We start from the raw sequence: 56,601 nt of genomic DNA, 5'->3' as shown, positions 1-56,601 counted from the left end.
CCGCGAGGGCGATCGTGCTGGCCACCGGCGCCCGCGAACGCCCCCGCACGGCACGCCTGGTGCCGGGCACGCGGCCCGCCGGCGTCTACACGACGGGCGAACTCCAGCAAGCCGTCCACCTCCACCGGCAGCCGGTCGGCACCCGGGCCGTGGTGGTCGGCGCGCAGGACGTCTCGTATGCCGCCGCCGACACCGTACGAGCCGCCGGGGCCGATGTCGTCGCCATGGTCACGGAGCTGCCCCGGGCCCAGACGGCGTCCGTCCGCGCACTGGACGCCCGGCTGCGCCGCGGCATCCCGCTGCTCACCGACACCACGGTCACCGAACTGCTCGGCCACGGACGGCTGTCGGGCGTCCGGGTACACCACCGCGACGGCCGTACGGCCACCCTGCCCTGCGACACGGTCGTCTTCACCGGCGACTTCGTGCCCGACCACGAACTGGCCCGGCGCGGCGGACTGCCCCTGGATCCCGGCACGCGCGGGCCGGCCGTCGACGGCGTGCTGCGCACCGCCCGCCCGGGGGTGTTCGCCGTCGGGAGTGTGCTGCACGCCGTGGAGAGCGCGGCCACGGCGGCCCGCGAGGGCGCACACGCTGCCGAGGCCGTCCTTGCCGCGCTCGTGGGCGCAGAGTGGCCCGACGGCGTTCCCCTGACCGTGGACCCGCCCCTGCGCTGGATCGCCCCCAACCGTGTCACCCCGGCCGACCGCCACCCCTACGTCCTGCGCACGGCCGCCCTGCTCACCCGCCCGGTCCTGCACGTCACCCAGGACGGCCGCCTGCTGCACCGCCGACCGCTGCGCTCGGCCGTCCCCAACCGCACGCTCACGCTCACCGCACGCTGGACGCCCCGCGTCGATCCCAAGGGCGGCCCGGTCCGGGTGAGCGTCGCCTGAGCTCAGTCGTCCGTGAAGGCGCCGTGCCGCCCCGCGCCCGAGGCGAACCGCGCCGCGCCCTCCAGGCTCTGCGCCAACACGCCCATGCCGTACCGGAGTTCACCGCGCATCGCGGTCTGCTCGTCCAGGCCGTCCTGCTCCAGGACGGACGCACGGTCGGAGCGCAGACAGGGCTGGGGGAAGCGGGCGATCGTGGCGGCCAGTTCCTCGGCGGCGACGCGGGCGGTGCCGGTGGGGACGAGGCGGTTGGCGAGTCCCATCTCGTACGCCTCGCCGGCCGGGACCGGCCGTCCCGTGAGGATCATGTCCAGAGCGCGGCTCGTGCCGATCAGCCGGGGCAGCCGTACCGTACCGCCGTCGATGAGCGGGACGCCCCAGCGGCGGCAGAACACCCCGAAGACGGCGTCCTCCTCGGCGACCCGCAGATCGCACCACAGGGCCAGCTCCAGGCCCCCGGCGACGGCATGTCCGGCCACCGCGGCGATCACCGGCTTCGACAGCCGCATCCGTGTCGGCCCCATCGGGCCGTCGCCGTCCTCCGTGACCTGGTTGCCGCGCTCGGTGCCGAGCGCCTTGAGGTCGGCTCCCGCGCAGAACGTGCCGCCCTCGCCCCACAGCACCGCCACCCGCGCCGTGTCGTCCGACTCGAACTCCCGGAAGGCGGCGGCGAGTTCGGCCGCCGTCGGACCGTCCACCGCGTTGCGGACCTCGGGACGGGAGAGGACGACGGTGGTGACGGGCCCTTGGCGCTCGATGCGTACCGGCATGCTGGAACGTTACCGGTCCTGGCGTACGTAGCTGCGGGCAGTCGTGCCGCTGGGGCGATGGGGGTCCCCCGCTCATGGGGCCCCCGCTCATGGGGGTCCCCCGCTCGAGCGAAGCCGAGAGTGGGGGAGAAGCCGAGAGTAGGGTGGGCGCAGCGGCACCTGGCGAGCGCCGGCGAGCGACCCCGCCCGCCGCACGCCTCAGATCACCTTCAACCGCACCAGCGCCCCCAACGTCAACGCCCCCGGCAGCAGCGGCAGCCACACCGTGATGACCCGGTACGCCAGCACCACGGCCGTGGCCACCGCCACCGGCCCGCCCGCCGCCACCAGCGCCACGATCAGCGCCGCCTCCACCGAGCCCAGCCCGCCCGGCGTGGGCACCACCGCGACGGCGACGGTCGCCGCCAGATACGCGACCACCATGTGCCACAGCGGTATCTCCAGCCCCAGCGCCAGCCCCACCGCCACCAGCCCGGCCGCCTGCAATGCGGGAAACGCCAGCGAACCACCCCACAGGGCCAGCGCCCGCGACGGACGCATGTGCACCGAGCGCGCCTCGCCCAGCGCCGTGCGCAGAAAGGAGATGACGGCCGTGCGCAGCCGCCGTACGAGCAGGAGGACGGCCACCGCCACCAGTACCGCCGCGCCGAGCCCGAGCAGCAGCGGGCCGGTCGCGCCGTCCGGCAGGAAGGTGCCGAGCCGCAGCGCGCCGGGGAAGAGCAGGAGCAGCGTGGCCAGCAGACCGACCCGGGCGATGCTCTCCGCGAGCAGATAGAGCGCCAATGCCGCCGAGGAGCGGGCCAGCGGCAGCCCGCACACCGTCATGAACCGCAGATTGACCGCGCTCGCGCCCAGTCCGGTCGGCAGCATGTGGTTGGCCGCCATCGCCGCCACCTGGGTGGCCAGCAGCCGGAAGCCCGGCAGCCGCTCGACGACGGCGCCCTGCCGGGTCACCGCCATGGCGACCCAGGTCAGGCAGGTGGCGCCGCCCGCGGCCAGCAGCCACGGCCACTGGGCCGTCGCCAGGTGATGGAAGCCCTCGGCGAGCACGTCATGGTGCCGCACCGCGAGGTACGCCACGAGGAGGAGCGGGAGCAGGCCCAGGATCAGGCGGAAGGGGATGCGTCCGAGGAGCCGTCCCGTGGGGCGTTGTACTGCTGTCACACTCGGAGAGGTTTTCCGTACCGCATCAACTGCGGGTTGCGGAAGCGGGGACGGCGGCTTACGTACGGGAAGCGGGCGGACTTCGATCTCTCCCGATCCCTCTCGATCCATCTCTTCGATCCATCTCTCCGAGGTTGACCTCAAGATTGATTGAGGTTCTACGGTCGGTCGTATGAGCATGGAGACCACGGCGTGGACGCAGCTGCACAGCGTCATGACCGCCCAGCAGGAACGCCGCCCCTTCGCCCGCGCCACGCTGCGCCGCATCGGCACGTTCGCCCGCCCGCACCGCCCCCGTATCGCCCTGTTCGTGCTGCTCGGGGTGGTGACCGCGCTGCTCGCCGTCGCCACCCCCGTGCTGGCCGGCCGCGTCGTGGACGCGATCGTGTCGGACGGCGACGAGGGAACCGTCGTACGACTCGCGCTGCTGATCGCGCTCATCGCCGTCGTGGAAGCGGCGCTCGGCATCCTCGGGCGCAGGCTCTCGGCGACGCTGGGGGAGGGGCTCATCCTCGATCTGCGGACGGCGGTGTTCGATCATGTGCAGCGCATGCCGGTCGCCTTCTTCACCCGCACGCGTACGGGCGCGCTCGTCAGCCGTCTCAACAACGACGTCATCGGCGCGCAGCGGGCGTTCAGCAACACGCTGTCCGGAGTGGTGAGCAACCTCGTCACGCTGGTGCTCACCCTCGCCGTGATGCTCACCCTGTCCTGGCAGGTCACGCTGCTCGCGCTGGTGCTGCTGCCGGTGTTCGTGGTGCCCGCCCGGCGGATGGGCAGCCGCATGGCCCGCATGCAGCGGGAGGCGGCGACGCTGAACGCGGCGATGGGCACCCGTATGACCGAGCGTTTCTCGGCCCCCGGCGCCACCCTCGTCAAGCTCTTCGGCCGTCCCGAGCAGGAGTCGGCGGAGTTCGCAGCCCGGGCCCATCGGGTCGCGGACATCGGAGTCCGCACGGCGACCCTCCAGTCGGCGTTCATCACCGCGCTCACCTTGGTCTCGGCCCTGGCGCTGGCCCTGGTCTACGGCCTCGGCGGCTGGTTCGCCCTGCGCGGCACCCTGGAAGCGGGCGCCGTCGTCTCCCTCGCCCTGCTGCTGACCCGGCTGTACGCGCCGCTCACCGCGCTCGCCGGGGCACGCGTGGAGGTGATGAGCGCCCTTGTCAGCTTCGAGCGGGTCTTCGAGGTACTCGACCTGAAGCCGCTCATCGAGGACAGGCCGGACGCCGTCGAGGTGCCCGACGGCCCGGTGGCGGTGGAGTTCGACGATGTGCGCTTCGGCTACCCCTCCGCCGAGAAGGTCTCCCTCGCCTCTCTGGAGGAGGTGGCGTCCCTCGACACCCGAGGTGGCGCCGAGGTGCTGCGCGGCGTCTCCTTCCGCGCCGAGCCCGGGCGGACCGTCGCCCTCGTCGGCTCCTCCGGCGCCGGCAAGTCCACCGTCGCACAGCTCCTGCCGCGCCTCTACGACGTCGACGAGGGCGCCGTGCGCATCGGCGGCGTCGACGTCCGCGACCTGACCGCCGACTCCCTGCGCGCCACCGTCGGCATGGTCACCCAGGACGGCCACCTGTTCCACGACACGGTCCGCGCCAACCTGCTGCTGGCCCGGCCCGCCGCGACCGACGACGACCTGTGGGACGCCCTGCGCCGGGCCCGCCTGGACGAGCTCGTACGATCCCTGCCCGACGGCCTCGACACGGTCGTCGGTGAACGCGGCTACCGCCTCTCCGGCGGCGAACGCCAGCGCATGACCATCGCCCGGCTGCTCCTGGCCCGCCAGCGGGTGGTCGTCCTCGACGAGGCCACCGCCCACCTGGACAACACCTCGGAGGCGGCGGTCCAGGAGGCCCTCACCGAAGCCCTTCAGGGCCGCACCGCCATCGTCATCGCCCACCGCCTGTCCACGGTGCGCACCGCCGACCTGATCCTGGTCCTGGAAGCGGGGCACATCGTGGAACGGGGCACGCACGAGGGGCTGTTGGCAGCCGGGGGACGGTACGCGGAGCTGTACCGGACACAGTTCGAGGAGCGGGCGGCGGAGGTGCCGGCGGACGCTGCGGCGGCGTAGAGAGTCCTCAGAACAGCAGGACCGGCTTGATCGTCTTGCCGGCGATCATGTCCTGCCTGGCCTGGTCGATGTCCTCGAAGGCGTACTGCGTGATCAGTCGGTGCACGGGCAGCCGGCCGTCGCGCACCAACCGGACCAGGGCGGGCAGGACGGTCTGTGTCTCGTTGTCGCCGAGGGTCAGACCGACGACGTGCCTGCCGGGCAGCATGCCGTTCACGTCGAGGGCCATGTCGGTCCCGAACGGGGGTGCGCCGACGAGGACGAGCGTTCCGCGCGGGGCGAGCACCTCGGTGCCCGTGCGGGCCACCCGCACGTTGCCCGTGGTCTCCACGATCCCGTCGGCTCCCTGCCCGCCGGTGATGTCGGTGACGGCCTCGACGGTGTCGGACTCGCCGGCGTGGACGGTGTGGGTGGCGCCCAGGTCACGGGCCAGCTGCAGTCGCTCGGCCACCCGGTCGATGGCGATGATCGTCGTCGCCGGGGTGAGGGCTGCCGCCATCACGGCCGACAGGCCCACGGCGCCGGCACCGAACACCACGACGGTGTCGCCCACGCGCGGTGCGAGGACGTTCCAGACCGCTCCCACGCCGGTCTGGACCCCGCAGCCCAACGGTGCCACCGACGCCGGCGCCACCTCCGCGTCGACCTTGACCAGACTGCGCTCGCTCACCAGGGCATGCCGGGCGAAGGAGGACTGGCCGAAGAAGTGGCCGCCGATCGGCTCGCCGTCGCGGCTGAGGGTGCTGCTGCCGTCGGGGCGCCGGCCGCCGATGAGATTGCGTTGCAGCCAGGTGGCGCAGTAGGCGGGGTGGCCGTCGAGGCAGTTGCGGCAGTCGCCGCACGAGGTGAAGGACAGCAGGACGTGATCACCCGGTGCGACGCGGGTGATGCCCGGCCCCACTGCTTCCACGACACCGGCGCCCTCGTGGCCGAGGACGCCCGGCAGCGGGAAGGGCAGGGCGCCGCTCGCCACACCGAGGTCGGTGTGGCACAGGCCGGCGGCCGCCATCCTGACCAGGACCTCGCCGGGGCGCGGTTCGTCGAGACGGATGTCGCTGAGGGTGAAGGGCGCGCCGCCGGTCTCGACGACGGCTGCCCGAGTGGTGATGCCCATGGGGTGACTCCTTGGGGGTGCAGCTCAGTCGAGCGAGACGACGACGGACTTGGTCCTGGTGTAGGAGGCGAGGGCTTCGGGGCCGTACTCGCGCCCGTATCCGGAGTCCTTGACGCCGCCGAAGGGCACGGCCGGGTCGAGCATCGCCCAGTCGTTGATCCAGACGATGCCCGCCTGGAGACGGTCCGCGACCCGGTGGGCCCGGGCCAGATTGGTGGTTTGGACGCCGGCGGCCAGTCCGTAGACGGTGCTGTTGGCCAGGGCCACCGCCTCGTCCTCGGTGTCGAAGGGCTGGACGGTCAGGACCGGGCCGAAGATCTCCTCCTGGACGACACGGGAGTCGGGGGCCAGGCCGGCGATGACGGTGGGCCGGTAGTAGTAGCCGCCGTTCAGGTCCAGGGTTTCGCCACCGCAGACGATGCGGCCGCCCTCCTTGCGGGCGAGGGCGACGTACTCCTCGACCTTCTCGACATGCCGGACGGCGGCCATGGGGCCGACGACGGTGGCCGGGTCACGCGGATCGCCCACCGGGATGCCGGGCACGGCCTGGGCCAGGGCGCCGAGGATCGTGTCGTACAGCGGCCGGGCGACCAGCAGCCGCGGCCCGCCCATGCAGAACTGGCCGGTGTTGAAGACGAATCCCTTGATGATCGCGCCGATCGCCTGCTCCACGTCGGCGTCCTCGAACACGATGTGGGCGGCGTTTCCGCCGAGTTCCATGGTGACCGGCTTGAGGGCACGACCGGCGACGGCGGCGGCATGGCGGCCGACGCCCGTCGACCCGGTGAAGGCGATCTTGTCGACGCCCGGGTGGCCGAGCAGGGCCTCGCCCGCCACATGGCCGGAACCGGTGACCACGTTGAGGACCCCGTCCGGAACACCCGCCTGCTGGAGCAGCTGTGCCATGAACAGGGCGCTGAGCGGGGTGTCCTCCGCGGGCTTGTGCACCACCGTGTTCCCTGCCGCCAGGGCGGGCGCGATCTTCGTACTGGACAGGATCAGCGGGAAGTTGAACGGGGTGATCGCCGCAACCACGCCCAGCGGCTCCCGGCGGGTGTAGGCGAAGGCGTTGAGCGGCGTGTCGCGGGTGGCGCCGTCGAGGGTCTGCGCCAGCCCGGCGCAGTACTCGTACTGCTCGACGGCGGTCATCACGTCGACGGGCCGGCACAGGGCGACCGGCTTGCCGACGTCGAGGCTCTCCAGCCGCACGAGTTCGTCCGCGTTCTCCCGGATCAGGCCGGCGACCCGGTGCAGGATCCGGGCGCGCTCCCGCCCGCTGGTCGCGGCCCAGGGGCCGGTCTCGAACGCCTCGCGGGCTGCGGCGACGGCCGCGTCGACGTCGGCAGCATCCGCTTCGGCCACGGTGCCGACTGCCCGGCCGGTGGACGGGTCGACGACCTCCCTGCGGGCGCCGTCCGAGGCCTCGCGCCACCGGCCGCCTATGAACAGCAGGCCGTCCTCGATCTCCTGGGGGCTCATGGCTTGCCGAGTCCTCTCTGTGCGGGTCGGCGGATACGCGGGGCCATCACGTCGCCACCGTGGTCCATCAGGAATCCTGATAAAGCTGATGAAGTGCAGTCTCGTGACGATCAGGATTCCTGTCAATGGCCTAGGCTGGCTCCATGTCCCCTTCCCTGCTCTACCTGGTCAAGCGGCTCGAGCTGGCCATTCGCTCGCACCTCGACGAGCTGCTGAAACCGGCCGGTATCACGGCGCTTCAGTACACGGCCCTCACGGTCCTCGAGCGGCACGACGGGCTGACCTCCGCCCAGCTCGCCCGCGCCTCGTTCGTGACCGCCCAGTCCATGGCTGACCTGGTGCGCACCCTGCAGGCCCGGGGACTCATCCGCCGCGAGCGCAACCCGCACAACCGCCGTGAACTGCTCATCCTGCTCACGGATGAGGGCCGCGCCCTGCTGGACGACCACGCCGAGGCGGTCGCCCTGCTCGAGGAGCGGATGCTCCGCGAGTTCTCGGCCCAGGAGGTGGACGGGTTCCGCACTGCCGTCTCCCGGGCCTGGCATGCCCTGGTGTGACCGTCAGAGGTCCAGCACCAGCCGCGCTCCCCGGCAGCGGGACACACAGATCATCATCGTCTCGCCGGCCGTACGCTCCTCGTCCGTGAGCACCGAGTCGCGGTGGTCCGGCGTGCCGTCGAGAACGTCCGTCTCACAGGTCCCGCAGGTTCCCTCGGTGCAGGAGTAGAGCACCTCGATGCCTGAGGCCCGCACGGTGTCGAGCACGGAGACGCCCCGGGGGACGGTGAGGGTGCGACCGGTGCGCTCCAGCACCACCTCGAACTCGCCGTCCGGGCCGGTCTCCTGCTCCCTGGCCCGGAACCGCTCCACGCGCAACACGCCCCCGGAGCAGCCCGCCTCCACCGCGTCCAGCAGCGGCTCGGGCCCGCAGCAGTAGACGAGCGTGCCGTCGGGCAGGCCGTCGAGAACCGGGGCCAGGTCCAGTAGCCCGGTCTCGTCCTGCGGAGCGATCGTGACCCTGTCCCCGTAGCGGCCCAACTCCTCGGTGAACGCCATCGAGTTGCGCGTACGCCCCCCGTACAGCAGGGTCCACTCCGCGCCCGCCGCCTCCGCCGCGGCCAGCATCGGCAGGATCGGCGTGATGCCGATGCCACCCGCGACGAAGCGGTAGCGGGGAGCCGGTTCGAGGGCGAAGTGGTTGCGCGGCCCGCGGACCCGAACCTTTTCGCCCCGACTCAACTCCGCGTGCACGTACGCCGATCCGCCACGCCCGTCGATCTCGCGGAGCACGGCGATCCGCCACGCGTGCCGCTCCGCCGGGTCCCCGCACAGGGAGTACTGCCGTTCCAGGTCCGGCCCGAGCACCACGTCGATGTGGGCGCCCGGCTCCCAGACAGGCAGCTCCTCGCCCAGCGGATGCCGGAGGGTGAGGGCGAGCACGCCGTCGGCCACGGGCTCCCGGCGGTCGACGACGAGTTCGGCTTCGTACGCGCTCATGAACTGTTTCCTCGCGGCTCGTGTCCCCGGGGGTGGGCGAGCATCCACTCCCACATCTCGACCGGGTCCTGGGCGGTGTGCTCGGCACCGCAGTGACAGGTGCCGTGCAGGAGGTCGGTGCCCGGCAGCCAGTCGACGCGGTAGATCTCGCCGGTCGGTGTGCTCACCGGACCCTCTCCAAGGGCTTGTCCCCCTCCTCGACCAGACGGGCGAGGATGCGGCGCGCGGCGAGACCGCCGGTGTCGATGTTGATGCTGAGTTCCTGGTAGCCGGCCGGCTCGGAGCCCAGGGCACCTTGCAGCAGGTTCAGCGCGTCGACATCCTGCATGACCACGGTGTGGTTGAAGTCCCGCAGGAACGTGGTGACTTCCTCGTCGTCGGTCGCGAAGTCCCGGGACACCGCCCAGAAGTCGTACACCTTGCCGGGGCCCGACGGCGTGATGGCGTAGGTGATCTCGGTGTGGAAGCCGCTCGGGTCGCTGCCGTCCGCCTCGGGCACCACCCCGACCGGGGCGATGCGGCTGTGCAGCAGATACAGACAGGGCGCGTGGTACTCGATGTCCTGCCACCGAGTGATCCGCCCCTGTATCCCGGTCGAACGGGCATAGAACGGCGGGCACTCCGCGTCGTCCATGTGCCGGCTCACCCGCACGATGCCCGCCCCCTCGTCGACCTCGGTGGTGATGGGGGTCTCGGCGACCTCGGGGGTGCCGATGTAGCCGCCGTGCAGATAGGTCTCGTGGGACAGGTCCATGAGGTTGTCGACCAGCAGGCCGTAGTCGCAGTCGATGGGCTCCATCCCCGTCACCGTCGTCATCGCCGGGTCCGCCAGGTGCGGCGCCCGCGGGATCCGCTGCGGATCGGCCAGCGCCGGGTCGCCGATCCACACCCAGATCAGCGCGTCCTGCTCGACCACCGGGTACGCGGCGACGCGGGCTGTGCGCGGGATGCGCTTCTGGCCCGGCACGTACACGCACGTGCCCGTCGTGTCGTACGTGAAGCCGTGGTAGCCGCACACGATCCGGTCGCCGTCGAGCCGGCTCTCGGACAGCGGGTACCGGCGGTGCACGCACCGGTCGGCGAGCGCGACGGGGCTGCCGTCCTCCTCGGTGCGGTAGAGGACGAGCGGCTCGCCGAGGATGGTCCGGCCGAGGAGTTCGCGGCTCACCTCGTGCGCGTAGGCGGCGACGTACCACTGGTTTTTGGCGAAGGCGGTCATGTGGGGCATGGGGTTCCCGTCCTTGTCGGCGGGGCGTCGTCGCCCCGCGTGCCGTGGTTGGGAACAGGTTCCTGACAGGCGCGGCGACGACGCAAGGCGGCTTCTGCCAGGCGGAAGCGTCTCTACGAAAGAGCTGGTCAGGGCCTTGTCAGGCGTCCTGCTTGTCGCAGGCAAGGGCTGCGGAGTAGCGCCGCTGGGTGGATCACTCCTGAGATGGCCGCTGATGGGTTTGGCGAGCACGTCTGATCGCGGTGCTGCCGTGATTGCCCGGAAGTGGAACTCTTGTTGGTGAACGCGCCAATTTCTTGTCGGTTCTTGAGCGGTACACCGGCAGAACTTGCATTGCTGCAGTTCAAGACTGGTCAGTGCTGTGGCGGGGGCGTACCGGGTCGAATCTGGGTCCAATTGGCCCGTCTTGGTGTACCTGGCTGTGTTGTCGCAGGTCAGGGTGGTGGCAGGCGGGATCACTCCGTGGGGAGAGGTGGACGGCTGCACGGCACAGCTGCTGGTGTCCTCGCCCGTCAGCAGGGCGAGGGCGATGTTGTCGTTGAAACCCTCCGCACATCCGGTTCCGGGAGGTCCCATTTGGCGCAGACCTTGCGGACGCCGTCCAGCCGCGGATGGGCCAGGACGTCGCGTCCCGGCAGGTCGGGGTAGGCGTAGCCGAGCCGACGGTGGGGTGCCGCGAGGTGTCGTGCCTGCAGTGCACCGATCGGCTGCTCGGACACCAGAGGAGGCCGGGGCTCACCCCGTACCGACCCGTGCATCGCCATCACCACCTCGATGCCCGCCACTCGCATCGCCTCCGCCTCCGGTTCGGTGAACTCCTGCAAGGCCAACGCCGCCGCCGGTGTCATGGCTTTCCAGATCACCCGCAGGGGCGGGCGGGATTAGCCGACGAGTGCACCACGAAGGTCAGCCCGTGCTCGGCGAAGGCGTTGGTCAGCTGCTGGATGAGCCGTCCGAGGACATGCTCGATCGGCCAGTCGGGCAGCAGACCGAGGACGAACTCCGAGCGTCCCGTGCGCAGGGCCCGCGCCGCGGCCGAGGGCGCGTAGCCGAGCCGGGCGGCCGCATCCCACACCCGCTGGAACGTGGCCTCGGGGATCTTCTGATGGGACACGCCATTGGGGACGTAACTCACCGTCGCGCGCGAAACCCCGGCCTCCCGGGCCACATCCGCGCTGGTCACCCGCCTGCCCTCGGACACCCCGGTCACCCGCCGCCCGCGCGGACGACCTGTCCGGTCTGCCCCCGGCGTTCATCGACGTGGACTCGGCGGAGACCTTCCGCGACGAGGACGTCGCCTACGCGAGCCGCATCTGGCAGGCGGGCGGTACCGCCGAGCTGCATGTGTGGCCGGGCGGCTTCCAAGCTTCCGACAACCTTGTGCCGCTGGCAGCCCTCGCAGCGCCGGCGGGGCGGCGCCTGCTGGGAGCCAACGGTCCTTTCCGGGGCACCGGCCACTCGCCGACTGTTCCCGCGGGGACGGGCGTCCGGTCACGCGGGAGGCCGCGAGACGGACGAGTTCTGGCCGGCGGCTGTGGCGACCGGCTCCTGTGCGAGGCCTGCGCCGCCCTCGGGGCACGCGCACGGCGCGGAAGAGCTCTCTTCGCGCGGCCCTGCCTTGGGTGACCGTGTTCACCTCCTCGGTTCCGCGGTGGTCCGGCGCGGCACCAGCTTCGGCGAGAGTCTGACCTGGACCGACGGCTTGTTGCGGTCGGCGATCCGCTCCAGGAGCAGGCGCGCGGCGTTCTCGCCGATCTCGCGGCCGGCCTGGTCGACGCTGGTCAGTGAGACCGGGCCGAGCGCGGCGAAGGTCGTGTTGTCGTAGCCGGCCACCGAGATGTCGTCGGGTACGCAGACACCGGCTTCGGCGAAGGCTTCCAATACTCCCATGGCGACGATGTCCGCCCCGGCGAAGACCGCCGTGGGCCGGCGGGGGCGCGCGAGCAGTTCCTTGGCGCCCTGGAGCCCGCCCTGCGGCGTGTAACTGGTGGAGACGACGTCGATCTCCCCGGCGAGGCCGAGGGAGCGCATGGCACGCCGATACCCTTCCGCCCGCTGGGCGTTGGGCATCTCCTCGAGACGCGCCGGATCGGTCTCACGGTGCTCGATGTGGGCGATGCGACGGTGCCCCAGCTCGGCGAGGTGGCCGACGACCAGGGCCGCACCTGCTATGTCGTCGTCGTTCACGGTGTCGTACGCAGCCGAGTGCCCATGGCGGCCGACGATCACGGTCGGCACGACGGAGGCCAGATGCTCCAGGTGGGAGCCCGGTGAGACGGGCGCGACCAGGATGAGGCCGTCCATGCCGCGGTCGATCAGCGCCTCGGTGATCCGCGCCTCCTCCTTCTCCCCGTTGCAGCCGGGTCCCAGCAGCACCTGGTAGTCGGTGTCCGCGAGCCGGCCGGTGATGCCGTCGAGGATCTCGGGGAAGAAGGGGTTGCGGATGTCCGGCAGCATCACGCCGATGGTGTACGTCTGGCCACGCAGCCCCCGGGCGGCAGCGAGGGGACGGTAGCCCAGTTCGTCGATCGCGCGGCGTACCTTCGCCCGCATTTCCGGGCTGGCTCCGTAGGCGTTGCGCAGCACCTTGGACACCGCCGTGGTGGACACCTGGGCGTGACGCGCGACGTCGACGATCGTGACGCGGCGAGGCGATGCTGACGGCTCCTCCATCGGTCCTCCTCCGACGCCCGTGGAAAACGTTGCCGCAGAGTGTACGGGCGAACGCTACGACTTACGTATGCGCCGAAGGCCAGGTCTTGCCGCTGGAGCGGCGTAACACTCCCGCATGGTGCACGACATCTTGACGTCGCCCGGGACGCTCCCTAGGGTCTGGCACCACCATTGGGAAACGTTACCCACCACCCGCCCGAGCACTACTCGCCCAAGCCTGGGCCTCCGCGAAGCAGAAGCCGACAGCGCGTCGGCAGGCGCGGGATTGAATCGTTTCAGAGGATTCGTTTCAAGGAAGTAGGTCCGCCCGTGAAGGTCGTCCCCGCCCGCCCAGGGCGCACCGGACCCCCGTGGTGGTTCATGGCACCGGCACTGCTGCTGTTCACCTTCGTCGTCCTCATTCCTAGCGGGCGCGGCGTGTACTACGCCTTCACCGACTGGGACGGCCTGAACCCGGACTTCTCGTTCGTCGGCCTGGGCAACTTCGCCGACATGCTCCGTGACGCGGACGCGAAGCAGGCCGTCTGGCACACGCTGCTGATCGCCGTGTCGATCACCGTCATCCAGAACGGCGTGGGGCTGGTCCTGGCCCTCGGGGTCAACACGGCCATCAAGTCCCGCAATCTGCTCAGGGTGTTGCTGTTCGCCCCGGCCGTGGTCACCCCGATCGTGACCGCCTACCTGTGGCGCAACCTGCTCGGTCCGGACGGCGCCGTCAACAGTCTGCTGGGCGCTGTGGGGTTGGGTGACTGGCGGCAGGACTGGCTGGGCAATCCCGACCTTGCCCTGTGGGCCGTGGTGGGGGTGATCGTGTGGCAGTACGCGGGCTACTCCATGGTCATCTTCCTGGCCGGGTTGCAGTCGGTGCCCCAGGAGATCCACGAGGCCGCGGCGATCGACGGTGCCGGTCCCGTGCGTCGCTTCTGGTCGGTGACCCGGCCGCTGCTGGCCCCGGCGTTCACGATCAACCTGATGCTGTCGATCATCGGCGGGATCAAACTCTTCGACCAGGTCTACGCGTTGACCGGCGGCGGGCCGGGGCACGCCACCGACACCATCTCGACCCTGATCTACAAGGACGCCTTCACGCTCGGGGAGTTCGGCTACAGCATCGCCCTCGCTGTGGTCCTGACGATCATCGTGGCGGTCGCCTCCACCGGCCAGTACTTCTTCCTGTCCCGGAACGAGAGGGCCGCATCATGACCCGCTACCGCCCCCGCACCCTCGCGCTGGAACTCGCGATGATCGCCGTCGCCCTGTTCGTCGGCTTCCCGGTGTACGTCCTGGTCAACCTCGCCGTACGCCCCACCTCGGACACCTCCTCACCCCTCCACCCGACCACGTCTCCGACCCTGGACAACTTCACCCAGGCCTGGCAGCAGGGCTCGCTCGGCGGGGCGCTGGCCAACAGCGTGCTGGTGACGGTGTGCAGCGTCGTCATCGTGCTGGCCATCTCGTCCCTCGCGGCGTACCCGCTGGCCCGCATCACGGCCCGCTGGTCCCGGACGACGTACCTGCTCGTCCTCCTCGGCCTGGTGCTGCCCTTCCAGCTCGCCTCACTGCCGTTGTACCAGACCATGCGCGACCTCGGCCTGCTCGGCACCCCCTGGGCACTCGTCCTCTTCTACGCCGGCCTGCAGGTGCCGTTCACCGTCTTCCTCTACGTCGGTTTCCTGCGCGCCCTGCCCCGCGACTTCGAGGACGCGGCCCTGATCGACGGATGCACCCCGCTGCAGGGCTTCCGCTACGTCGTCCTGCCGATGCTCAAACCGATCACCGTCACGGCCCTGGTGCTCAACACGGTCGCCGTGTGGAACGACTTCTTCACCCCGCTGCTGTACCTCAGCGGCAGCGCCCAGCAGACCATGCCCGTCGCGATCGCCGGCTTCGTCGGTCAGTACGTCACCGACTGGAACCTCATCTTCGCCGCACTCGTGATCAGCATCCTGCCCGTCCTGATCGTCTACTTCCTGCTGCAGCGCAGCATCATCAGCGGTTTCGCGGGCGGGCTGAAGGGATGACACCCGACGCCCGCCCTCAGTGTCACCGCTACCCCCACTGTCACCGCTACCCCCACGCTCACCGTTACTCCCACTCCCATCGCTACTCCACCCCCACCGTCCCCGAGCCCGCCGTCTCCTCAAGGGAGTCATCATGAACACACGCACACCCAAGGCGCTGGCCGCGGCGGTCACGGCCGCCGCCCTCCTGGCCGCATGCAGCGGTGGAACGAAGGCCGCCTCCGACGGTGGGGGCTCGAAGACCCTGACCCTCGCCTCCGTCGACCAGGGCTCCGTCGAGGACGTCGTCAAGGCGTTCGAGAAGGCCAACCCGGGCGTCAAGGTCCGCTACACCACCAGCGGCGCCGACCAGTACCAGCAGCAGATCCGCACCCAGCTGTCCTCCGGAACGGCACCCGATGTGATGTCGGTCTGGCCGGGCAACGGCAACCCCGCCGCCAACTACGTCCTCGCCAAGCCCGGCTACCTGCGCGATCTGTCGGACCAGCCCTGGGCCGCCAAGATGCCCGACGCGATCAAGAGCGTGGCCCAGTACGAGGGCAAGACCTACAACGCCGTCTTCGGGCAGAACGGCATCGGCGCCGTCTACAACGAGCAGGCCATGGCCAAGGCCGGCCTCACCCCGCCGGACACCTGGACGAAGCTGCTGGACTTCTGCCGGGCCGCCAAGGCCAAGGGAACTCCCGCCTTCGCGCTGGGCAACCAGGACAACTGGGTGACCCAGCTGGTGCAGTACGCCCTGGTCGCCACGAGCGTCTACGGCCCCGACCGCGACTTCGACCAGAAGATGCAGGCCGGACAGGCCACCTTCGCCAAGTCGCCGTGGACCACCGCTCTCGACAAGTACCTAACGATGGAGAAGACGGGCTGCTTCCAGAAGAACCCCCTGGGCACGAACTACGAGGCCAGCCAGCAACTCGCCGCCACCGGCAAGACGCTCGGCATCATCCAGGGCAACTGGGTCATCGCCCTCCTCAAGCAGAAGAACCCCAAGGGCACCTTCACACTCAAGGCGCTGCCCGCCACCGACGACCCCGCCGACACCCTCATACCCGCCGCCGCGGGAGCCGGTTACGGCGTCAACGCCAAGGCCAAGAACGAGGAACTGGCACTGAAGTTCGTGAACTTCGTGATGTCGCCCCAGGGCATGAACGTGTTCAACAAGAAGCAGGGCAGCCTGCCCACCCTCCCGGACACGGGCTATCAGGTCGACCCGTCGCTCACCGAACTCGCGAAGTTCATCGAAACGAACCGCACCGTGCCGTTCATGGACCAGCTCTGGCCCAACCCCAAGGTCCAGCAGACCATGCTCAGCGGCCTCCAGGAGATCTTCAGCGGCCAGTCCACGCCCAAGAAGCTCCTCGCCGAGATGGACGCCGACTACAAGGCCGGATCCTGACCAGTCGATTCACAAGGAGTTCTCATGTCCCTGGATCAGGGCATCGCATTGAGTCGTAGACAGGTTGTCGGAGGCGTGGTCGCCTCGGGGGTGGGGTTGATGCTGCCGATCACCGCGGCTCGGTCCGCCGAAGCCGACGACGACACCCACGGGCCGAAGGTCATCGGCCTGTCGGTCGACGGACGTACGGGCACCCTGCTCGGTGTCGACGACGCCGCTCCCAGGCTCGGCTGGCGGACGGTGGGCGTGGGTGCCGGCTGGGCGCAGGCCGCGTACCAGGTGCGCGCCGCGCGCGGCGAGCGGGAGTTGCGCGAGGGCCGGTACCTGTGGGACTCCGGCAAGGTCCGCTCGGACGACCAGAACGACATCGCCTGGGGCGGGCCGCCGCTGGGCTCCCGCCAGCAGGTCGTCTGGCAGGTCCGGGTCTGGGGCACCGACGGCGAGGCCACACCGTGGAGCCGCCCCGCGACCTGGGAGATGGGCCTGCTCAAGCGCTCCGGCTGGGGTGAGGCCCAGTGGATCGAGTACCCCGGCCGCACCCTCGACCAGCCTCTGCCGGTCTTCGCACGCGCCTTCGAGGTCGACGGGCGGCACGGCGCGAAGGTCACCCGTGCACGGCTGTACGTGTCCGGCGTCGGCCTGCATCACGTCCAGCTCAACGGCAGCCCCGTCACGGACGAGGTGCTCGCACCCGGCAACTCCAACTACCAGCTCTCCACGGAGTACCGCGCCTACGACGTGACCCGTCTCGTCCACCCCGGCGCCAACACTCTGGGCGTCGAACTCGGCCACGGCACCGCGCTGGTCACGCGCTCCGTCACCAACTCCGCGACCGGCCGCACCGCCCCGTACAGCTGGTGGCAGAGCCAGTTCAAGGGAAGCGGCACCCTGGCCGCGGCGGCACCGGCGGGCGCCACCGACGTCAAGGTGAGCAGTGTGACCGGCTACCACGTCGGCGGCACCCTCAACATCGACACCGGCGACGGCGGAGAGCGGCTGGAGTCCCGCACCATCACCGCCGTCGGCACCGCAGGCGCCGACGGCACCGGCATCACCTTCGAGCCGCCCCTCAAGACGGCACACGCCACCGGCGCGAGCGTCACCGGCTCCGGCAACTCGCTTGCCAGTACCGACCCCAGCGCGGGGGCGGCCGTCACTCCCCGTCTGATCGCGCGCCTTGAGCTGACCAAGGCGGACGGCACGACCCAGACCGTCGTCAGCGACCGCTCATGGAAGACGGCGCTCGGCCCGACGACCCTCGCCAACTGGTACTCCGGCTCCGACTACGACGCCCGCCGCGAACAGCCCGCCTGGACCGCCCCCGGAGCCGACCTCGGTGAGACCGCCAAGCGCCGCGACGGCACCCCCGTCGGCTGGGTGCGGGCCGGCATCGCCCCGCCTCCCAACCTGACCACCGACCTCGTCTGGCGTGTGGCCGAACCGGTGAAGATCGTGGACAAGCTCCGGCCGGTCAGCGTGACACAGCCCCAACCCGGCGTGTGGGTCTTCGACTTCGGCCAGAACTTCGCCGGCTGGCCCCTGCTCAGGCTCGACGGCACCGTGCCCGCGGGCACGACGATCACCATGCGACCGGCCGAGTCCCTCACCGCCGACGGCACCGTCGACCAGGCTTCCCTCATGGGCGGCGGCGCCGCCCGCGGCACCGATCTCTTCGCCACCTACACGACGTACGGTGACCCGGACGGCGAGAGCTGGCACCCGCGGTTCCACTACTTCGGCATGCAATGGGTGCAGGTGACCGGCCTGCCGCCGGGCTACACCCCCACCGAGGACACCCTCACCGGCCTCCAACTGCACGCCGACGTCCCGGAGACGGGCCACATCCGGACCTCCGACGACCGGATCAACCGGATCCACCGCATGGCCCGTTACTCGATCATGAGCAACACGATGTCCACGTTCACGGACTGCCCCGGCCGCGAGAAGCTGGCGTACCCCGCGGACTACCTCCAACCCTTCGCGTCCCTGCACCGCACCTTCGGCTACGACGCCTACCTGCGCACGATGGAGCGCCACCTCGCGGAGGGCCAGTCCAGGTCCGGCGACAACATCGGCAACGTCGCGCTCAAGGCCCCCGTGTACGACTGGGGCTACACCGGCCGGTTCGGCGACGAGATCAACTGGGGCGACGGCATCATCCTGACGCCGTGGCTGCTGTACGAGACGTACGGCGACACGCAGACGATGGCCCGCTACTACCCGCAGATGCAGGCGTTCCTGAACTATATCCGGACCCGCAAGGCCGGTACTGGCGCGAACGCCTACATCGTCGACGCCGCCCTGGCCGACTGGATCGCCGCCGAGAACACCTCCGGCCGCATCACCGGCACCTGGGCGTACTACCAGATCGCCGACCGCATGGCGAAGATGGCCGAGTTGATCGGACGCGACGGCGACGCGAACGGATACCGCAACCTCGCCTCCACCATCAAACAGGCCTTCAACGACGCCTTCTACAACCGCTCGCTGGGCCGCTACACCAGCGAGGGCGACCAGGGCGCCGCCGGGGCGACGCAGGCCGCGCAGGCGCTCGCGCTCGTCGAGGAACTGGTACCCGAGGGCGAGCGTGAGCGCGTCCTCGACGCACTGGTCGAACTGGTCAAGGGGTATCAACCGTTCGGCGGTGGGCCGCACTTCAGCGGCGGGACCATCGGACTCGCACCGATCGTCCGGGCGCTGATGGACGGTGGCCGTGACGACGTGCTCTGGGACGTGCTCTGGGAAGACACCCGGCCGAGCTACGGGTTCTTCATGGCGCCGACCACGGCGAACCCCGGCGGCCTGACCACCATCCCCGAGAACTGGGACATCCGCGCTTCGAAGAACCACATGATCCTGCTGCAGATCGAGGAGTGGTTCCACAGCGGCCTGGCGGGTATCCGGCAGGCGCGAGGATCCACCGGCTACCGCAAGCTGGTCATCGACCCGCGGGTGGTCGGCGACCTCACCCATGTGGAAGGCAGCTACCAGACGCCCCAGGGCAAGGTCGCCTCGGAGTGGACCCGCAGGAACGGCACCTTCCGCCTCAAGATCGAGGTGCCGCCGAACACCACGGCCGAGGTGCACGTGCCGACCGGTGGCGGCCGGCCCCGCACGGTCTCCGACGGGGCGAAGTTCGAACGCATCGACGGCAATCGGGCGATATTCAGCGTCCGGTCCGGCAGCTACGTCTTCACTGCCCGCGACACACACCCCGTGGCGGCCGAGGGCGCGTAGCCGAACAGGAGGCACAGGACGACCGTATCGCTCATGCCCTCCTCGATCCGCTCACCGTCAAAGTGGCCAGACCCGCAGAGCGGCGGTGAGCGGTAGAGCGATGCGGTCCAGCGGACCCTGGCAGACCTCGCCCCGCTGAGAGGCCACGGCCGGGGCGGTCAGGATGCGGTCGGGACCGCCGCGTCGAGGCCGCGGGCGGCAACCAGCTGCGCGCTGGACGTACCGGCGCGGCATCTCCGCGGGCATGGTCAGCGTCAACAACACCACCTCCGGAGCCGAGGCGCACCTTCCGTTCGGCGGCAACGGCAAGTCGGGCAACGGCGGCCGCCAGTCGGGGCAGTGGGTGCTGGACCAGTTCACCCGCTGGCAGTCGATGAACTGGGATCACTCCGGCCGTTCGAGCCCGCCGCCATGCTGGGCAGCCCCATCGCCATCGCCCTCGGACACACCGTGCTCGCCTCGCCGATCGCGGTGCTGATCCTGATCGCGACCCTGCGCGGGATCGACGAACGGCTCGAGGACGCCGCCGCGAGCAAGCCCGCCCCCCGCTCGAAGTACGCGGCGAGCTGGGTATTCAGCGGCGGCACTTCCTTTGCGACGCCCCCGTCCCCTAAGGACTCGGCGGCCCGTCCCCCTCTGCGAACCGCCATCCGCGCGGCCACCGGCGAGGTGCCGTACCGCATCCCTCCGTCACGAACGTCAGAAACTCGTCGACGATCAGCGGACCCGCGTCACCTACGGTGCGGCGAACTCCTCGAAGTCCCGCTCCCGGTACCCCGAGCGGCGCTCGCTCCAGAGCTTCCACGGCGTCGGGGCCGTCGCCGAGGTTTTCCAAGCGGCCGCGGCGGCCTCGCCGTCCCGAACGACCGCAACCGGTGGCGACAACTGACAGCCGCCCCGCAATCCGCCTGAAACAAGATCACCGGACCCTGCGGAATTCGGGGAGCTCACCCGGCCTCACCGGGACGGGCCGCGGGTGTCGGTGCCGCTCTCCTTGGGCTCAGCGTGGGCGGAGGGTCGGTTCTGGTGTCCGGCAGGGGTGGCTGCCCAGCTGGCGAGGAGCTTGAGCCGGTCTTCGTCGGGGGTGCCCGGCTCGGCGGTGTAGAGCGTCAGGGAGTGGGCCTCGTGGGCGGAGATGGGGAGATCCATCGGCTGGTAGGTGAGTTCCAGTGGCCCGGCGACAGGGTGGTGGAAGCGTTTGACGCCGCCGTGGTGGATGCGCACGTTGTGGGCGGCCCAACGGGTGCGGAACTCGGCGCTGACGGTGGACAGCTCACCGATGAGCTCGCGCAGAGCCTTGTCGTACGGGTAGCGCCCGGCTTCGACGCGCAGCATGGCGGCGGTGGTGTTCGCGGCGCGATCCCAGTCGCCGACGAAGTCGGGGGCGCCACGGTCGAGGAACCAGTACCGGGCGAAGTTGGGGCGGCCGCGTTCGTCCGTGGTCTCGCTGTCGAACAGCGGCGCGAACAGGGCGCGGGCGAGTGCGTTGGAAGCCACCATGTCCATGCGGCCGTTGGTGACGAATGCCGCGGACAGCGCGATGGAGTCGAGCAGCCACTGGACGCGGGGCGGGATGTCCACGGCCTTGCGCCGACGGGGTGTGCGACTGGACCGCTGGGCGGCCATGGCCAGGTCGAACAGGTAGGTGCGCTCCTCCTCGTCCAGTTGCAGCGCACGGGCGACCGCGTCGAGGACGTCCTCGGACACACCGCTGATGTGGCCCTTCTCCAGCCGGGTGTACCACTCGGTGCTCACGCCGGCGAGAACGGCGACCTCCTCGCGCCGTAGCCCCGGGACCCGGCGGCGGCCGCTGGTGGGCAGCCCGGCCTGCTCCGGGGTGATCTTGGCGCGCCGGGTGGCAAGGAAGTCCCGGATCTCGGAGCGGTTGTCGGGTTGCTGATCCATGCCCTCCACGGTAGGCGGAAGCCGCCGGAAAGGGAGGTTGAGCTTGTACCCCCCATAAACACGACCTTCTTCTCGCGCGATGGAGCCGGTTTCGTGGGTCTCGCAGCTCGACCGGTCCCCTTTGGAGAAGAGAGTCAATGAGCACGCGAGGAGAAACTCTCCACGCACCCGCAGACCTGGGCGCCGGAGGGCGCGAGCGATCGCCCGCCCGGCTTCCGCTCGTCATCTACGTGCTGGCGCTCGGCACGTTCCTGATGGGTACGACCGAGTTCGTGGTGGCCGGTCTGCTGCCGGAGATCTCGGGCGACGTACAGGTGAGCGTGGCCCAGGCCGGCCTGTTGATCACCGTGTTCGCGGTCGGAATGATCGTCGGCGCACCGCTCATGGCGATGCTGACGCTGCGGCTGCCCGCGCGGCTGACGCTCGTGCTCGCCCTGGGCGTCTTCGCGGCCGGACACGTCGTCGTCGCGCTCGGTTCCAGCTTTGCGCTGCTGCTCGCCGCACGGTTCCTGACCGCGCTGGCGACCGGAGCGTTCTGGGCCGTGGCCAACGTGGTCGCCACCCGCGTCGCCGGTCCCGCCGCGAGCTCCCGCGCCCTGGGCGTGGTGGGCTCCGGTGCCATGCTCGCCAATGTCATCGGTGTGCCGCTCGGCGCTTTCGCCGGGCAGCTCACGGGCTGGCGGGGACCGTTCTGGGCGCTCGCGGTCCTGGGAGCCGCCGCCATGGGGCTGATCGCCCGCTACGTTCCGCACGACGGTGCGGGCGACCGCGCCGTGTCGATCCGGTCTGAACTGTCCGCGCTGCGCTCCGGCCGCCTGTGGCTGGCGCTGGCGGCCTGCGCGACCACCAACGGTGGTGTTCTGGGAACGTACAGTTACATCGCGCCGCTGCTCACCGACCATGCCGGCCTCGCCGCCGGGCTCGTGCCCCTGGTGCTCGTCGGCTTCGGCGCCGGTGCCCTGGTGGGCTTCCTCGTCGGAGGCCGCCTCGGCGACGTCCGCCCGTATGCGACGACCATCACGGCGGCGGCGTCCACCACGGTCATCCTGCTGGCGATCTGCCTGCTGTCGGGCTACGCCGCCCCCACGATCGTGCTGGTCGCCCTGCTGGGGCTGTTCGGGCTCGGTGCCAACCCGGTGCTGATCTCCCTGGCCGTGCGCTTCGCGGGCCGGGCACCCACACTGGGCTCAGCGCTCACCGTCTCGGCGTTCAATCTCGGCACCGCGGTCGGCTCCTGGATCGCCGGCCTCGCTCTCGACTCGGCCCCCGGGGCCACCGGCCCCGCCGTGGTCGGTACCGCCGTCGCGGCGTTGACCCTGATCCCGACGACCGTTATCGCGCTGACCCAGCGCCGCCGCCCGGCGCTTGGCCTCCCCTAGGCACCGCACCGCGGGTGATCCAGGTCGCGGCATTGCCTGAACACAGATCGGCCCAGTAGGCGCCGGCAGAGAAAGCAGCCAACAAGGAACAAGGAGATCCACCCATGCGTGGAGTAGTGATGCACAAGGCCGGTGACGTCCGGGTGGAGGAGCGCGAGGACCCGAAGATCCTCGAGCCCACCGACGCCATCGTGAAGCTGACCGCGACCTGCATCTGCGGTTCCGACCTGTGGCCCTACCGCGGCGGTGCTCCTGGTATGCCGGAGGTCAGACTCCGAAACGCGTCCGGAAGAACTCGTCCAGGTCAGGTCGGGTGGCAGCGGGGGTGGGCAGGCGTTCGGCGCCGGGAGCGCGCAAACCGTCGAGAAGCACGGAGAGTTGGCGGCCGGTCAGGTCGACGGTGAGGTCGCCGGCGGCTTCGTCCCCGGGAATCCTTGAGGGCAGGGAGGCCATCATCAGGACCAGGTCGTAGGTGTTCACGTCCGTTCGGAGAGCCCCCTCCCGCTGAGCCCGGTCCATCAGGTCCTCCAGATCCGCCAGCAGGGCGTCCCGCGCGGCTACCAAGGCCGGGCCGGACTCTGTGGTGCGTCTGCGGGAGACGGGGAACATCTGGCTGCTGCGGACCTCGGCCATGTGACGCATCACGCGGGTGAATGCGGACCAGGCATCCGGTTCCTCGTCCACGGCGCGCGCCAGAACCTCCGAGGTCTCCCGCATATGGCCGATCGCGACTTCCTCGACCAGGGCGTGCTTGTTGGGGAAGTGCCGGTAGATGGTGCCCATGCCGAGGCCGGAGCGGCGGGCGACCTCCTCGATGGACACCTCGAAGCCCCGCTCAGCGAAGACAGCGCGGGCCGCCCGCAGGATCTGCCGGACGTTCTCACGCGCGTCGGCCCGCTGGGGGCGGGCACCGGACGGGGCAATCTCACTCATGTCCTGGGATGTTACGCTCCTGCACCAGAACCGGAAAATGAATTTCCGGTTAGCCTCAACCGCCGGGCTGCCCGCGGACGCGGCTGCCCGCCTTCAGGGAGGCACGCATGAGCCCGACCGGCTCGACCCCCACATCCCCCACCCACTCCGACTTCCCGGCCGACTTCCGCGGCACCGTTCTGCGCCCGGGTGACGACGGCTATGACCAGGCCAGGGCGGTCTTCAACGGCCGTGCCGCCGACCACGGACCGGCACTGATCGCCCGCTGCGCCGACGAGGACGACGTCGCCACCGCCCTGCGCTACGCCTCCGCACGCGACCTGCCCGTCGCGGTACGCAGCGGCGGCCACGGCTCCGACGGCCACGCCATGCCGGGCGGCGCCCTCGTCATCGACCTGTCCGGCCTGCGCGAGATCACCGTCGACCCGGACACCCGCACCGTGCGGGCCCAGGCCGGCGTCCTGCTCGGCGAACTGGACGCCGCCGCCCAGGAATACGGGCTGGTGGTGCCCTCCGGAACCGTCACCACCACCGGAGTCGCCGGACTGACCCTCGGCGGCGGCATCGGCCACCTCATGCGCCGCTTCGGCGCCACCGTCGACAACCTGCTCGCCTGCGAAATGATCACCGTGGACGGCCGGAAAGTCCGGGCGGACGAGACGGAGAACCCGGACCTGTTCTGGGCACTGCGCGGGGGCGGCGGCAACTTCGGTGTCGTCACGGCCTTCGAGTACCGCGCACACCCCCTGGGCCCGGACGTCGTCTCCGGAATGATCGTCTTCCCCGGCGACCAGGCCGCAGCCGTCCTGGCCCAGCTGCCCGCCTTCATGGCCGACGCGCCCCGCGAACTCGGACTGGCGGCCGCGCTCACCTTCGCACCGCCACTTCCCGCAGTGCCCGAGGAGGCGTACGGAAAGCCGATCCTGATGCTCATCCCGGTCCACACGGGCGACTTCGCGGAGGCGGAGAAGACCGTCACGGCACTCGCGGGCCTGGGCGCCCCCGTCCTCAACACGGTACGGCGCACCACCTGGCTCGAGACGAACAGCATGCTGGATGCGACCGCCCCTTACGGCTGGCGCGCCAATGCGCGCGGCGGCTATCTCGCCGCACTCACGGCACCCGTGATCGACACGCTCCTGGAGCGTCTGGCCGCCTCGCCGAACCTTCCGGGCACCGTCACCGCGATCAACGTCTGGGCGCTGGGCGGCGCGATCTCCGAGGACGTCGACGAGGAGGCCACCGCCTTCTCCCGGGCTGGAGCCTCCTGGCTCTGGGAGACCGCGACCCTGTGGACGCAGGCGGAGCACGACGCGCCCTACGACGCCTGGGCCGACGCGACCACGACCGCCATGCAGCCGCACAGTCTCTCCAACGCCTACATCAACCTGACGGATGATCAGGGCGAGGCATGGCGTCGCGATGTGTGGGGGAGCGGGGCCAAGTACCGGCGGCTCGCCGAGATCAAGGCCGAATGGGATCCGCGGAACCTGCTCCGCCACAACAAGAACATCGCACCCGCTGGCGCATAAACGCCACTGTCCACTACCGCTCGGTCGCGGACCCGCTGGTCACGCTGACGCTGGCCGCCGCGGTCACCGAACGGGCCCGGCTCGGCACCAGCGTGCTGGTGGCACCGCTGCACCTACCGTTCCAGCTGGCGCGTTCGCTGGCCTCCCTGGACGCGGCCAGCGGCGGACGCCTGGTCGCGGGCCTGGGAACGGGCTGGTCGCTGGACGAGTACGCGGCCGCGTCCGTCGCCTCGTTCGAGAAGCGCGGCAGGGTTCTCGACGAGGTGCTGGACGTGTGCCGGGCCGTGTGGGGCCCGGATTCGGTGTCCTACGAGGGGGAGTGGACGACGATCGCTCCCTCCGAGGTCGGCCCGAAGCCGGCTCGGCCGATTCCCGTGCTGCTGGCGGCGTCCAACGAGCGTTCGATGCGCCGTCTGGTCGACCGGGCCGACGGCTGGATGCCGGGGGCGAGCACCGTGGAGCAGACCGCCGCCGCGTGGCGGCGGCTGCGGGACCTGGCCGCCGAGCGAGGCCGCACCGCGCCGATCCAGACGGTGCTGCGGGTCAACGCCTGGTACACGCCCACGGCCTATCAGGGCGCTGACCGCTTGCCCTTCCAGGGCGACGCCAAGCAGATCGTGGCCGATTTGGCGCCCTACGCCGAGCTGGGCTTCGAGGAATTCCTGCTCGATCTGCAGGCCACCACGCGCGATGGCCAGGAGCTGACGGACGCGGCCGCGGACGTCTACGCGACGGCGCGGGCCGCCGGGATCTGATGCCGCCTCAGGGACCGTGCGAGTGGTGAGTCGAGGCTGCGGATCCAGAGACGGCGCAGGATGAATACGGTCATCCCGCAGAAGGACGACCAGGCCACGCGCCCCACCAAGGGTGGCTGTCGGGCACGGTGGCCTGGTCTCCTGCGGCACCGTGCTGTGCGAGGAGCACAGCACCGTGGAGTGGTGCATTGATCAAGGGGCGACGGGGGCCTGGCCACCCGCTACGAGAGATCAAGCGAGCTACCTCGCCGCTGGCTGCGGCTGCGCAGCACGGTCCATGTATGCAGCGCTGGCGGTGCCTTGACATGAGGGACGCATGAATCGCCCTGCGTTTGAAGCTCGATTGCCCTACAGCGCCGTGGTTCGAGCCGTTTCCGGGGTCGAGGACGACGTCAGACGGTGTTCGGTGGACACCACGATCTGGCTGTCGCGGGGTCCGCCGACCGACTGCTCGACAAGCTGAGGATCAGCCCGTCAGAGCCAGCTCTTGACCTTCTCGACGAGGCGGGCGGGGTCAGGGTCGACCACCCGAACGTTCAACTGGGTGACACCGGCGGCGCGGAACGCCTCGATGCGCTCGCGTACGTAACCCTCGGGGCCGCACAGCGACACGAGTTCGGTCAGCTCGTCGGGAACAGCCGCCTCTGCCTCCCTCTTCTTCCCGGACAGGTAGAGCTCCTGGATCTTCTCGGCGGCTTCCTCGTAACCATAGGCGCGGGCCAGGTCGTTGTAGAAGTTCTTGCCTTTGGCGCCCATGCCGCCGAGGTAGAGGGCGATCATGGGGCGGGCCAGGTCGCGGGCGGCTGCCGCGTTCTCGCCGACGGCGAGGAGGTTGCCCGCCACGATCTGGAGGTTCCCGCGTTCCGCGGGCCGGCATGCCAGCCCTTCGGCGAGCGCGCTACCCCAGACCTGCCCGGCCTTCTCGGGGATGAACAGATGAGGCAGCCAGCCGTCGGCGATCTCCGCGGCCATACGGACGTTGGCCGGGCCGAGCGCCGCGATGTGGATCGGTATCTCGCTGCGCACCGGGTGGTTGAGGAACTTCAGCGGCTTGCCGAGCTTGCCGCCCTTCTCCGGCGGCAGTGGCATGTCGACGATGCCATGGTGGTCGATCACCTCGCGTCGCCAGATCCGGCGGCACAGTTCGACGGTCTCGCGGGTGCGGCCGAGCGGCTTGTCGTACGGCCGGCCATGCCAGCCCTCGACGACCTGCGGGCCGGACGCACCGAGTCCGAGCAGGGCACGGCCGTCGGACAACGCGTCGAGTCCGGCGGCGGTCTGGGCGATCAGCGCGGGCGTGCGGGAGTAGACGTTGATGATGTAGGAGCCGACTTTCACGCGCTCGGTGCGGGCAGCGAGATAGCCCATGGTGGTCGGGGAGTCGAAACCGTAGGCCTCGGCCACCCAGACGGCGTCGAGTCCCGCCTTCTCCAGCCGCACGATCTCCTCGACGGCCTTGCGGGGGTTGTTCGCGGCGTACTCAAGGGTGGTGGCGAGTTCCATGGGTTCCTCTCCGTGTCCGGTTCCGGTAGGCCGGCGTACGCACGGCGGCAGTTGAACCGGCGGCTGATCACCGCTCCTGCCGGTTTGGAGCGAGACTGACAGCCGGGTAGAAAAAAATCAATCAGGAACGCTTTTTTACTTCGGCATCCTGTGGCGGCGCGGGCGGGGCTGGCCGGTCCACCTCTTGATCGCCCTGTCACCAGCATTGACTTACGTACACACTCTGTTCGAAACTCGCCTTGGAGCGGCACAGGCAGCTTCGACACGTACGAGCAGAGGTGAGAGATCCATGGCAATGGAGCGATGGGACATCGGTGACGTCACCGTCACGAAGGTCGAGGAGGTCGCCCACTGGCAGCCCCTGGAATGGCTGGACGACGCTTTGCCGGGGTCCTCCCGGGCCGAGGTCGAGGCGATCGACTGGCTGCGGCCGACCTACGTCAAGGACGGCATGATCAACATGAGCGTCCACGCACTGCTGATCCAGACACTGGAGAAAAAGCTGGTGGTGGACACGGGCATCGGCAACGGCAAGAAGCGCGCCATGGAGATGTTCCACATGCTCGACACCGACTTCCTGGAGCGGTTCGAGAAGGTGTGGGCACCGGCCGAGGTCGACGGCGTCGTGTGCACGCATCTGCATGTCGACCATGTCGGTTGGAACACGCGCCTGGTCGACGGTGCATGGGTGCCGACCTTCCCCAACGCCGAGCACTTCTTCGTCAAGCAGGAGTACGACCACTGGAAGGCGTACGCCGAGACCCGCAGTGGCGACGAGGCCGGGGACGGGTACACCGACTGGGCGCATGACATGGTCGACGGCGTCGCCGTCTTCGAGGACTCCGTCAAGCCCGTCGTCGACGCGGGCCTGGTCACCTACGTCGATGCGGGCGACTACATCACTCCGGAGGTGTCGCTGATCGCCACCCATGGCCACACGCCCGGTCACGTCGCGGTGCTCATCGAGTCACGCGGCGAGAGTGCGGTGATCACCGGCGACCTGATGCACGCCCCCTGCCAGGTGGGCCGCCCGGACTGGTCGGCCAGCCTGGACACCGACGACAAGGCGTCGGCCGTGACGCGGCGGGCCTTCCTCGAACGCTTCGCCGACACCGGCACGCTCGTGATCGGCACGCACTTCGGCACGCCGAGCGCGGGCCAGGTCCGGCGCCTCGGCGACTCCTTCCGCATCGTTCCGGAGCAGTGAGATGTCCACTCCCACGTACTACACCGGCCTGCGGCTGATCTCCGGCGACGGAAGCGCGCCCGTGGACGACGCGGTGATCGCCGTACGCGACGGCATCGTCGAGTCCGTCGGTACGGCCCGGACCACCCCGGTTCCGGCCGGCGCACGCCAGGTCGATCTCACCGGCAAGACGGTCATGCCCACGATCGTCAACCCGCACGGCCACATCGGCTACCTCAAGGACGGCGACACCCACCCACGCAACTTCTCGCGGGCGAACGTCCTCGACCACCTGCGCCGGCTCACCTACTACGGCGTCAGTGTGTTCCAGTCCCTCGGTACCGACCGCGACGGCGTGGAACTCGCCGTCCGCGACGCGCAGCGGTCCGGCGAGCTGTCCGACCCCGCACTGGCGCTGCTGTTCAGCGCCGGCGCCGGCCTCGTCGCACCGACATCGGATGCGGAGAACGCCGGACCGTTCTTCGCCACGGACGTGCTGCACGAAGTCACCACCCCCGAGCAGGCCCGCCGGGCCGTACGGGAGGTCGCCGCCACGAAGCCTGACGTGATCAAGTTCTGGATCGACGACCGGTGGGGACAGAAGGCGAAGTTCGGCCCCGACATCGCCGCCGCCATCATCCACGAGGCACACGCGCACGGCCTGCGGGCCATCGCGCACATCTTCGAACTCGACGACGCGAAGGCCGTGCTGCGCGCGGGCGCGGACGGCATCGCCCACATGGTGCGCGAACCCGGCCCCGACCTCGAGCTCATTGAGCTGCTCCTCGAACACGACGCGTTCGTGTTCACCTCGATGAGTATCCAGACCGGCTTCTTCGGCGACATGGCCTGGCTGGACGACCCCGCGCTGGCCGAGAGCGTGCCGGCTGCCGACCGGGCCGCCGTTCGCTCCCAGATGGCGGCGTTCGCCGCGTCGGTGGACACCGACTGGGAGAAGGCGTACGCGGTCCTGGAGAGCGGCCTGCGCGAGCTGGTAGACAGCGGCGTCCGGGTGCTGCTCTCGGCGGACACCGGAGTCGGCGCGCAGTTCCCCGGCTTCGCCGAGCACCGGGAGCTGGAGGCGATGGTCCGGGCGGGCATGCCGCCGCTGGAGGCCATTCGCGCCGCGACCCTGCTGCCCGCCGAGATGCTCGGGCTGCCCGACCGGGGCAGCATCGCACCCGGCAAGCGGGCGGATCTGCTCGTCCTCGACGCCGATCCCCTCCAGGACATCGCCCACACCCGCCGGATCGCCCAAGTGATCATCGGCGGCACCCCCATCGACCGCAGGGCCCTGCGCGCTGCCTGGGAAGGATGACCATGACCACGCTCAGGGAAGCGCTCGGAAGGAACCAGCCGCTGATCATCCCGTCGATCTACGACGGCATGTCGGCCCTGCTGGTGCGAGAAGCCGGGTTCCAGGCCGCCTACATCGGCAGCTACGCCACCGGCGCCACGAAGTACGGGCTGCCCGACATCGGCTACATCGGTCTGGAGGACATGGCCGACCAGGTCCGCCGCCTGGCGCCGGTCGCGGGTGTACCGATCGTCGTCGATGGCGAGGGAGGCTGGGGCAACCCGCTGCATGTCGCCCGAGCCGTGCAGGTACTCGAACGGGCCGGGGCCGCCGCAGTGCACATCGAGGACCACGACTTCGGCAAGCACCTGACGATGCGGCCGAGGGTGCTCCCGGTCGACCAGGCCGTCGAGAAGATCAAGGCCGCGCTCGACGCCCGTACGTCGGACGACTTCATGGTCATCGCCCGTACCGACGCGGCAGGCGTCGAGGGCCCGGCCGCCGCGGTCGACCGGGCGCTGGCCTACCAGGATGCAGGCGCCGACGGGCTGTTCGTCGCCAGCCCCCAGCCGCTGGACGACGCCTCCTACCGGCGGCTCCGATCGGAAGCGCGGGTCCCGGTCTTCGCGATCGACCTGCCCGGGCAGTCGGCCGCCGACCACGCGCGCCAGGGCGCGGACGCCGTCATCTACTTCGCCCTTGCGCACGTGGCCGCCAAGGCCGGCATGGAGGCCGCGTACAAGGTGCTCGCCAAGGAGGCGTCTGCCGTCTCACTGGAGGCGAACTTCGGTTCCCTCTGGGACTTCGACGACTTCCTCGGCATCGCACAGGCACGCGAGGCAGCCATGCGCCATGCGCTGATCGAGTAGCCTTGACGTCCGTGACTTCCCCCACCAGACGACGGATAGGCAGGCCGGAGAGTCCCGAGCTGCGGGGGAACGTCCTGCGCGCCGCGATCGACGCCTACGCCGAGAAGGGCTGGAGCGGCTTCAATTTCGACGTCGTCGCCACCCGCGCCGGGGTGGGCCGTCCGGCCCTCTACCGGCGCTGGGCCGACCGCACGGCCCTCCTCGTCGACGCCTTCAAGGAACTGACCCCCAGCCTCGTCGACGAGGACCTCGGCTCACTGCGACAGGAGCTCGTCCGGCTGGGCGTCGACTACGCCACGATGATGCGCGGCTCCCGCGGTCTCGCCGGTACGCGACTCATGGCCGACGCCCACTTCCACCCCGACCTCTTCGCCCGGGTGAGCGCCGAGGTCAGCGAGCGGCGCGAGGACCTGGTACAGCGCTCGGTCGAGCGGGCGCGGGCCCGCGGAGAGATCGCGGACGACTGCACCCGCGACATCACGCTGCTGCTGTTCGGAGCGTTGTGGGAGCGCAGCGCACTGGCGGCCACCGGGCGCGCGATGCATGCGGAACGGCCGGATGTCGAGCACCTGGTCGACGTGGTCCTGCGCGGTCTCGGGCAGGGGCCCGACGTCGTGTGAATGCTTGCACTACGTCGTACCGGAAGGCGTGACAAGGCCCTCCTCAGAGCAAGGCAATGGCGTTCCTCACGAAACGCCGCTCGGAGCTGAGCCCGCGCACGGTCGGACTGCCGGAGACGGGCGGTCGTCGCCGGGTCGCCGGGCTGCACCGTGAGGAGGTCGCCCAGCTCGCTCGATCAGTGCCGACCCCTGCACCCGGCTGGAGCAGGGCCACATTCAGGCGTCCGCTCCCGTGTTGGACACCTCGCCCGCGTGCTCCACCTGGACGACCTCACCGTCACCCCGGCCATCGTGCAGGGCCGGCGTGCGACGTCCTGGCCGGCTTCTTCATCTGCCGGAACTGCGGGGTCGTCGCCCACGCGGACCGGAACGCTTTCCCACAACATCGCCCAACGCGGCGCCGTGGTGTGGAGTGCGGGGCGTGAGTCACGCGTCCCTGCCACCCCATAGGGGTGTCTGGACGGAGGAGTCCACCCAGCAGCCAGCCGGGCACTACCTCCAAGCCCGGTCCTTCAGGACCGGGTCAAGCTGACCCAAGGTCCCGAGTGGTGGACTCGACCGGCTTGTCCGCGGCGGTTCCAGGCGGTGGGGATGCCTCCGAGTGGGTGGCACGCATCAGCGCGAGTGCGATCAGAGGTATCAGGCTGAGTGCGGCGACCACCGTGCCGACCAGCGGGGGCCCGGTCTGTTGCAGTGAGGAGGCCAGGGCGATGCCCGCCGCCCAGGAGCCGACGGCGATCCCCACGTTGGTCGCCGAGCCGCTCAGGGCGATGGCGAGGGTGGGCGCGGATTCGGCGAAGCGGACGACCAGCGCGCCGAATACCGGAGTGGGGGCGAAGCCGGTGACCCCCATGAGCATCACCAGGACGACCGTCGCCACGGGGTTCGTGGACAAGGGCACCAGCAAGAGCAGGACCAGCGTGATCGTGGCGGCGGCCGTGATGATCGTGGCAAGCGGTCTGCGGTCTCCCGTGCGCCCGCCGATCGTGGTGCCCAGCAGAGCGCCCACGCCATAACCGGTCAGGACCATGGGCACGGCCCCGGCGGGGATGCCGGCCCGTTCGGTGAGCAGGGGAGAGACGTAGGAGTAGGCCGCCAGGGAACCTCCCATGAAGAGCACGATCGTGCTCAGCATGAGCCAGAGCCGGCCCTGGCGCAGCGCGGCGAACTCCGCCCGGACGGAGGGTACTTCGGACCGCTCGTCATCGGGGATGAACCGGCCGATGACCGCGGCGGCGCCGGCTGACAGTGCGGCCAGCACCCAGAACGGCCCTCGCCAGTCCGACGCCTGACCCAGCCACGAGCCCAGGGGCACGCCGGCGACGCTGGCCACGTTCATGCCCCCCATCAGCACGCCCATGGCGCGTGACGTTGCGGCAGGTCCTGCCGCGGTCGCCGCCACGACCGTGCCGACGCACCAGAAGGCACTGGTGGCCAACCCGGTCGCCACGCGGGCCGCCAGCACGATCGCGAAGGACGAGCTGAGCGCGGCGACCGCGTGGCCGAGGGAGAAGACGACGAGCGCGAGAACCAGTGTGGACCGCCGCGGCAGGCGCAGTGTCGCGATCGCCATCGCCGGGCCGCCGACGATCATGCTTGCCGCGAACACCGTGATCAGCAGGCCCGCCTGGGACACGCTGACGTCGAGGTCGTCTGCGATTTCGGGCAGCAGGCCCGCGATGACGAATTCGGAAAACGTTCCCGCGGCCAGCACCAGGACGACGAAGGGCAACCTGAGGGATCGGTTGTCGGTCAGGGGTGACATGCGGTGGCTCTCGTTTCAGGGCAACATGCGGCTGCCGCGGTGGGGATGCCGCACAGCCTCGTATCGCGCATGTGTTCCGTAAGGGGGAGTGATTTCACCCCGGGCCCTTTTCCAGGCACGTCTACCGGTCGGGGCCCACGCCGGTGACGGCTGGCGACTTCTTCGCGCCCCTGGGACTCGGCGTCGACAGCTGGAGGGCAGCTCAGCCTGCTCCGGGGTGATCTTGGCGCGGCGGCCGGCGAGGAAGGGGATCTCCGGGCGGTGGAGGCACGCATGACGGTACTCGTGAGCCTGCCGAGGAGGGGGGTTGAGTTTATACCCCCCATAAACACGACCTTCTCCACGCACGACCGAGCCGGTTTCCTGAGGTCCGCAACTCGATCACGTCCCGTACCGCAGGACTTCTCGCTTGAGCTGCCGCACAGCCCTTGTGCGCGGCCGAACCGTCCGTGATGTGAAGGCGTACGTATGTCCTCTGAACTCCCCGAGTCTTCCGTTCCTCCCCCCACCGGAGCCGACGAACCCGCCTCGGCGCCCACCCGGCGCACCTTCATCGCCACCACCGCGGTCGGTGGTGCCGTCGTCGCGGGCGGGGTGATCGGAGGCACCCTGCTCCTCGATGACGACGTGGCCGCCGCCGAGGCCCCGCCGGAGAGCCGTGTCTCCCTGACGGTCAACGGCACCCGGCGCACGGTGACGGTGGACAACCGCACCTCGCTGCTTGACCTGCTGCGCGAGCACTTCGGCCTGACCGGCTCCAAGAAGGGCTGCAACGCCGGGGCTTGCGGGGCGTGCACGGTCCTGGTCGACGGGCGTCGGGTGAACTCCTGTCTGACGCTGGCGGTGCGCCTGGAGGGTGCCGAGGTCACCACGATCGAGGGCCTGGCCGAGGGCGACGAACTGCACCCGCTGCAGAAGGCGTTCATCGAACAGGACGCCTTCCAGTGCGGCTACTGCACCCCCGGACAGATCATGTCCGGGGTCGGCTGCATCAAGGAGGGCCACACCGACTCGCCGGAGGAGATCCGGGAGTGGATGAGCGGCAACATCTGCCGCTGCGGCTGTTACGTGAAGATCGTGCGGGCGGTCGAGCAGACCGCCGGCCGGAAGTGAGGACCGATGCATCCCTTCTCCTTCACGAAGGCCGCGACCACCCGTGAGGCTCTCAACTCCGGTCGCCGAGGCGGACGTTACATCGCCGGCGGCACCACCCTCGTCGACCTGATGCGCGAGACCGTCGAGCGGCCCGAGACCCTCGTCGACATCAGCGACCTGCCGCTGCGTGAGGTCCGCGTCACCGAGCGCGGGGGCCTGCGGATCGGCGCGCTGGTGAGCATGTCCGAGACCGCCGCCCACCCCAAGGTGCGCTCCCTGTTCCCCGTCATCTCCGAGGCGCTGGAGCTGAGCGCGTCGGCGCAGTTGCGGAACATGGCGACCATCGGCGGCAACATCATGCAGCGCACCCGTTGCACCTACTTCCGTGACGTGACCGCCGACTGCAACAAGCGCGAGCCCGGCTCGGGCTGCGCCGCCCGTGAGGGCTTCAACCGCATGCACGCGATTCTGGGCACCTCCGACGCGTGTGTGGCCACGCACCCCTCCGACGTGGCCGTGGCCTTCGCGGCGCTGGAGGCGACCGTGCAGCTGCTGGGCCCGGACGGGGAGCGTAGGGTGCCTTTCGCCGACTTCCTCCTCAAGCCCGGCAGCACCCCGAACCGCGAACAGGCCATCCGCCAGGGCGAGTTGATCACCGCGGTCGACATCCCGGCCTTGCCGCGTCCGCTGGAGTCCGGCTACCTGAAGGTGCGCGACCGGCAGTCCTACGAGTTCGCCCTGACCTCGGCGGCCGTCGCCCTGCACATCAGGGGTGGGGTGATCCGGGAGGCGAAGGTAGCCGCCGGGGGAGTGGGCACCGTGCCGTGGAAGCTGCCCGCCGTCGAACAGCACGTCATCGGTGAGCGACCCTCGGACGCCCTGTGGAAAGCCGCCGCCGAGAAGGCGGTGCAGGGCGCCCGCCCGCTGTCGGGCAACCGGTTCAAGGTCGATTTGCTGAAGCGGACCGTCGAGCGTCAGCTGCGCATCGTAGGAGGTACCAGGTGAGCCCCCAGCCGCAGGCAGCCGTGGGTGCGCCGCTGTCCCGCGTGGACGGACGGCTGAAGGTCACGGGCGAGGCGCAGTACGCCGCCGAGTTCGACGTCGACGGAGTGGTGCACGCGGTCATCGTCGACGCGAGCATCGGGCGCGGCCGTATCGCCGGAGTCGACACCCGTGATGCCGAAGCCCACCCGGGCGTCCTGCGGGTGATCCATCACCGCAACGCGCCCAAACTGCCGTACCGCGACAACCCCGGGTCGAACAACCTGCCCGGCCGCCGGCTGCGGGTCTTCCAGGACGACAAGGTCCTCTTCCACGGTCAGCCGGTCGCCGTCGTCGTCGCCACCACGCTGGAGGCCGCGCAGCACGGCGCCAGCCTGGTGAAGGTCGACTACGACGCCGAGCAACCCTCCACCGACCTGGCCGAGGCCGAGGCGGGAGAGCCGACCAAGTACGCGCGCGGTGACGCCGAGGCCGGTCTGCGCGAGTCGGCGGTGCGGATGGACCTGACGTACCGCATGGCGCGCAACCACCACAACCCGATGGAGACGCACGCCACCATCGCCCGCTGGGACGGCGGCAAGCTGACCGTGTGGGACAAGACGCAGTGGGTGGTGGGCACCCAGACGGAACTCTCCACGGTGTTCGACGTGCCCCTGAAGTCCGTGCGGGTCATCAACCCGTTCGTCGGCGGTGCCTTCGGCAGCGGACTGCGCTGCTGGCCCCACACGGTCGTCGCCGCGCTGGCCGCCCGTGAGATGAAACGCCCCGTCAAGGTGGTCCTGACCCGCAGGCAGATGTACTTCGGCACCGGCTTCCGGCCCTCGTACGAGTACCGGCTGCGCCTGGGCAGTGACCAGCGGGGCCGCCTGAGGGCCACGGTCCACGAGATGGACGCGGAGACCTCGTCGTACGAGACGTTCGAAGAGGGCGTCATGCTCGCCGGCCAGATGTTCTACAGCACGCCCAACGTCAGCCAGGCGTACCGGAAGGTGCCCCTGGATGTGAACAGCCCGATCTGGATGCGCGGCCCAGGCTTCGCCAACGCGTCCTTCGCCATCGAGTCGGCCATGGACGAACTCGCCCACCGGCTCCGTATCGACCCGATCGAGCTGCGCCTGCGCAACGAGCCGGCCGAGGACGAGTCGAACGGGCTGCCCTGGTCCACCCGTCGGCTGCGCGAGTGCTACACCGTGGGCGCCCGCGAGTTCGGCTGGGACCGGCGCAATCCGAAGCCGCGCTCACGGCGTGACGGCGACTGGCTGATCGGTCTGGGCATGGCAGGGGCCGTGTACGACCCCAACAACATGGCGGCCAAGGCCCGCGCCCGCCTGAACGCGGACGGCACCGCGGTGATCGAGGCCGCCTCCAGCGACATGGGCCCGGGCACCTACACCTCCCAGGCCCAGGTCGCCGCCGACGCGCTCGGGCTCGCCATGCGCGCGGTCGACTTCCGGCTCGGCGACTCCCTGTATCCGCAGACCCCGCCGCACGGCGGCTCCATGACCATGATGTGCGTCGGCTCCGCCACCCTCGACGCCTGCGACAAGATTCGCCGGCAGGCGATCAAACTGGCCGTCGAGGACGAGGAATCACCGCTGTACGGCGCCAAGGCCGAGGACATCGTCGTGCGCAGCGGGCGTCTGCACGTGCAGGGCACCCCGGCCCGCGGCGAGACCTATCAGCGGCTGCTGACCCGCAACAACCTCAGCCGCCTCGAAGCCGACGGCTCGTGGGCCGGGCCGTCGGATCCCGAGCGGCACTCGTACTACTCCTACGGCGCGGTCTTCACCGAGGTCGGGGTGGACGCGACGCTGGGTCTGGTGCGGGTGCGACGGATGCTCGGTGTGTACGACTGCGGCCGCATCGTCAGCCCCAAGCTCGCCGACAGCCAGGCGCTGGGCGGCATGGTCGGCGGCATCGGCCAGGCGCTCCTTGAGCACACGGTCACCGACCACCGCGACGGCCGGATCGTCAACGCCGACCTCGCCGGCTACCTGGTCCCGGTCAACGCCGACATCCCCGAGATCAAGGCGATCTACCTGGAGGGCGAGGACATGCAGGCCGACCCGCTCGGCGTCAAGGGGATCGGAGAGATCGTCCAGGTCGGGGTGGCGTCCGCCATCGCCAACGCGGTCTTCAACGCCACCGGCCGACGCGTCCGCGAACTGCCCATCACCGCCGAGGCGTTGCTCTGAACCGGACTGCCCCGGGCCACTGAGGAGCGGCCCCGTCGCCCGGGGCACCCCATGCTCGTCCGGCAGTCCATCCCCCCGTTCGGCTGCCGGACCTCCCCCGGGCCGCCGCCGCGCACCGTGCTCCCCGCGGGCGCGGCGGCGGCCCGCCCCACCCCTTGGCACGAAGGACCTGTCCATGCTGAACATCGCGGACACACTGCACCGTTGGTGCCGCGAGGCACGCCCCTTCGCCCTGGCCACCGTCGTCGACGTGCGCGGCAGCGCACCCCTGCCGGTCGGCACCTCGGTCGCGGTCGATGTGGAGGGCAACACGGTCGGCAGCATCTCCGGCGGCTGCGTCGAAGGCGCCGTGTACGAGCTGTGCAGACAGGTGCTGAGCGACGGAGGCGCCCCGCAGCGTGCCTGGTTCGGCTACTCCGACGACGACGCCTTCGCCGTCGGACTGACCTGCGGCGGGGAGCTCGAGGTCTTCGTCCAGCGCGTCGACTGGTCCGACGGCCCGCACCTCGCGGCGGCCCTGACCGAGGTCGTGGAGGGCCGGCCCGCAGCCGTGGCACAGGTCGTCGAAGGCCCCGAGCGCTTCCTCGGCGCCACCCTGAGCGTCCTCGCCGACGGCAGCATGACCTACGGCACCCTCGACGATGGGCCGACCGACCGGCTCGTGGCGGACGAGGCCCGTGCCCTGCTGCGGGCGGGCCGCACTGCCCGCCGCACGGTCGGCGGGAACGGGGACGGCTGCCCCGAACCGCTGACCGTCCTCGTCCACGTCCACGCGTCCCGCCCGCGCATGCTGATCTTCGGCGCGATCGACTTCGCCGCCGCCCTCAGCCGGGCCGGGGCCTTTCTCGGCTACCGGGTCACCGTCTGCGACGCGCGACCGGTCTTCGCCACCGAGGCCCGGTTCCCGTACGCGGACGAGGTCGTCGTGGACTGGCCCCACCGCTACCTGGAACGCACCGAGGTGGACGCCCGTACGGCCATCTGCGTCCTCACCCACGACGCCAAGTTCGACATCCCCTTGCTACGCCGCGCCCTCGACCTGCCCGTCGCCTACATCGGCGCGATGGGCTCCCGCCGTACCCACCACGAACGCCTGCGCCTCCTGCGCGAGGTGGGCGTCACCGAGGAGCAACTGGCCCTGCTGCACTCCCCGACCGGCCTCGACCTCGGCGCCCGCACGCCCGAGGAGACGGCCATCTCCATCACCGCGGAGATCATCGCCGCCGCCAACCAAGCCACCGGTCTGCCTCTGTCCCAGGGCACAGGGCCAATCCATCGACCGCTGGTCCAGAACCGGGACGGAGATCGGGCCAGCCTCGCCGAGGTGGCGGCACGCGCCGGCGTCGGTGGGTGAGGTCAGCGCGTCGCTCTGGACACAGGGGGCCGAAGCCTTCCTCGAGGAGGGACCTATGTGCTCATCGACACCTACGCACGGGTGGCCACCCACGTGCGGGTCTCGCTGACTGACCGGTGCAACCTGCGCTGTACGTACTGCATGCCAGAGGTGGCCTTATCGGCATCACGGTCACGTCTCTCGGCTCAGGGAGATTCGTGAGAGCGGATCGCCACGAACCTGGCGTCGGCCCGGCTGCACGGCTCCGGCCGCCGATGGATCCGCCGGGAACGGCGTACGGCGGGACAGCCAGATCCCGGGGACGTTGCAGTACGGAGCCTGGACCCGAAAGCCGTAAGGCGGAGGACGGAAGGTTCAGTACCGTTGCGGGCCGCACTGGTGCAAGCAGGTGCGGCCCGCAACGGCACGTCGGGGACGGGCATGCGCGGGTGTCCCGCGGGCTGCGCGAACCGCGCGGGCGGTCCAGCAACCTTTCTGCGTGCCCGTGCCCACGTCGTGCCCGTAAGGGCTCGTAACCGGATCGGCATGACCGCGCGCCAACTAATAGGACTCCGTTAGGTCTGTCTTGATCTTGGTGTCGTGGGAGTCCTGCTGGGCAGGGGCTGTTGGCAGGTGGTGCAGATGCCGGTCCAGCACCTCAGGACGTCCTGGAGGGTGTCGAGGACTTGGTAGAGGGTGAGACCGGTGCGGGGGCTTTTGGGGCGAGACGCTGTTCGGTGAGGAAGGCGTGGGCGGCGGTCACGAGGGTGACGTGGTGGTGCCAGCCGGGCCAGGAACGGCCTTCGAAGTGGTCCAGACCCAGGCCGTGCTTGAGTTCGCGGTAGTCGTGTTCGATGCGCCGGCGGACCCTTGGCCAGACGGACCAGGTCGGCGATCGGGGTGTCGGCCGGCAGCCGACAGGCCCGTTGCGGTCCGGGGCCACGGGCTTCGCGTCGAACGGATGGGCGGTGACATCCGCCCGCACGGCGAGTATGTCGGCGAGTTGACGATCGGCCAGTTCGGTCCGCAAGTGCGCGTTGGTGCCGTAGGCGGCATCGGCCACCACGACCGGCGGCCTCATGCCCCAGCCGGCCAGCGTGTCGAGCATGTCCAGGGCCAGACGCCACTTCTCGCGGTGCGTGACCTCGGGCGGGACGCGGGTGACGGTCCGGCGGCCGGTGTCCGACGCCCACTCCGTGGGCAGGAACAGGCGCCACTGCAGCGGGCAGGAGGCGGTATCGCTCGCGGCGTGGACGCTGACCGCGACCTGGCAGTTGGCTCGCTTGCCCAACGCCCCGCAGTACTGCGGCGCCACCCCGACCGACATCCGGCCGTCCTTGGGCACCGACACATCGTCGATCACCCAGGCCGTCGGGTCGATCAGCGGCAGCATCCGCTCACAGATGCGCCGCTGCACCGGCACCGGATCCCAGGTCGACTGGTTCACGAACTGCTGCAGGTTCTGCTCGTTGCCGTCCGGCAGCCGCGAGGCCATGGCCTGGATGGACTTGCGGCGGCCGTCCAGCATCAGTCCCCGCAGGTAGCAGTCGCCCTTGGCCCGCTGGTCCTTCCGCGGCACCGAGGCGAACACATCCGCCACGTACAACGCCAACGTCGCCCGGACCCGGTTCACTTCATGTGCGTCCACCCAACCCAACATGCTCCCGAACAGGCCCGACCGGAAGACCTAACGGAGTCCTATTAGAGCTCGTAACGCGATCAAGATCGGGTCTTCTTGAGGCGTGTCCAGCAGATGAGGCTGCAAGCCAACGAGACGAAGGCGTCCTGGAGTTCGATACGTCGTTCCAAGCGGACCGCGAGGCGTTTGAACTGGTGGAGCAGGGTGAAGGTCTGCTCGACGACGTAGCGGAGCTTGCCCAGGCCCCTGATGCTCGGGGCGCCCTTGCGGGAGATCACCGCCTGGATGCAGCGGCGTCGCAGCTCACCCAGCACAGCCTTCGAGTCGTACGCCTTGTCGCCCAGGAGGCACTCCGGCCGCCGCCAGGGCCGGCCGGGTCGTCCGGCGACGGGCGGGATGCCGTCGACGAGGTCGAGGGATTGGGTGATGTCGTTGACGCTGGCGGCAGTCGTGATGACGTGCAGCGTGGTGCCCTTGCCGTCGCAGATCAGCTGGTGCTTGCTGCCCGTCTTCCGCCGGTCGACCGGCGACGGGCCGGTCGCGGCTCCCCCTCTTTCGCGCGCGTGGGAGCCGTCCACGCACGCGCGGGTCGTCGGCGGTGCGCGCCCCGAAGGCGCGATGTCCTTCGGGGCGCGCGGCAGGGTTCCGGTTCAGGCGTTGTAGCCACCGTGGGCGTCCAGCACCGCGCCCGTGACGTACGACGCGGCGGGGCTCGCCAGAAAGGCGATCGCCGCGGCGATTTCTTCGGGGTGACCCACGCGTTGCAGGGACAGCGAACTGACCAGGGCCTTGAGGGTCTCGGGGCCCGGCCCTTCCATGCCGCCCTCCATCAGTCCGGCCTCCACGACGTTGGCCGTGATGTCCCGGGGCCCGAGGTCCCGTGCGACCCCCATGGTGTACCTCTCGATCCCTGACTTGGTCGCCGAGTAGTCGGCAAGGCCCGGGGCACCGACCCGGGAGCCCAGTCCGGAACTCACTGTGATGATGCGGCCGCCCGCGCGCAGCACTCGGGAGGCGGCCCGGATGACGGCGATCACGCCGAGGTAGTTGGTGGCGTGCATCCGGTCCAGTGCGGCGGTGTCGGCGTCCGGGTCGTCCACCGTGCGGCCCTGCTCCACCGAGATCGCCGCGTTATTGACGAGGATGTCCAGGCCGCCGAAGTGCGCGACCACGTCGTCGATCAGCGCCGGCGCCCGACTCATGTCCGCCTGGTCGGACTTGAAGGCGACGGCCTTCGCTCCCTTGCCGCGCACCTCGTCGACGACAGCCTGCGCCTGCTTCTCGGAGCTGACATAGGTGAAGGCGACGTCGGCGCCCTGCTCGGCCAGCAGTCGTACGGTCGCGGCTCCCAGTCCGCGCGACCCCCCGGTGACCAGGGCGACCTTGCCCGTGAGTGGCTTGCTCATTCTTCTCACCTCGCTGATTGACCCTTCCCGATAGTCGCAACGCTAATTGTTACGACAGCTTGTTGCAACCTTCGTTGTTACGACTGCGCTGTCGTAACATAGAGCGTTGCGACCGAGAGGAGGGGTTCATGAGCGCCAACAGCAGATTGACCATTGCCGCCCACGCGCTGGCATGGATCGGTCTCTACCAGCGCCAGGGCCATGAGGTCGCCACCTCCGAGCAGATCGCGACCAGCGCGAACACCAACCCCGTGGTGATCAGGCGGCTGCTCGGCGAACTGCGCAGGGCCGGGCTCGTGGAGTCCCGGCGGGGCGTGGGCGCGGGCTGGTCACTGGCGCGTGAGCTGGGGTCGATGACCCTGCTCGACGTGTACGAGGCAGTGGAACCCGGCCCGCTGTTCGCGATGCACCGCACCACCCCGGACCAAGGATGCGTGGTGGGTTACGGCATCCAGCCGGCCATGCAGCGCATCTACGAGGGCATCGAGCAGACCCTGAGACACGAGCTGGCCCGCGTCACGCTCGAAGACGTACTCCGGGACGTCCTCGCGGCACCTCGCTAGCCTCCCCGTTACGCCCTGACATCACCAAGATCCCCATCTGCCCAGGCCGGCGAATAGCCTGGCAACCAGTCACGCCAAAGACCGTTGCAGTATTAATACTCCAGTTGCAGTTCGCTATCGTTGCTGGTCAGGAGCCTGTTTCTGAGTGTAGCGAGCTGACTGGCCGTCATGTGGCGGGAGTTCGTGACCGGCGGTGCCCGATCGCTGTTGTTTGATCGCGCAAGATGATGTGCGCCCCGATGCATGGGCGGGAGAGCTGGGTGAGGTGCTGTTGCGGGTTGGCCACCGGTTCGGCCGGGCTGATCTGCGGCGGCGGATGCGGGACTATGTGCGGGCATTGCTCGGGCCCGTCGGACGGAAAAACAGCTGGCAGCTCGCCGAGTACGCAGGTCACAGTGCCCCTCATGGGTTCCAGAGCCTCCTCAACCGTGCCCGGTGGGACGCGGACGTGGTCCGCGACGACGTGCAGGCATACGTCGCCGATCGGCTTGGCGAGCCTGAGGGTGTCCTCGTCATCGACGAGACAGGGTTCCTGAAGAAGGGCGATACCTCGGCCGGGGTTCAACGGCAGTACTCAGGCACTGCCGGACGCACTGAAAACTGCCAGGTCGCAGTGTTCGCCGCCTCTGCCTCGCGTCGGGGCCGGACACTGGTGGACCGGGAGCTTTATCTGCCCAAGTCCTGGACGTCCGACCGCGAGCGGTGCCAGGCGGCGAAGGTCCCCGACAGCCGTGGCTTCGCCACCAAGACCGAGCTGGCCCGGATCCTGGTCACCCGAGCCCTGGCCTCGCCGCTGCCCATCGCCTGGGTGACCGCGGACGCTCTCTACGGTCAGGACTGGCACTTTCGGCGCATGCTCGAGGAGGCCGGCATCGGATATGTCGTCGCGGTGCCGAAATCGCAGCAGATCAAGTCCCTCGTCGGCTGCTGGCGCATCGACCGTCCCGCCACGCTCGGTGATCGGCCTCGCGCTGCTGGTCTTCGAGTACGCGGTGTTGCTGGGCTTCTGCGGCTGGGCTCTGGTCACCGGCGACCACGCCTTCTCCTTCTCCTGGTTCAACCCCTTCGAGATCTCCAGCGGCACCACCTTCGCCCAGGGCATGGTCCTCGCGGTGTTCTTCTTCTGGGGCTGGGACGCGGCCTTCAGCGTCACCGAGGAGACGAAGAGCCCGGGCGACGCGGCCCGAGGAGGCCTCGTCGCCCTGTTCGCCATGCTCGGCCTGTTCCTCTTCGCCTCGGTCGCCTTCCAGCGGGAGATGAGCCTGGGCGAACTCGTCCAGAACGGCCCCCAGGCGCTCCCGTACCTCGGGGAGAAGCTGGCCGCCGAGCCTTGGGCCACCCTGCCCCTGGTCGCGCTGATGTTCTCCGCGGTCGCCTCCGTGCAGGCCACGCTGATCCCCACGGCGCGCGGACTGCTCGCCATGGGCCGCGACCGCACCATGGGACCGCTGTGGACCCGGATCCACCCCCGATACGGCACGCCCGCCGCCGGCACCGTCGTCGTGATGACCATCGCCGCCGTGATCGCCCTGCTCGCCGTCGCGATTCCCAAGCTGAGCGACATGCTCCTGGCCGCCGTCAACGCCATCGGCCTGATCGTCGCCCTCTACTACGGCCTCACCGCGCTCGGCTGCGCCGTGCGCTTCCGCTCCGCGCTGCGCGAAGAGGCGCGCGAGGCGCTGCTCGCCGTCGGCGTGCCCGCCGCGTCCGGCCTGGTCCTGCTGGGCCTGGGCGGCTACCTCGGGTACTCGTACCTGGCCATGAGCGATCACTTCGAACTCAGCCCGGACAACGGCTGGTTCATGTTCTCGCTGCCCGCCGTGATCGTCCTCGTCGGCCTGGGCATGGCCGCCGTGGCCAAGTACGTGAGGCATTCCCCGTACTTCACCACCGGGCGCGGCACCGACGCCGAGTTTCTTACCCTTCCGATGGACCGTACGACGGTCTGACCACCCCCAACGGAGTTCACCCCCATGTCGCATCCCCAGGTCACGAGGCCGGCCGATCTCGTCCTCACGGGCGGCCCCGTGCACACCGTCGATCCCGCCCGCAGCCGCGCAACCGCCGTGGCCGTGCGCGACGGGCGGATCGCCGCCGTCGGCCACGACGAGGTGCGCGAGCTCATCGGGCCGCGCACCGAAGTCGTCGACCTCGCCGGGAAGTTGCTGCTCCCAGGCTTTCAGGACGCCCACGTACATCCGCAGGGCGCGGGCATCGAGCTCGGGCTGTGCCATCTCGCCGACACCGTCGACGCGGCCGAGTACCTGCGCAGGATCAAGACGTACGCCGATCAGCACCCGGACGTCGAGTGGATCACGGGTGGAGGCTGGTCCCTGGAGGCCTTCCCCGGCGGCACCCCCACCGCCGCCGCCCTCGACGCGATCGTCCCGGACCGCCCGGTGTTCCTGCCCAACCGCGACCACCACGGCGCCTGGGTCAACAGCCGGGCGCTGGAGCGTGCGGGCATCGACGCCCGTACGCCCGACCCCGCCGACGGCCGGATCGAGCGCGACGCCGACGGCAACCCGACCGGCATGCTCCAGGAGGGCGCCGTCCACCTCGTGGGAAGGCTGCTGCCGGATCCCACGCCGGAGGAGCAACTCGCCGCCCTGCTCCGGGCCCAGGCCGTGCTGCACTCGTACGGTGTCACCGCCTGGCAGGACGCCATCGTGGGGGCGTACGCCAACATGGCCGACCCGGCGCCCACCTATCAGGCAGCCCTCGACCGGGGTCTGCTCACCGCCCGCGTCGTCGGCGCCCTGTGGTGGGACCGCGAGCGCGGCGCCGAGCAGATCCCCGAACTCGCCGCGCGTCGAGAGGAGTTGAACCAAGGCCGGTTCCGCGCCGGCACCGTGAAGATCATGCAGGACGGCATCGCCGAGAACCACACCGCCGCGATGCTCGATCCGTATCTGACCGGCTGCGGCTGCTCCTCGGACAACAGCGGCATCAGTTTCGTCGAGCCGGGAGAGCTGAAGAAGTACGTCACCGAACTCGACGCGCTCGGCTTCCAGATCCACTTCCACGCGCTCGGCGACCGCGCGGTGCGCGAGGCGCTGGACGCCGTGGAGTCCGCCCGTACGGCCAACGGATGGCGCGACACACGGCACCACTTGGCGCATCTCCAGGTCGTCCACCCGTACGACATCCCCCGGTTCCGCGCCCTGGGCGCGAGTGCCAACCTGCAGATGCTGTGGGCCGCCCACGAACCTCAGATGGACGAGCTGACCCTGCCCTTCCTCGGTGCGGCACGCGGCGCACGGCAGTACCCCTTCGGCGATCTGCTGCGCGCGGGCGCGACGTTGGCCGCCGGCAGCGACTGGCCGGTCAGCAGCCCCGACCCGCTCCAGGCCATCCACGTCGCCGTCAACCGGATCTCCCCCCACGCGCCCGAGGGCACCCCGGCCTTCCTCCCGGAGCAGCGCCTCGACCTGGGCACCGCCATCGCCGCGTACACGGCGGGCAGCGCCTTCGTGAACCACCTCGACGGCACCACCGGCAGCATCACCGTCGGCAAGGCGGCCGACCTCGTCGTCCTTGATCGCGACCCGTTCGCGGGCCCGCCCGAAGAGATCGCCGCCACCCGCGTCCTGCAGACCTTCGTCGAAGGACAACGCGTCCACGCGGCCACCGACGCCTGATGCCGGTCCACCGGAGCAGGCGCGCGACCAACAGGCGATGCCGTTCGGCGGGTTCACGTACGGCAGCATGGGCCGCGAGGCCGTAGCTGGTCGACGGTGCCGCCGGCGCGGGCCACGTGGCAGGCGATGGCCGCGGTGATCCGGTGCCCGTGATCGGCCGCGCCCTGGCGGTCCGCGCGCAGGGCCTCAACGGTGAGCTACGTTGCCCTGTGCCTCGTTGGAGCGGAAGGTGACCGCGCGGCGAGGCGGCATCCGCGGCCACGGCGGACGCCGGTGCACGGTTCCCCATCGTCGACCCCGACGACCTTGCCCAGTACTACTGGGACATGTACACCAAGCGCGACCGTGTCGAGCAGTTCTACCCCGAGCCGCTGACTGCGCAGGCCGCCGGGTGACACCTGGAACGCGTGCCGGCCTGTGGTGCGACAAGCAGCGATCCACTGGCCGGCGCGCGGACCCGGTACAGCGGCGAGGGCTGAACGTCTTGGTCGGGCCAGGTTCAGCTGTTGCGGTCGGCCCCATGCACCGCTCGGCCCCGCAGAAGCGGGACTCGTGCAGGCTGCCCGTGTCGGCAACCGCTTCCGTCAGACGGAAGCCCTTTCGGGCTCCGGCCGTGGCTGCCAGCCCAGCGCGCGGGAGATACCGCGCGCCGCCAGCCGTACGGCCGGGACCAGCGCGGGGATCTGCGCGTCCCGGACGGGCACGACGACGGAGACGGCCGCGACGACCGCCGCGCCCCCACCCCGCACGGGCGCGGCCACGGACAGGGCGTCGTCGGTAACCTGACGGCTGCTCACGGCGCAGCCGGAACGGCGCACTTCGGCGAGCGCCCGGCGCAGCCGGCCCGGGTCGGTGATGGTGTGGCCGGTGTACGCGGTGAGCGGCTCGGCGCAGTACGCGGCCTGGAACTCCGGTTCGGTGTGGGCGAGCAGAGCGAGGCCGACCCCGGTGGCGTGCAGCGGCCAGCGGGCGCCCACCTGGATGCGGACGCCGATCGCCGTACGGGCGGAGATCCACTCGATGTAGACGACCTCCGAGCCGTCGCGCACGGCCAACGCGACGTTCTCATGGGTGGCTTCGTACAGGTCCTCCAGAAAGGGCAGCGCGACCTGGCGCAGGGCGAGACCGCGGGGTGCGAGCGCCGACACCTCCCACAGCCGCAGCCCTATGTGGTAGACGCCGGACGGATCACGCTCCAGCGCACCCCACGCCGTCAGCGCTTTGACCAGCCGGTGCGCGGTGGTGAGGGACAGCCCCGCCCGGCGGCTGATATCCGTCAGGGAAAGCGCAGGGTGATCGTGGTCGAAGGTGCCGAGCACCGCCAGAAGCCGGTCGGGTGCCGAACGCGGGGTCATCGTGCCGCGTCACCCCTCCGTGAAACCCCGGGACAGCCCCGGCTCCGCGATGCGCAGCAACAGGTCGTGCAGCGTCTCCCGCTCGGCCGGGTCCAGCGGCCGGAGGAGATCGTTCGTCACACGTTGTCCGGCCTCGTCGGTGTCACGCAGGAATGACCGGCCCTTCTCGGTGAGCACCACGATGCGGCTGCGACGGTCGTCCGGGGAGGGGCGGCGCTCCACGAGATCGGCGCGTTCCAGGTCGTCGACGAGACCGACGATCGCGCTGGGGTCGTAGCCGAGACGGGTGCTCAGCTCACGCTGGAGCGCGCCCCCGGTCGTGGCGAGGAAGCGCAGCAGCGCGTAGTGGCGCAGCCGCAGGCCCGACTCCTGGAGGAAGCCGTTGAAGAGCTGTCCGGAGCGCAGGCCGAGCCGGTACAGCAGATAGCCGGTGTCCGCGTGCAGTCCGCGCATCCAGGGCTCGTTCGCATCGATCGGGGCGGTGTTCGTGGCGTGCTGCTGGCGGGCGATGGCGGGCTCCCTGGTCGAGGCCCCCGGCGGGGCGGTTGCGTGTGCTGGTCCCAGTCTGACGCACCCGAAGGACAGCAACAACTATTGACGTCAACAATTATTGCTCTTGGCTTCGACCTCGTAGCCGCACTTCCCTGCGAACGTCGTCGCCGCCCTCTTGTGACGCGTCGTCGCACCTCCTTCGGAAGGGACCCCGGTGCCCGGCATCGCGGTTCTACGCATGAGCCGGGGCGGCGCGTTGAGCCGGGGCGGGTAATACCGGCAGGGCACACCCGCTCCTGGAGGCCGCCGTATGACCGATCACCCCGCAGACCCACCGCTGTCCAGTATCACCGTCGTCAGCGTCGAGCAGGCGGAGGCCCTCGCCGAGCGCTTCCCGTACCTGATTCCCTGCCCCATCACCGGCTGGCGTTGAGCCGGGCGGCCTGGCGCGTCAGGTGATCGCGCTCGGCGAGGTTGGGTGCCTTCCGGGCCGCCTCGGCGTACAGCCGTGCCGCCGTCGCCAGGTCGCCGTCGCGCTCGTGGAGGTACGCCGCCACCGCGGTGTGGCGGGGCAGCGAGTCGTCCAGCGCCGCGAGCGCCGCCAGGCCAGCCCGCGGTCCGTCGGCCTCGCCGACGGCCACCGCGCGGTTGAGCCGGACGACCGGGCTGTCGGTCAGACGCGCGAGCTCGTCGTACCACTCGACGATCTGCACCCAGTCGGTCTCCTCGGCGGTGGGCGCGTCGGCGTGGAGCGCCGCGATGGCGGCCTGGGCCTGGAACTCGCCCAGCCGGTCGCGGGCAAGGGCCGCCTGCAGGATCTCGACGCCCTCGGCGATCGACTCGGTGTCCCACCGGCCGCGGTCCTGCTCGGCGAGCGGCACCAGGCTGCCGTCGGGCGCGGTCCGGGCGGCGCGCCGGGCGTGGTGGAGCAGCATGAGGGCGAGCAGCCCGGCCACCTCGGGGTGGTCGATCGCGGCCGCGAGCTGCCGGGTGAGGCGGATGGCCTCGGCGGCGAGGTCGACGTCACCCGAGTAGCCCTCGTTGAAGACCAGGTAGAGGACACGCAGCACGGTGGCGACGTCACCGGGCTGGTCGAACCGCACGCCGGAGACGGTGCGCTTGGCCCGGCTGATGCGCTGCGCCATGGTCGCCTCCGGCACCAGGTAGGCCTGGGCGATCTGGCGGGTGGTCAGCCCGCCGACGGCGCGCAGCGTGAGCGCGACCGCGGACGACGGCGTCAGCGACGGGTGGGCGCACAGGAAGTAGAGCTGGAGCGTGTCGTCCACCGCGGGCGCGGGCCCGGGCGCCGGCTCCTCCTCCACGAGGTCCTCACGCCGGCGGCGTGCGGCGTCCGCCCGGGTCGCGTCGAGGAACTTGCGCCAGGCCACGGTGACCAGCCAGCCCTTCGCATCCCGCGGCGGGTCGGCCGGCCAGGCGCGGATCGCCTCGACCAGCGCGTCCTGTACGGCGTCCTCGGCCGCCGCGAAGTCGGCTCCGCGGCGGACGAGGATGGCGAGCACGCTCGGCGTGAGGCTCCTCAGCAGGGCCTCGTTCATCAATGGCACTCGGTGACGGTGGGCGTCGCGGTCAGGAACGGGCGCAGCTCCAGCCACTCGTGGATCGGCTTGCCGTCCGCGCCGGGGGCGGCCGACAGTTCCCCGGCCAGCTCGACGGCACGCTCGTAGCTGTCGACGTCGATCACCATCCAGCCGGCGATGAGGTCCTTGGTCTCGGCGAACGGGCCGTCGGTGACCGGCGCCCGCCCCTCACCGTCGTACCGGACCCACGTGCCCTCGGGGGCGAGCGCCTGACCGTCGACGAACTCGCCGGTCTTCTCGAGCCGGGCCGCGAAGTCGTTCATGTACTGCACGTGGGCCGAGATCTCCTCCGGCGTCCACTGGTCCATGGGCACGTCGTTGACCGCAGCCGGAGCGCCTCGGTAGTGCTTGAGCAGCAAGTACTTGGCCATCGTGGTTCTCCTCGGTGCTGGTGCGACCCATTGTGGTCGCGTTCACCTCGGGGACGGAGCCGGTCACGGGTTCTCGACATTGCCAGCCGATTTTTTTGGGCTCTCGTAGATGAGTCCAGGTGAGCCGTCTCTCGGTGTCCGGGTCCACGGCGTGGCGCGACAGTCGGGGAGGGACCTTGGTGGACTGGTGAACCGTCCTTGGTCGAAGGGCTGCTTCAGCACGTGCATGGTGTTTCTCTCTACAGGCGCTGTGCTGCCTCGTGGGTGCTGCGGCACCGATACGGCCGGCTCCTGGGCAGGCGGACAAGGACGGTTTTGCCGACCTCGTCAGGATCCGGGACGGTCCAGGCGGAGCCGCCCGCCGTGTGGGTCAGATCGCAGATGATGCGCAGCCCGCGACCGCCGGTCGCCGTGGCGTCGGAGGACGTGGGAAGGACGGGCCGCTGAGGATGGCGGTCGTGAACGGCCAGGATGAGGTGGCGCCGCTCTACGGCCACGGTGATGCGGACCTGTGGGGAACGATGTCCGGCGTGGACGACACTGTTGGTAACCAGCTCGCTGATGATCAGCAGCGAGCTCTGCGTCACCTCGGCGTTCGGACACAGCCCCAGGTCGGTGAGCGCGGCGCTGGTGCGTCGGAGTGCCTTGGGAACGGAGGCGGGCCGAGTGGGAAAGGTGAACCGGTGGAAGTGACAGGCGTCGGAAGTGGGGGTCATGGTCGTCATCCGGAGCTCAGGTAGGAAAGCGCCTGGTGGAGAATTCCCTCCCCAACGGGTTCATTACGGGAGAGCTTTCAGGTGACCAGCTCTGTTCTCCGGTCACGTCCACGACCTTGCCACTGTCGCGCGAGCCTGCAAAGGGGAGAATTCCCTCCTGGGTGAGAATCCTCCGGGGTGAAAACTCTCCCCCCTTCCCGGCTGCTGAGACGGCGGCGGGTGCCGGTCGGCAGCCCTGCCTGCTCGGGGGGTGCTCTTGGCTCGCCGCGAGGTGAGAACTCGCGGACTTCGTCACGGTTGTCCACACACCTGACCGTAAGTCCGAGTCCGGCAGGTTGGGGTGTACTGCCAGTACACCCATCATCAGTAACTCGCTGCCCGCGCGGAATACGGGTTACCTGGATGGCGCACCCGGCCCTCCGCGGCGGCCGACCCCCGGCATGTAAGGAGCCATCCCCATATGTTCTCGGTAGGCTGCTTATTTATCCCTTACCCGTGGGTGAGCAAACCAAGAGGGGGATAAAACTCTCCCTGCCACAGGCATTACCTGTGATGCCAGACTCCCCACATGGACGGCTGCGGCAGTGAAGCGGCGGTCGCCCACGTCTGCGGCGACGACGATCCCGCCTCCTGCCGGGCCGCTCTGTACGGCCGATCCGTCCGTGATGCGAAGGCATATCCATGTCCACTGATCTCCCTGAATCCGCCGTTCCACCCCCCACCGACTCCAGCGAGCCCTCTTCGGCGCCGACTCGGCGCACCTTCATCGCCACCAGTACTGCGGTCGGCGGTGTTGTCCTTGCGGGCGGCGTGATCGGGGGCACGCTCCTCGGCCCGGAGGAAGCCGGCGCCGCAGCGGCGGCGCCCTCCAGTCGGGTCTCGTTGACGGTCAACGGCACCCGCCGGACCGTGACGGTGGACAATCGCACGTCGCTGCTGGACCTGCTGCGCGAGTACTTCGGCCTGACCGGTTCGAAGAAGGGCTGCAACGCCGGGGCCTGCGGGGCGTGCACCGTGCTGGTCGACGGCCATCGGGTCAACGCCTGCCTGACGCTCGCGGTGCGCATGGAAGGCGTCGAGGTCACGACCATCGAGGGGCTGGCCGACGGCGACCAACTGCACCCGTTGCAGTAGGCGTTCATCGATCAGGACGCGTTCCAGTGCGGCTACTGCACCCCCGGCCAGATCCTCTCCGGCGTCGGCTGCATCCAGGAGGGCCACACCGGATCGCCGGAGGAGATACGGGAGTCGATGAGCGGCAACATCTGCCGCTGCGGCTGCTACGCCAAGATCGTGCGCGCGGTCCAGCAGACCGCGGGCCGGAAGTAAGGAGCGGCCCTGTGTATCCCTTTGCCTACACCCGCGTCTCCGACACCCGGGAAGCCCTCAACGCCGGTCGCCGCGGCGGGCGTTACATCGCAGGGGGCACCACGCTGGTCGACCTGATGCGGGAGACCGTCGAGCGTCCCGAGACGCTGGTCGACATCTCCGGCCTGCCGCTGCGTGAGGTCACCGCCACCGAGCGCGGGGGCCTGCGCATCGGCGCGCTGGTGACCATGTCCCAGGCCGCCGCCGACCGCAAGGTGCGCAGCCTGTACCCGGTGATCTCCGAGGCGCTGGAGCTGAGTGCTTCGGCGCAGTTGCGGAACATGGCGACCATCGGCGGCAACATCATGCAGCGCACCCGGTGCACCTACTTCCGGGATGTCACCGCCGCCTGCAACAAGCGCGAGCCCGGTTCGGGGTGTGCCGCCCGTGAGGGCTTCAACCGGATGCACGCCATCCTCGGCACCTCCGACGACTGTGTCGCCACCCATCCCTCCGATGTCGCCGTGGCGTTCGCGGCGCTCGAGGCGAGTGTGCATCTGCTGGGCCCGGACGGCGAGCGCACCCTCCCCTTCGCGGACTTCCTGCTGCGGCCGGGCAGCACCCCGAACCGTGAGCAGGCCGTCCAGCGGGGTGAGCTGATCACTGCGGTGGAGATCCCCGCGCTTCCGCGCCCGCTGCGGTCGGGCTATCTGAAGGTGCGTGACCGGCAGTCCTACGAGTTCGCCCTGACCTCGGCGGCCGTCGCGCTGCATGTGAGCGGTGGGGTGATCCGGGAGGCGAAGGTCGCCGCCGGCGGTGTGGGCACCGTGCCGTGGAAGCTTCCCGCGGTCGAGCAGCACCTCGTAGGTGAACGCCCGTCCGAGGCCTTGTGGGCCGCCGCCGTCGCGCGGGCGGCGGAGGGAGCCCGCCCGCTTCGGCACAACCGGTTCAAGCCCGAGCTGTTGCAGCGGACCGTGGAACGCCAGCTGCGCATCGTAGGAGGTACCAAGTGAGTCCCCAGCCGCAGGCAGCCGTCGGTGCGCCGCTGTCCCGGGTGGACGGCCGGCTGAAGGTCACCGGTCAGGCGCTGTATGCCGCCGAGCACGACGTCGACGGTGCGGTGCACGCCGTCATCGTCGATGCGAGTATCGGCCGCGGCCGCATCACCTCGATCGACACCCGTGACGCCGAGGCCCACCGGGGCGTGCTGCGGGTGATCCACCACGGCAACGCGCCGAGGCTGCCGTACCGTGACAACTCCGGGTCGAACAACCCGGCCGGCCGCAGGCTGCGGGTGTTCCAGGACGACCGGGTGCTCTTCCACGGTCAGCCGGTCGCCGTCGTGGTGGCCACCACCCTGGAGGCCGCGCAGCACGGCGCGAGCCTGGTCAAGGTCGAGTACGACGCCGAGCGGCCCTCGACCGATCTGGCCGAGGCGGAGCCGGGCGAGCCGACGACCTACGCGCGTGGCGATGCCGAGGCAGGCCTGCGCTCCTCGGACGTACGGCTGGAGCTGACGTACCACCTGGCCCGCAACCATCACAACGCGATGGAGCCGCACGCCACCATCGCCCGCTGGGACGGCAACAGGCTGACCGTGTGGGACAAGACGCAGTGGGTGATGGGCACGCGGGACGAACTCGCCGCGGTGTTCGGCCTGGCCCAGGACTCGGTGCGCGTGATCTCACCGTTCGTCGGCGGCGGCTTCGGCAGCGGACTGCGATGCTGGCCGCACGTCCCCATCGCCGCCCTGGCGGCGCGGGAGACGGGCCGTCCGGTCAAGCTGGTGCTGAGCCGTAAGCAGATGTACTTCGGTGTCGGCTTCCGGCCGTCCTACGAGTACCGGCTGCGGCTGGGCAGCGACAGGCGGGGGCGCCTTGCCGCCATGGTCCACGAGATGGACCACGAGACCTCCTCCTACGAGACGTTCGTCGAGGGCATCCTGGACCCGGGCCGGATGCTCTACAGCATGCCTCACGTCCGCCAGGCGTACCGGACGGTGCCGCTGGACGTGAGCACCCCGATCTGGATGCGCGGCCCGGGCCCTGCGACGGCGTCCTACGTGATCGAGTCGGCGCTGGACGAACTTGCCAACGAGCTCGGTATCGATCCGATCGAGCTGCGCCGACGCAACGAGCCGGCCGAGGACGAGTCGTCCGGACTGCCGTGGTCCACCCGTCGGCTGCGTGAGTGCTACACCGTGGGCGCCCGTGAGTTCGGCTGGGACCGCCGGCCCACCAGGCCGCGCTCGCGGCGGGAGGGCGACTGGCTGATCGGCATGGGTATGGCCGCGGGTGTCTACCACACCGCGCGTATGCCTGCTGAAGCCCGGGTCCGACTGGACGCCGACGGCACGGCCGTGGTCGAGACCGCCTCCAGTGACATGGGGCCGGGTACCTACACGTCCCACACCCAGGTCGCCGCCGACGCGCTCGGGCTGACCATGCGCGCGGTGACCTTCCGGCTCGGCGACTCGCTCTACCCGCAGACCGGGCCGCACGGCGGCTCGATGACCATGGCGAGTGTCGGCTCCGCCGTCCTCGACGGCTGCAACCGGGTTCGCCGGCAGGCGATCGAGCTGGCCGTCGAGGACGAGGAGTCGCCACTGTACGGCGTGGCCGCCGAGGACGTCGTGGCACGCAGTGGCCGGCTGCACGTAAGGAACAACCCGGCTCGGGGCGAGGCGTACCAGCGGCTGCTGACCCGCAACAACCGCTCCCGCATCGAAGCACGCGGCTCCTACACCGGACCGTCGAGTCCCGAGCGGCACTCCTTCCACGCCTACAACGCGACCTTCGCCGAGGTGGCCGTCGACGCCACGCTGGGCCTGGTGCGGGTGCGGCGAATCCTGGGCGTGTACGACGCGGGCCGCATCATCAGCCCCAAGCTCGCCGACAGCCAGGCGATCGGCGGCATGGTGGGCGGCATCGGCCAGGCACTGCTGGAGCACACGGTCACCGACCACCGCGACGGGCGGATCGTGAACGCCGGCCTGGCGGACTACCTCGTCCCCGTCAACGCGGACGTCCCCGATCTCAGGGCGATCTACCTGGAGGGCGAGGACATGGAGGCCGACCCGCTCGGCGTCAAGGGGCTCGGCGAGGTCGTCATGGTCGGCGTGGCACCCGCCATCGCAAACGCGGTCTTCAACGCCACCGGCCGCCGAGTCCGCGATCTGCCCATCACCGCCGAGGCGTTGCTCTGACATCAGCACGTCCATCGACCGGTACGGCAGTCGGCCTTCCCGTCCGGCTGCCGTACCTCCCGGGCCGCCGCGTGACGTTCCCCCGGCGTTGCGGCGGCGGCCCGCTCACCATCTGCGACGCTGGTCATCTGCTCTGGAGACCCTCATGCTGAACATCGCGGACACACTGCACCGCTGGTGCCGCGAGGCACGTCCCTTCGCCCTGGCCACCGTCGTCGACGTCACCGGCAGCGCGCCCCTGCCGGCCGGTACGTCGGTCGCGGTCGACGCGGACGGCAACGCGGTCGGCAGCATCTCCGGCGGCTGCGTCGAGGGCGCGGTGTACGAACTGTGCCGGCAGGTGCTGCATGACCAGGATCCTCCCCAGCGCGCCCGGTTCGGTTACTCCGACGACGACGCCTTCGCCGTCGGACTGACCTGCGGCGGCGAACTCGACGTCCTCGTCCAGCGCATCGACCCCGTTGCCCAGCCGCACCTGGGAGAGGCTCTCTCCGAAGTTGCTCAGGGGCGACCGGCTGCCGTGGCCCAGGTCGTGGACGGCCCCGACGCACTCGTCGGCTCCACCATGAGCGTGCTCGGCGACGGCCACGTCGTTTTCGGGACGCTGGACCGGGGGCCGACGGGCCGGACGGTGGCGGACCGAGCCGCAGCCTTGCTCCGGGCGGGACGCACCGCGCTTGTCCCGCTCGGCGGGGACGCGGACACATGCCCCGACCGGTTCTCCGTCCTCGTCCACGTCCACGCGTCCCGCCCGCGCATGCTGATCTTCGGCGCCGTCGACTTCGCTGCCGCCCTGAGCCAGGCCGGACGCTTCCTGGGCTACCACGTCACCGTCTGCGACGCCCGGCCCGTCTTCGCCACCGCGGCACGCTTCCCGCACGCCGACGAGATCGTGGTCGACTGGCCCCACCGCTACCTGGAACGCACCGAGGTGGACGCCCGTACCGCCGTCTGCGTCCTCACCCACGACGCCAAGTTCGACATCCCCCTGCTACGCCTGGCCCTCGCCCTGCCCGTCGGCTACGTCGGCGCGATGGGCTCCCGGCGCACCCACGACGAACGCCTGCACCGCCTGCGCGAAGTCGGCGTCACCGAGGAGCAGCTGGCCCGGCTGCGCTCCCCGACCGGCCTCGACCTCGGCGCCCGCACCCCCGAGGAGACGGCGGTCTCCATCACCGCGGAGATCATCTCCTGCGCCAGCCATGCCACTGGTCTGCCTCTGTCCCAGGGCACCGGGCCGATTCATCGACCGCTGGTCCGGAGCCGGGCTGGCGGTCGGACCGCCCTCACAGGGGACCGAATCCCGTCTTGAGGAGGGCCTGCGTGCTCATCGACACCTACGGCCGGGTGGCCACCGACCTGAGGGTCTCGCTCACCGACCGGTGCAACCTGCGCT

At 70.3% G+C, this 56,601-nt stretch carries 47 protein-coding genes and 7 pseudogenes (1 of these 54 only partly in view); 31 read left to right on the top strand and 23 right to left on the bottom strand.

All coding sequences use genetic code 11. From position 1 onward, the window contains the following. Nucleotides 1-896, top strand: the 3' portion of a protein-coding gene (locus StrepF001_RS37235) for an FAD-dependent oxidoreductase (protein WP_129802589.1). The gene continues 310 nt to the left of window position 1, outside the view; 896 of the gene's 1,206 nt are visible here — the last part of the coding sequence; the start codon falls outside the window, past its left edge; its stop codon occupies nt 894-896. 2 nt (nt 897-898) lie between these two features. Here StrepF001_RS37235 and StrepF001_RS37230 read toward each other — a convergent pair whose 3' ends face one another. Together StrepF001_RS37230 and StrepF001_RS37225 are read right to left on the bottom strand one after the other, a co-directional pair. Next, nucleotides 899-1,663: a crotonase/enoyl-CoA hydratase family protein gene (locus StrepF001_RS37230; RefSeq protein ID WP_129802588.1), complete on the bottom strand. Its 765-nt coding sequence runs from the start codon at nt 1,661-1,663 to the stop codon at nt 899-901. A gap of 198 nt (nt 1,664-1,861) precedes the next feature. Beyond that, nucleotides 1,862-2,827: a lysylphosphatidylglycerol synthase domain-containing protein gene (locus tag StrepF001_RS37225; RefSeq protein ID WP_240797834.1), complete on the bottom strand. Its 966-nt coding sequence runs from the start codon at nt 2,825-2,827 to the stop codon at nt 1,862-1,864. 178 nt (nt 2,828-3,005) lie between these two features. Here StrepF001_RS37225 and StrepF001_RS37220 point away from each other — a divergent pair, with 178 nt between their 5' ends. Further along, on the top strand, nt 3,006-4,895 hold the full coding sequence (locus StrepF001_RS37220; protein ID WP_129802618.1) for an ABC transporter ATP-binding protein: 1,890 nt from the start codon (nt 3,006-3,008) through the stop codon (nt 4,893-4,895). 7 nt (nt 4,896-4,902) lie between these two features. Here the strand turns inward: StrepF001_RS37220 and StrepF001_RS37215 are convergent, their stop codons facing one another. Both StrepF001_RS37215 and StrepF001_RS37210 read right to left on the bottom strand, forming a co-directional pair. After that, entirely contained in the window at nt 4,903-6,009 is a 1,107-nt protein-coding gene (locus tag StrepF001_RS37215; RefSeq protein ID WP_129802586.1) for an NAD(P)-dependent alcohol dehydrogenase, read from the bottom strand. Between the two features lie 24 nt (nt 6,010-6,033). Next, nucleotides 6,034-7,488, bottom strand: a complete 1,455-nt coding sequence (locus StrepF001_RS37210) for an aldehyde dehydrogenase family protein (RefSeq protein ID WP_129802585.1) — start codon at nt 7,486-7,488, stop codon at nt 6,034-6,036. Nucleotides 7,489-7,631: 143 nt separating this feature from the next. Here StrepF001_RS37210 and StrepF001_RS37205 point away from each other — a divergent pair, with 143 nt between their 5' ends. After that, nucleotides 7,632-8,045: a MarR family transcriptional regulator gene (locus StrepF001_RS37205; protein ID WP_129802584.1), complete on the top strand. Its 414-nt coding sequence runs from the start codon at nt 7,632-7,634 to the stop codon at nt 8,043-8,045. A 3-nt stretch (nt 8,046-8,048) separates the two neighbouring features. Here StrepF001_RS37205 and StrepF001_RS37200 read toward each other — a convergent pair whose 3' ends face one another. From StrepF001_RS37200 to StrepF001_RS48695, 5 genes are all read right to left on the bottom strand, one after another. Further along, nucleotides 8,049-8,984 carry a PDR/VanB family oxidoreductase gene (locus StrepF001_RS37200; protein ID WP_129802583.1) on the bottom strand — a complete coding sequence of 312 codons (936 nt, stop codon included), beginning with the start codon at nt 8,982-8,984 and terminating at the stop codon, nt 8,049-8,051. Beyond that, nucleotides 8,981-9,151, bottom strand: a complete 171-nt coding sequence (locus StrepF001_RS45915; protein ID WP_165396487.1) for a hypothetical protein — start codon at nt 9,149-9,151, stop codon at nt 8,981-8,983. The genes StrepF001_RS37200 and StrepF001_RS45915 overlap by 4 nt, the downstream gene beginning before the upstream one ends. Next, entirely contained in the window at nt 9,148-10,212 is a 1,065-nt protein-coding gene (locus StrepF001_RS37195; protein WP_206307055.1) for an aromatic ring-hydroxylating dioxygenase subunit alpha, read from the bottom strand. Before StrepF001_RS37195 ends, StrepF001_RS45915 begins: the two co-directional genes overlap by 4 nt. Nucleotides 10,213-10,724: 512 nt before the next feature. Further along, nucleotides 10,725-11,075, bottom strand: a complete 351-nt coding sequence (locus StrepF001_RS48700) for a hypothetical protein (protein ID WP_240797833.1) — start codon at nt 11,073-11,075, stop codon at nt 10,725-10,727. Continuing rightward, the gene (locus tag StrepF001_RS48695; protein WP_240797832.1) at nt 11,072-11,413 is read right to left on the bottom strand and encodes a LacI family DNA-binding transcriptional regulator; all 342 of its coding nucleotides are present in this window, start codon (nt 11,411-11,413) and stop codon (nt 11,072-11,074) included. The genes StrepF001_RS48700 and StrepF001_RS48695 overlap by 4 nt, the downstream gene beginning before the upstream one ends. 14 nt (nt 11,414-11,427) lie before the next feature. Between StrepF001_RS48695 and StrepF001_RS37185 the strand changes: the two are divergent. Then, nucleotides 11,428-11,574, top strand: a pseudogene (locus StrepF001_RS37185) (alpha/beta hydrolase fold domain-containing protein); the annotation flags it as partial. A gap of 270 nt (nt 11,575-11,844) precedes the next feature. Here StrepF001_RS37185 and StrepF001_RS37180 read toward each other — a convergent pair. Next, complete coding sequence (locus StrepF001_RS37180; protein WP_129802582.1) at nt 11,845-12,885, bottom strand: LacI family DNA-binding transcriptional regulator; 1,041 nt, start codon at nt 12,883-12,885, stop codon at nt 11,845-11,847. 309 nt (nt 12,886-13,194) lie between these two features. Here StrepF001_RS37180 and StrepF001_RS37175 point away from each other — a divergent pair, with 309 nt between their 5' ends. The 5 genes from StrepF001_RS37175 (at nt 13,195) to StrepF001_RS37155 (ending at nt 20,020) form a co-directional block, all read left to right on the top strand. Next, on the top strand, nt 13,195-14,088 hold the full coding sequence (locus StrepF001_RS37175; RefSeq protein WP_240797831.1) for a sugar ABC transporter permease: 894 nt from the start codon (nt 13,195-13,197) through the stop codon (nt 14,086-14,088). Beyond that, a complete protein-coding gene (locus StrepF001_RS37170; RefSeq protein ID WP_129802581.1) occupies nt 14,085-14,906 on the top strand; it encodes a carbohydrate ABC transporter permease in 822 nt (273 codons plus the stop codon). The genes StrepF001_RS37175 and StrepF001_RS37170 overlap by 4 nt, the downstream gene beginning before the upstream one ends. A gap of 133 nt (nt 14,907-15,039) precedes the next feature. After that, nucleotides 15,040-16,305: an extracellular solute-binding protein gene (locus StrepF001_RS37165; protein ID WP_129802580.1), complete on the top strand. Its 1,266-nt coding sequence runs from the start codon at nt 15,040-15,042 to the stop codon at nt 16,303-16,305. 24 nt (nt 16,306-16,329) lie between these two features. Further along, nucleotides 16,330-19,542 carry an alpha-L-rhamnosidase gene (locus StrepF001_RS37160; RefSeq protein WP_129802579.1) on the top strand — a complete coding sequence of 1,071 codons (3,213 nt, stop codon included), beginning with the start codon at nt 16,330-16,332 and terminating at the stop codon, nt 19,540-19,542. 163 nt (nt 19,543-19,705) lie between these two features. Then, on the top strand, nt 19,706-20,020 hold the full coding sequence (locus tag StrepF001_RS37155) for an aldehyde dehydrogenase family protein (protein ID WP_276322870.1): 315 nt from the start codon (nt 19,706-19,708) through the stop codon (nt 20,018-20,020). 479 nt (nt 20,021-20,499) lie between these two features. On the opposite strand, the gene StrepF001_RS37145 is transcribed toward StrepF001_RS37155, so the two are convergent. Continuing rightward, nucleotides 20,500-21,447: a helix-turn-helix transcriptional regulator gene (locus tag StrepF001_RS37145; protein ID WP_129802578.1), complete on the bottom strand. Its 948-nt coding sequence runs from the start codon at nt 21,445-21,447 to the stop codon at nt 20,500-20,502. 137 nt (nt 21,448-21,584) lie between these two features. On the opposite strand from StrepF001_RS37145, the gene StrepF001_RS37140 reads away from it, so the two are divergent. Both StrepF001_RS37140 and StrepF001_RS48690 read left to right on the top strand, forming a co-directional pair. Next, complete coding sequence (locus StrepF001_RS37140; protein ID WP_129802577.1) at nt 21,585-22,826, top strand: MFS transporter; 1,242 nt, start codon at nt 21,585-21,587, stop codon at nt 22,824-22,826. A 104-nt stretch (nt 22,827-22,930) separates the two neighbouring features. Further along, nucleotides 22,931-23,071 (top strand): annotated as a pseudogene (locus StrepF001_RS48690) (IMP dehydrogenase); the annotation flags it as partial. Nucleotides 23,072-23,093: 22 nt separating this feature from the next. Here StrepF001_RS48690 and StrepF001_RS37130 read toward each other — a convergent pair. Then, a complete protein-coding gene (locus StrepF001_RS37130; protein WP_129802576.1) occupies nt 23,094-23,759 on the bottom strand; it encodes a TetR/AcrR family transcriptional regulator in 666 nt (221 codons plus the stop codon). Nucleotides 23,760-23,866: 107 nt separating this feature from the next. Between StrepF001_RS37130 and StrepF001_RS37125 the strand changes: the two genes are divergently transcribed. Both StrepF001_RS37125 and StrepF001_RS37120 read left to right on the top strand, forming a co-directional pair. Further along, the gene (locus StrepF001_RS37125) at nt 23,867-25,291 is read left to right on the top strand and encodes an FAD-binding oxidoreductase (RefSeq protein ID WP_129802575.1); all 1,425 of its coding nucleotides are present in this window, start codon (nt 23,867-23,869) and stop codon (nt 25,289-25,291) included. After that, the gene (locus StrepF001_RS37120) at nt 25,234-26,046 is read left to right on the top strand and encodes a TIGR03619 family F420-dependent LLM class oxidoreductase (protein ID WP_206307059.1); all 813 of its coding nucleotides are present in this window, start codon (nt 25,234-25,236) and stop codon (nt 26,044-26,046) included. Before StrepF001_RS37125 ends, StrepF001_RS37120 begins: the two co-directional genes overlap by 58 nt. Before the next feature lie 474 nt (nt 26,047-26,520). Here the strand turns inward: StrepF001_RS37120 and StrepF001_RS37115 are convergent, their stop codons facing one another. Next, the gene (locus StrepF001_RS37115) at nt 26,521-27,549 is read right to left on the bottom strand and encodes an LLM class F420-dependent oxidoreductase (RefSeq protein WP_129802573.1); all 1,029 of its coding nucleotides are present in this window, start codon (nt 27,547-27,549) and stop codon (nt 26,521-26,523) included. Between the two features lie 289 nt (nt 27,550-27,838). On the opposite strand from StrepF001_RS37115, the gene StrepF001_RS37110 reads away from it, so the two are divergent. The 5 genes and pseudogenes from StrepF001_RS37110 to StrepF001_RS48685 form a co-directional block, all read left to right on the top strand. Beyond that, nucleotides 27,839-28,756, top strand: coding sequence for an MBL fold metallo-hydrolase (locus tag StrepF001_RS37110; RefSeq protein ID WP_129802572.1), 918 nt, complete (start codon nt 27,839-27,841; stop codon nt 28,754-28,756). Between the two features lies 1 nt (nt 28,757). Next, nucleotides 28,758-30,053, top strand: coding sequence for an amidohydrolase family protein (locus StrepF001_RS37105; RefSeq protein WP_129802571.1), 1,296 nt, complete (start codon nt 28,758-28,760; stop codon nt 30,051-30,053). A 2-nt stretch (nt 30,054-30,055) separates the two neighbouring features. Further along, nucleotides 30,056-30,901 (top strand): isocitrate lyase/PEP mutase family protein, encoded by an 846-nt coding sequence (locus StrepF001_RS37100; protein ID WP_165396486.1) that lies wholly within the window; start codon nt 30,056-30,058, stop codon nt 30,899-30,901. An 11-nt stretch (nt 30,902-30,912) separates the two neighbouring features. Continuing rightward, nucleotides 30,913-31,521, top strand: coding sequence for a TetR/AcrR family transcriptional regulator (locus StrepF001_RS37095; RefSeq protein WP_129802569.1), 609 nt, complete (start codon nt 30,913-30,915; stop codon nt 31,519-31,521). Nucleotides 31,522-31,577: 56 nt separating this feature from the next. After that, a pseudogene (locus tag StrepF001_RS48685) lies at nt 31,578-31,857 on the top strand (helix-turn-helix transcriptional regulator); the annotation flags it as partial. Between the two features lie 187 nt (nt 31,858-32,044). Here StrepF001_RS48685 and StrepF001_RS37080 read toward each other — a convergent pair. Both StrepF001_RS37080 and StrepF001_RS48680 read right to left on the bottom strand, forming a co-directional pair. Next, on the bottom strand, nt 32,045-33,286 hold the full coding sequence (locus tag StrepF001_RS37080) for an MFS transporter (RefSeq protein WP_129802568.1): 1,242 nt from the start codon (nt 33,284-33,286) through the stop codon (nt 32,045-32,047). 156 nt (nt 33,287-33,442) lie between these two features. Continuing rightward, nucleotides 33,443-33,538: pseudogene (locus tag StrepF001_RS48680) on the bottom strand (transcriptional regulator); the annotation flags it as partial. Nucleotides 33,539-33,754: 216 nt separating this feature from the next. Here StrepF001_RS48680 and StrepF001_RS37070 point away from each other — a divergent pair. From StrepF001_RS37070 to StrepF001_RS37055, 4 genes are all read left to right on the top strand, one after another. Continuing rightward, a complete protein-coding gene (locus tag StrepF001_RS37070; protein WP_129802567.1) occupies nt 33,755-34,399 on the top strand; it encodes a (2Fe-2S)-binding protein in 645 nt (214 codons plus the stop codon). A gap of 6 nt (nt 34,400-34,405) precedes the next feature. Then, entirely contained in the window at nt 34,406-35,386 is a 981-nt protein-coding gene (locus StrepF001_RS37065) for a xanthine dehydrogenase family protein subunit M (RefSeq protein WP_129802566.1), read from the top strand. Continuing rightward, nucleotides 35,383-37,578, top strand: a complete 2,196-nt coding sequence (locus StrepF001_RS37060) for a xanthine dehydrogenase family protein molybdopterin-binding subunit (RefSeq protein ID WP_129802565.1) — start codon at nt 35,383-35,385, stop codon at nt 37,576-37,578. Before StrepF001_RS37065 ends, StrepF001_RS37060 begins: the two co-directional genes overlap by 4 nt. A 175-nt stretch (nt 37,579-37,753) precedes the next feature. After that, the gene (locus StrepF001_RS37055) at nt 37,754-38,932 is read left to right on the top strand and encodes an XdhC/CoxI family protein (protein WP_129802564.1); all 1,179 of its coding nucleotides are present in this window, start codon (nt 37,754-37,756) and stop codon (nt 38,930-38,932) included. 637 nt (nt 38,933-39,569) lie between these two features. On the opposite strand, the gene StrepF001_RS37045 is transcribed toward StrepF001_RS37055, so the two are convergent. The 3 genes from StrepF001_RS37045 to StrepF001_RS37035 all read right to left on the bottom strand — a co-directional run bounded on the left by StrepF001_RS37045 (nt 39,570) and on the right by StrepF001_RS37035 (nt 41,956). Further along, complete coding sequence (locus StrepF001_RS37045; protein ID WP_129802563.1) at nt 39,570-40,559, bottom strand: IS701 family transposase; 990 nt, start codon at nt 40,557-40,559, stop codon at nt 39,570-39,572. A 71-nt stretch (nt 40,560-40,630) separates the two neighbouring features. Beyond that, on the bottom strand, nt 40,631-41,128 hold the full coding sequence (locus tag StrepF001_RS37040) for a transposase (RefSeq protein ID WP_165396485.1): 498 nt from the start codon (nt 41,126-41,128) through the stop codon (nt 40,631-40,633). Nucleotides 41,129-41,200: 72 nt separating this feature from the next. After that, a complete protein-coding gene (locus StrepF001_RS37035; RefSeq protein ID WP_129802561.1) occupies nt 41,201-41,956 on the bottom strand; it encodes an SDR family oxidoreductase in 756 nt (251 codons plus the stop codon). A 128-nt stretch (nt 41,957-42,084) separates the two neighbouring features. On the opposite strand from StrepF001_RS37035, the gene StrepF001_RS37030 reads away from it, so the two are divergent. From StrepF001_RS37030 to StrepF001_RS37015, 4 genes and pseudogenes are all read left to right on the top strand, one after another. Beyond that, nucleotides 42,085-42,519, top strand: coding sequence for an Rrf2 family transcriptional regulator (locus StrepF001_RS37030; protein ID WP_129802560.1), 435 nt, complete (start codon nt 42,085-42,087; stop codon nt 42,517-42,519). Between the two features lie 193 nt (nt 42,520-42,712). Then, nucleotides 42,713-43,420, top strand: a pseudogene (locus StrepF001_RS37025) (IS701 family transposase); the annotation flags it as partial. A gap of 67 nt (nt 43,421-43,487) precedes the next feature. Then, nucleotides 43,488-44,468, top strand: a pseudogene (locus tag StrepF001_RS37020) (APC family permease); the annotation flags it as partial. A gap of 24 nt (nt 44,469-44,492) precedes the next feature. Continuing rightward, a complete protein-coding gene (locus StrepF001_RS37015) occupies nt 44,493-46,160 on the top strand; it encodes an amidohydrolase (protein WP_129802559.1) in 1,668 nt (555 codons plus the stop codon). Nucleotides 46,161-46,744: 584 nt separating this feature from the next. On the opposite strand, the gene StrepF001_RS37005 is transcribed toward StrepF001_RS37015, so the two are convergent. Next, nucleotides 46,745-47,515 (bottom strand): IclR family transcriptional regulator, encoded by a 771-nt coding sequence (locus tag StrepF001_RS37005; protein ID WP_129802558.1) that lies wholly within the window; start codon nt 47,513-47,515, stop codon nt 46,745-46,747. A 9-nt stretch (nt 47,516-47,524) separates the two neighbouring features. Then, nucleotides 47,525-47,968 carry a MarR family transcriptional regulator gene (locus tag StrepF001_RS37000; protein WP_129802557.1) on the bottom strand — a complete coding sequence of 148 codons (444 nt, stop codon included), beginning with the start codon at nt 47,966-47,968 and terminating at the stop codon, nt 47,525-47,527. Between the two features lie 349 nt (nt 47,969-48,317). Between StrepF001_RS37000 and StrepF001_RS49745 the strand changes: the two genes are divergently transcribed. Next, the gene (locus StrepF001_RS49745) at nt 48,318-48,440 is read left to right on the top strand and encodes a hypothetical protein (RefSeq protein WP_276322869.1); all 123 of its coding nucleotides are present in this window, start codon (nt 48,318-48,320) and stop codon (nt 48,438-48,440) included. On the opposite strand, the gene StrepF001_RS36995 is transcribed toward StrepF001_RS49745, so the two are convergent. The 3 genes from StrepF001_RS36995 to StrepF001_RS36985 all read right to left on the bottom strand — a co-directional run bounded on the left by StrepF001_RS36995 (nt 48,424) and on the right by StrepF001_RS36985 (nt 50,692). Then, nucleotides 48,424-49,563 (bottom strand): DUF6596 domain-containing protein, encoded by a 1,140-nt coding sequence (locus StrepF001_RS36995; RefSeq protein WP_129802556.1) that lies wholly within the window; start codon nt 49,561-49,563, stop codon nt 48,424-48,426. The two genes, StrepF001_RS49745 and StrepF001_RS36995, sit on opposite strands and share 17 nt — an antisense overlap. Further along, complete coding sequence (locus StrepF001_RS36990) at nt 49,563-49,976, bottom strand: YciI family protein (RefSeq protein ID WP_129802555.1); 414 nt, start codon at nt 49,974-49,976, stop codon at nt 49,563-49,565. Before StrepF001_RS36990 ends, StrepF001_RS36995 begins: the two co-directional genes overlap by 1 nt. Before the next feature lie 239 nt (nt 49,977-50,215). Then, nucleotides 50,216-50,692 (bottom strand): ATP-binding protein, encoded by a 477-nt coding sequence (locus StrepF001_RS36985; protein ID WP_165396484.1) that lies wholly within the window; start codon nt 50,690-50,692, stop codon nt 50,216-50,218. Nucleotides 50,693-51,373: 681 nt separating this feature from the next. Here StrepF001_RS36985 and StrepF001_RS36980 point away from each other — a divergent pair. The 4 genes and pseudogenes from StrepF001_RS36980 (at nt 51,374) to StrepF001_RS36965 (ending at nt 56,517) form a co-directional block, all read left to right on the top strand. Then, nucleotides 51,374-52,021, top strand: a pseudogene (locus StrepF001_RS36980) ((2Fe-2S)-binding protein). Between the two features lie 11 nt (nt 52,022-52,032). Then, entirely contained in the window at nt 52,033-53,013 is a 981-nt protein-coding gene (locus tag StrepF001_RS36975) for a xanthine dehydrogenase family protein subunit M (RefSeq protein ID WP_129802553.1), read from the top strand. After that, the gene (locus StrepF001_RS36970; RefSeq protein ID WP_129802552.1) at nt 53,010-55,205 is read left to right on the top strand and encodes a xanthine dehydrogenase family protein molybdopterin-binding subunit; all 2,196 of its coding nucleotides are present in this window, start codon (nt 53,010-53,012) and stop codon (nt 55,203-55,205) included. Before StrepF001_RS36975 ends, StrepF001_RS36970 begins: the two co-directional genes overlap by 4 nt. Nucleotides 55,206-55,350: 145 nt before the next feature. Further along, complete coding sequence (locus StrepF001_RS36965; RefSeq protein WP_129802551.1) at nt 55,351-56,517, top strand: XdhC/CoxI family protein; 1,167 nt, start codon at nt 55,351-55,353, stop codon at nt 56,515-56,517. The last annotated feature ends 84 nt before the right edge of the window (nt 56,518-56,601 follow it).

Origin of the sequence: Streptomyces sp. F001 (genome assembly GCF_004187715.1) — a bacterium.
In the GTDB taxonomy this organism is placed as follows: Bacteria; Actinomycetota; Actinomycetes; order Streptomycetales; family Streptomycetaceae; genus Streptomyces; species Streptomyces flavusporus.
The sequence above is the reverse complement of the archived record's forward strand: the minus strand, read 5'-3'. Positions and strand labels throughout refer to the sequence as shown.

Excerpts from the sequence above, each read along its gene's own strand:
- StrepF001_RS37015 (WP_129802559.1), top strand. The coding sequence starts at position 44,493 with ATGTCGCATCCCCAGGTCACGAGGCCGGCCGATCTCGTCCTCACGGGC.
- StrepF001_RS37140 (WP_129802577.1), top strand. The coding sequence starts at position 21,585 with ATGAGCACGCGAGGAGAAACTCTCCACGCACCCGCAGACCTGGGCGCC.
- StrepF001_RS37055 (WP_129802564.1), top strand. The coding sequence starts at position 37,754 with ATGCTGAACATCGCGGACACACTGCACCGTTGGTGCCGCGAGGCACGC.
- StrepF001_RS37160 (WP_129802579.1), top strand. The coding sequence starts at position 16,330 with ATGTCCCTGGATCAGGGCATCGCATTGAGTCGTAGACAGGTTGTCGGA.
- StrepF001_RS37145 (WP_129802578.1), bottom strand. The coding sequence starts at position 21,447 with ATGGATCAGCAACCCGACAACCGCTCCGAGATCCGGGACTTCCTTGCC.
- StrepF001_RS37230 (WP_129802588.1), bottom strand. The coding sequence starts at position 1,663 with ATGCCGGTACGCATCGAGCGCCAAGGGCCCGTCACCACCGTCGTCCTC.
- StrepF001_RS49745 (WP_276322869.1), top strand. The coding sequence starts at position 48,318 with ATGACCGATCACCCCGCAGACCCACCGCTGTCCAGTATCACCGTCGTC.
- StrepF001_RS37100 (WP_165396486.1), top strand. The coding sequence starts at position 30,056 with ATGACCACGCTCAGGGAAGCGCTCGGAAGGAACCAGCCGCTGATCATC.
- StrepF001_RS37170 (WP_129802581.1), top strand. The coding sequence starts at position 14,085 with ATGACCCGCTACCGCCCCCGCACCCTCGCGCTGGAACTCGCGATGATC.
- StrepF001_RS37165 (WP_129802580.1), top strand. The coding sequence starts at position 15,040 with ATGAACACACGCACACCCAAGGCGCTGGCCGCGGCGGTCACGGCCGCC.
- StrepF001_RS37195 (WP_206307055.1), bottom strand. The coding sequence starts at position 10,212 with ATGCCCCACATGACCGCCTTCGCCAAAAACCAGTGGTACGTCGCCGCC.
- StrepF001_RS37155 (WP_276322870.1), top strand. The coding sequence starts at position 19,706 with ATGCGGTCGGGACCGCCGCGTCGAGGCCGCGGGCGGCAACCAGCTGCG.
- StrepF001_RS37035 (WP_129802561.1), bottom strand. The coding sequence starts at position 41,956 with ATGAGCAAGCCACTCACGGGCAAGGTCGCCCTGGTCACCGGGGGGTCG.
- StrepF001_RS37005 (WP_129802558.1), bottom strand. The coding sequence starts at position 47,515 with ATGACCCCGCGTTCGGCACCCGACCGGCTTCTGGCGGTGCTCGGCACC.
- StrepF001_RS37070 (WP_129802567.1), top strand. The coding sequence starts at position 33,755 with ATGTCCTCTGAACTCCCCGAGTCTTCCGTTCCTCCCCCCACCGGAGCC.
- StrepF001_RS37080 (WP_129802568.1), bottom strand. The coding sequence starts at position 33,286 with ATGTCACCCCTGACCGACAACCGATCCCTCAGGTTGCCCTTCGTCGTC.
- StrepF001_RS36995 (WP_129802556.1), bottom strand. The coding sequence starts at position 49,563 with ATGAACGAGGCCCTGCTGAGGAGCCTCACGCCGAGCGTGCTCGCCATC.
- StrepF001_RS37105 (WP_129802571.1), top strand. The coding sequence starts at position 28,758 with ATGTCCACTCCCACGTACTACACCGGCCTGCGGCTGATCTCCGGCGAC.
- StrepF001_RS37205 (WP_129802584.1), top strand. The coding sequence starts at position 7,632 with ATGTCCCCTTCCCTGCTCTACCTGGTCAAGCGGCTCGAGCTGGCCATT.
- StrepF001_RS37200 (WP_129802583.1), bottom strand. The coding sequence starts at position 8,984 with ATGAGCGCGTACGAAGCCGAACTCGTCGTCGACCGCCGGGAGCCCGTG.
- StrepF001_RS37130 (WP_129802576.1), bottom strand. The coding sequence starts at position 23,759 with ATGAGTGAGATTGCCCCGTCCGGTGCCCGCCCCCAGCGGGCCGACGCG.
- StrepF001_RS36965 (WP_129802551.1), top strand. The coding sequence starts at position 55,351 with ATGCTGAACATCGCGGACACACTGCACCGCTGGTGCCGCGAGGCACGT.
- StrepF001_RS37215 (WP_129802586.1), bottom strand. The coding sequence starts at position 6,009 with ATGGGCATCACCACTCGGGCAGCCGTCGTCGAGACCGGCGGCGCGCCC.
- StrepF001_RS37030 (WP_129802560.1), top strand. The coding sequence starts at position 42,085 with ATGAGCGCCAACAGCAGATTGACCATTGCCGCCCACGCGCTGGCATGG.
- StrepF001_RS37220 (WP_129802618.1), top strand. The coding sequence starts at position 3,006 with ATGGAGACCACGGCGTGGACGCAGCTGCACAGCGTCATGACCGCCCAG.
- StrepF001_RS37180 (WP_129802582.1), bottom strand. The coding sequence starts at position 12,885 with ATGGAGGAGCCGTCAGCATCGCCTCGCCGCGTCACGATCGTCGACGTC.
- StrepF001_RS37000 (WP_129802557.1), bottom strand. The coding sequence starts at position 47,968 with ATGCGCGGACTGCACGCGGACACCGGCTATCTGCTGTACCGGCTCGGC.
- StrepF001_RS36985 (WP_165396484.1), bottom strand. The coding sequence starts at position 50,692 with ATGACCCCCACTTCCGACGCCTGTCACTTCCACCGGTTCACCTTTCCC.
- StrepF001_RS36990 (WP_129802555.1), bottom strand. The coding sequence starts at position 49,976 with ATGGCCAAGTACTTGCTGCTCAAGCACTACCGAGGCGCTCCGGCTGCG.
- StrepF001_RS37065 (WP_129802566.1), top strand. The coding sequence starts at position 34,406 with ATGCATCCCTTCTCCTTCACGAAGGCCGCGACCACCCGTGAGGCTCTC.
- StrepF001_RS37120 (WP_206307059.1), top strand. The coding sequence starts at position 25,234 with ATGGGATCCGCGGAACCTGCTCCGCCACAACAAGAACATCGCACCCGC.
- StrepF001_RS37110 (WP_129802572.1), top strand. The coding sequence starts at position 27,839 with ATGGCAATGGAGCGATGGGACATCGGTGACGTCACCGTCACGAAGGTC.
- StrepF001_RS37115 (WP_129802573.1), bottom strand. The coding sequence starts at position 27,549 with ATGGAACTCGCCACCACCCTTGAGTACGCCGCGAACAACCCCCGCAAG.
- StrepF001_RS37125 (WP_129802575.1), top strand. The coding sequence starts at position 23,867 with ATGAGCCCGACCGGCTCGACCCCCACATCCCCCACCCACTCCGACTTC.
- StrepF001_RS37210 (WP_129802585.1), bottom strand. The coding sequence starts at position 7,488 with ATGAGCCCCCAGGAGATCGAGGACGGCCTGCTGTTCATAGGCGGCCGG.